This window comes from Xanthomonas sp. NCPPB 1754, from assembly GCF_041475725.2.
Taxonomy (GTDB): domain Bacteria; phylum Pseudomonadota; class Gammaproteobacteria; order Xanthomonadales; family Xanthomonadaceae; genus Xanthomonas; species Xanthomonas euvesicatoria.
Genome location: NZ_CM192982.1, coordinates 2,760,246 through 2,816,645, shown reverse-complemented (window position 1 = coordinate 2,816,645; position 56,400 = coordinate 2,760,246). Strand labels below are relative to the sequence as shown.

Below are 56,400 nucleotides of genomic sequence, written 5' to 3'. Positions count from 1 at the left end.
TTGCTCGACCAAGCAGAGGCGGCAGGCCTAGATTGGTCGCGTGCCCATGTACTCGACCCAGCAGCCGGAGCAGGCGCGTTCCTTGTGTCTGCGGCCAGGCGACTACTGAAGTCCATCGTGGACTGTTCGCCAGCAGTAGCTATCCACAATCTCTCTGTCAGGCTGCGCGGCTTTGAGCTCGATCCCTTTGCGGCCTGGATGGCACAGGTATTCGTCGAAGCTGCAGCGCTGCCACTCATCGTGGCTTGCGGCCGGAGACCGTCCGCTGTTGTGACCGTATGCGACAGCCTCTCCATCACGAAGAGCAAGGGCTTCGATTTGGTTGTCGGCAATCCGCCCTTTGGCAGGCTGAAGCTGGCCGCGGAAAGGCGCGAATACTTTTCGCGAAGCCTCTACGGTCACGCGAACCTCTACGGCCTGTTCATGGATCTGGCCGTGCGGCTGGCAAAGCCCGATGGCCTAGTTTCATTTCTGACGCCATCGAGCTTCCTTGCCGGGGAGTACTTCAAGAATTTGCGCGCCGTCTTGCACAAGGAAGCTCCCCCGGTCTCGCTGGACTTCGTGACGGCACGCAAGGGTGTGTTCGACGACGTGCTGCAGGAAACAGTCCTGGCCACCTATCGCAAAGGAGCAAAGCGCGCCCGCGCTGTTGTGTCCTTCATCGAAGCGCAGCCTGGCGTGCCGGTCAAAGCTGAGCCCGCTGGCAACTTCACCTTGCCGCGGAAAGCAACCGCCCCTTGGTTCCTGCCCAGGCACATCGATGAAGCAGAACTTGCGAAGAGGCTGCGCGCCATGTCGGCGCGCCTGGCAGATTGGGGATACAAAGTAAGCACAGGCCCCCTCGTGTGGAACCGATTCAAGCCACAACTGTGCGACCGCGAAGAAGCTGGCACCGTGCCTCTCGTATGGGCTGAAAGCGTAACCAGCGATGGTCGTTTCGTTCTCCGGGCAGAAAAGCGGAACCACAAGCCGTTTCTACGCCTTCAGCCTGGTGACGATTGGCTGGTCGTTCGCAAGCCCTGCGTTCTGCTCCAGCGGACAACAGCGAAAGAGCAAGCTCGCCGGCTCATCGCTGCAGAGATGCCGGCATCGTTCATCAAGCGGCACGCCGGCGTCACGATTGAGAACCACCTCAACATGATGATTCCGACCGTGGAAAATCCAGCGGTGTCGCCCGCGCTGCTTGCGGCGTTTCTCAACAGCGAGGCCGCCGATCGGGCCTTCCGTTGCCTGAGCGGTAGCGTCGCGGTTTCTGCATACGAGCTTGAGAATTTGCCCCTCCCCACAGCAAGCGACCTGAAGAGATTGGTTGGCAGCAAAGTCACGCGCGCGAGTGTCGAGAAGGCCTGCGCCAAGCTGTATGCGACAGAAGGTGAAGCGTGAGCTTGCCTCCCTACGTCGACCGGCTAACCATTCATCAGCGGCTGCCCCTCATCTTTCAGGAGGGCACTCCCAATCGCAACTATTGCATTCGGGAAATGGCCGCCTCGGCGGTGTTTGTGATGTTATACATCGGGGCAGTCGAAGGCACTGACCGATGGCTTGCGCCGAAACATGTGATGCGTATGACGGTCGAGCAAGCACTGCTGAGTGACGATGCAGTGCGAGAAGCCTACGGCTTCGGAGCCATGAAGCCGGGGTTCCGAGTAGCTGGGCAACGTTGGTACGAGGAAAACAGTCGCGAGCCCCTTCGCGACGAGACTTTGCGCCAAGGGTTTATCACGAATAACGCTGTGGTAGAGCGGGCAGGTTTGCCAACAACTTCTGGCCATCCGCGCTATGCGCTCAAGACTGACTTCGCCGCGTTATTTGACCCTGCACTTGCTGGAGACGACTTGGCGGCATCCATCACTGCTTGGCAGGAAGCTCACCTTTCAGCATCGGCAATGGCGCGCGTCGCACTTGTGCGGCGTGGTGCTGTGACGACGGGTGAGGATGTAATAGTGACCTTTCCAAACCGCGAAACGCGCCGGATGGCGCCAGGCCCGAGTTCAGTCATCTCGAAAGGGGTCATTGAAGAATTTGCCGCTCGCTTCCTCACGCAGCCAGCCGTTTTATGGGTGAGCGAGAGCGGTGCGAAAGTCGTTGCTAGAGACGATGAACTTGCCAAGTCTCTTAACCTCAAAATTACGGCCGACCGCAACTTGCCAGACATCATCCTTGTAGACCTAGGCGGTGGTGGCGCACCGGGCTTCCTTCTGGTGTTCATCGAAGTTGTCGCGACCGATGGGCCAATCACGATGCAACGGCAAGAAGCCTTCATGCAGATTGCAGCCGATGCCGGTTTCAAGCCGGACACGGTAGCCTTCGTGACGGCCTATCTAGACCGCTCAAACGCGGCCTTCAAAAAGACAATTGCCGAGCTCGCTTGGCGCTCCTTCGCTTGGTTTGCTTCCGAGCCCGAGCACATCATCGCCTTGCACAACGGAGCGACCTCGCCGCTTCCGTTGGGCACGTTGATGCACGGCGTTTGACAACCTAGCTATTGAATCGCCCCGGTTTTAGAGGAGGCTCCTTCGTTTGAGAATGGAGCTATGAGGAAGTCCCCGAAGTTTTCCCCGGAAGTTGTAGAGCGCTCGGTGCGCATGGTCTTGGAATCGCAGGGCCAGTACGAATCGCAATGGGCAGCCATCGAGTCCATTGCATCCAAGATCGGCTGCACGAGCGAAACGCTGCGGCGCTGGGTTCGCCAGGCAGAGACGGACCAGGGCCTGCGCCCGGGAGCGACCACAGCCGAGCAACAGCGCATCAAGGAGCTAGAGCGCGAGGTCCGCGAACTGCGCCAGACCAACGAGATCCTGAAGCTGGCCAGCGCGTATTTCGCCAAGGCGGAACTCGACCGCCACCACAAGAAGTGATGGGCTTCATCGACGCACAACGCGAGCACTTCGGGGTCGAGTCGATCTGCAAAGCCTTGCAGGTTGCCCCGTCGGGCTATTGGCGCCGTGCTGCACGCCGCAGCAACCCGGCGTTGCTGCCGGCTCGACGTCCCCCCGCCCTGAGTAGCGGTCGGGTTTAGAGTCCGGGGTTGATGATATCGGTGTTTGCCAGATGTTGGGCATAAGCGGACGGCGTCATGCCGCCAATTGCTTTCTTCGGTCGGTCCTCGTTGTATTCGCGTCGCCAGCGTTCGATCTCGGTGCGCGCGTGCAGCAACGTCGGGAACCAGTGCTCGTTGAGGCATTCGTCGCGTAGTCGGCCGTTGAACGATTCAACATAGGCGTTTTGATTTGGCTTGCCGGGTTGGATTAGCCGTAGTTGCACACCACGGGCATGTGCCCAGACGACCATCGCTTTGCCGCAAAACTCCTTGCCGTTGTCGGTGCGGATCACCTTCGGTAAACCGCGACTGTGTGCCAACCGATCCAGCACGCGCGCAACGCCGTGCCCGGAGATCGCGCGTTCCACCTCGATGGCGACCGCTTCGTGCGTTGCGTCGTCCACGATCACCAGACACTTGATCACTCGGCCGTCGGCGGAGCGGTCGAACACGAAGTCCATCGACCACACCTGGTTGGCCTGCGCTGGCCGCAGCAGCGGCTGACGCTCGCCAACCGGCACCTTCTTGCGCTTGCGGCGCCGCACTTGTAGCTGCTGCTCGCGATACAACCGCTCCACGCGCTTGTAGTTCACCAGGCGTCCTTCCTGTCGCAGCTTGAGATAGATCATCCCCACGCCGTAGCGGCGATGGCGATGCGCCAACGCAAGAATGCGCTCGCGCAGTTCGCCATTGCGGTCTTGGCGTGGGCAATAGCGCAGCGCGCTGGCGCTCATGCCGATCGCCGCCAAGGCGCGACGCTCGCTGGCACCACGCCCGATCCACTCGCGCACCAGCGCACGACGCGCCGGTGCGCTCACCACTTTTTTCGCAACGCATCCTTGATCAGGTCGTTCTCGAACAACTGCTCGGCCAGCAACTTCTTTAGCCGCGCGTTCTCGGCCTCAAGATCCTTGAGCCGCTTGGCGTCGGGCACGCTCATTCCGCCGAACTTGCTGCGCCACAGGTAATACGAGGCCTCGCTGAAGCCATGCCGCCGGCACAGATCCTTGATCGCCACACCGGCATCAGCTTCGCGCAGGAAGCCGATGATCTGTTCTTCAGAAAAACGCTTCTTCACGTCCAATCTCCTTGGGGTAGGGAATTGGACTCCAAACTGAGGTGCTACTCAAAATTGGGGGGACGTCGGATCCATCGTCACCAACTCAAGGGTGGGCGACCCAAGGCATCCAGGCGCTCTGCATCTTCAAGGATCGCAGCAGTTGTGCGCGGCGAGATGGGCTGTGCGTTATCCAGTCCATAGGCATGCCGCGCAGCATCGGCGGCTAGAGCTTGACGCGTCCGCGGTGAGTACTCTTGCAGCCGTTGACGCGTGCTCTGGGCCAGCTCGGGCGCGATGACAGGCATCGCGGAAAAGATATCGCCGGGTGCGGGGTTGGCTAGAAATGCTGTCTCCAGGTCGCGCGCATTCGCATGGAGATCAGTTTGCGGATCCTCGATCTCGGCTCTGAATGCGGTTGTCCTGGCAAGCGCGTCGGTAACCCCCCCACTTCTAGCGGTCGCCAGAAGTGGAGCTAAGCGGCCATCGCCAACTTCATGGCAGGCGTGATGCCGCCGAGCGCCATATTCGGGCGCTCGTGGTTGTACGTCCATAGCCAGCGGGTGGCTTTGTCCTGCACCTGGTCGATGGTGTCGAACAGGGTGCGGGCGAGCCAGGCGTAGCGGATGGTGCGGTTGTAGCGTTCAACGTAGGCGTTCTGCTGTGGCTTGCCCGGCTGGATGTGCTCGACCCGGATGCCAAGCCGCTGTGCCCAGGACAGCAACGCGCCACTGATGTATTCAGGGCCGTTGTCGCAGCGGATCACGGCGGGCTTGCCGCGCCACTCGATGATCTGCTCCAGCGATCGGATCACCCGGGCTGACGGCAGCGACAGATCCACCTCGATCCCCAGCCCCTCGCGATTGAAGTCGTCGAGCACATTGAACAGCCGGAAGCTGCGGCCGTCGGCCAACTGGTCGTGCATGAAGTCCATCGACCAGACCTGGTTGATGGCCTCCGGCACCGCCAGAGGCTCGGGCCGCTCACGCACCAGCCGCTTCTTCGGCTTGATCCGCAGGTTCAACTCCAGCTCGCGGTAGATCCGGTAGACCCGCTTGTGATTCCAGCCAAAGCCCTTCACGTTGCGCAGGTACAGGTAGCACAGGCCAAAGCCCCAGTCGCGATGGGCGGTCGTCAGGCGGACCAGCCAGTCGGCGATCCGGGCGTTCTGCTCGCTGGCCTTGGCCTGGTAGCGGAAGCAGGTCTGGCTCACCGCGAAGGTCTGGCAGGCGTGGCGGATGTTCGTGCGCCCGCTCGTGACTGCCGATTGGGCCATCTCGCGTCGCTGAGATGGCCTCACCATTTTTTTGCGAGCGCTTCCTTCAGCAGGTCGGTACTGAGCTGCGCCTCGGCGTACATCTTCTTGAGCCGGCGGTTCTCCTCCTCCAACTCCTTCATGCGTGCGACCATGGACACGTCCATGCCGCCGAACTTGCTACGCCACTTGTAGAACGTGGCCGAGCTGATGCCGTGCTCGCGGCACAGCTCCGGCACGGGCGCACCGGCCTGGGCCTGCTTGAGCACGGCGATGATCTGGCTGTCGGTAAAGCGGGACTTCTTCATGGAACCTCCTCGGGAAAGGGTACGAGAAAATTCCACTTCTGGCGTCTGCTAATGGGCGGGGGGATTACCGATCGCAGTCGCACATAACATCGACGGCCCATTTTTTAAAAATAGATTTTGAGTGATTTTTATTTATATTTGAATAAATTCAATATTTGCCCAGGGCGCTGTTCTTGCTTGGACCAACAACGAATATCGGTTGAATGCAATTTTCATAGTTACATCCCTCCCGCCAACCGTACACCTGCCATTGGGGCAACGGCCAACAACGATTACGTCAATTGTACTGGCAGTGCAGGAATGCTTAACTGGCGTAGAAATGCAGCGCATGCGATAGCGCCTCCCACAAGAAGCACCGTTATCCCACAGACCATCCGAAACCGTCACTACCTGGTAGTTTCGCCCGTTGACTTGATCTTCCGGTACATTGCAACCCTGGACAAGGTCTGCGGGACGACGAGCGTTATTTCCATAAAAACTAATTGTACCGATGTCTGCAAATGCGGCCGAAGATAAGAGCAAACCGATTGCTGCGACACTAAAGCCTAGTAAAATTTTATGTTTCATGACTATTCCCATGTGGACGTAAAGGCTCTCAGGTCGCGCAACTCAGCTGCATCAAATATGCGAAAATTTGTTGCTGTTTGCGATTTGGGGGGGGCATCATTTTTTTGTAGAAGGGGTTCGGGGAGCAATGGAACAGGGAAGTCAGTTAAGCCGGTATCAATGAAATGTCGGAGCGCTGGTAGCACAGCAATGCTTGTACTTCCGCCCACTGCCACATGGGCACTGATCATTTCTCCCAATCTTAGGACCTTGTCTGCGTAAAGACCCTTGGGTTGCCAATTGGCGATGTGAGGCAAAGTAGCGATAGATGTGCGTCAGTCCGGCAATCAGGGACTGAAGCAACTCATCGCGTTTGTCCGGCGCAATCTCTGGCGGGCGCATGGCGGGATCAGGATCATGTTCATGGGTCAAGATCATGATTGGCAGCATGGGCCCGCCAAATTCTTCGCTGCCGATCAACTCTTGCCAACTATTGGGCCGTAATTGAATGCCGCGCATGAAACCACGTGCCCAGTCGTTACCGTGTACGGCCCCATCCGCATCTTCGAGTAGCACGGGAAGGTAGACATCGTCTTTCTCCAGAGTGCGGAACAATTCTGATGCAATCGTGTTCCAGTGCCGCATGACCAAGCCAAGAATTTCGGCGGCTTGGTCATTGCTGTCGAAGCAATGGTCTTCCCCGAATACTTGTGGCAAGTATTCGCTGGGCAAAACCGTTTCTGGACCACAAATGAGTGCGGCAAAGAACCCATCGAGCATTTCGAGATTCATTGCAGGTGCGCCGACTCCTTCGAGAAAGTCGCCCAGCCGATCAAGCTGGGCATCGTTCAACGGTTGTTGCGTCATTTGTTGCATGGTGAATTTCCAAGGTTTTTAAGGATCATTCGGTTTGGTCAACGGTCTCAGCTCGCCGCGCGCGACAGCTTCCGGCACCGAGAACGAATAGCGTCCGAGCATGTTGATGTGCTCGTGGCCGAACGGCGACAGCCGTGCCTCGTCTTCTGGCTTCACGGGGTAGCCTTCGCTGCGCAACTGCGTCAGCACCGCATCCATGTACAGCGTGTTCCAAAGCACGATCATGTTCACGACCAGGCCGAGCGCGCTCAACTGGTCTTCCTGCCCTTCGCGGTAGCGCTGGAACAGCTCGCCGCGCTTGCCGTGGAAAACCTCGCGCGCCAGGCTGTGGCGGCCTTCACCGAGATTCAGTTGCAGCAGCGTGGCGCGACGGCGGGCTTCGTCGTCGATGAAATTCAACGTGTGGATGGTCTTGTCGATACGGCCGATTTCGGCGATGGCTTGCGCCAGGCTGGTGGGCCGTTCATCGACCTGTAAGGTGCGCATGATGCCCATCGCCGGAACCAGACCGAGCTTGAGCGAGCCGACCAGACGCAGCACATCATCCCAATGCGGGGTGATACGGTCGAGATTCACACGCTGCCGGGCCAGCGCATTGAGGTCGCCATAGTCGGCGTCGGGATCGACGCGCCAGAAACGGGTACCGCCAACATCGGCCAGGCGCGGGCAGAATCGATAGTTGGAGAGGCGGAACAAACCGAACACCAAATCGCTGTACGCGCCGGTGTCGGTCATGATCTGGGTCGGCTGCAACTCCGTTTGCTGCTCCAGCACAACCGCTAGCAAAATCAAACTGTCGCGCAGCGTGCCAGGCACAGTGATCGCGTTCAGTCCGGTGCGCTGATCGGAAAGCAAGTTGTACCAAGTGACGCCGCGCCCGCGATTGAAATACTTTGGGTTCGGTCCAGCGTGGATCGTGCGCACCGGCACCACGAATCGCATGCCGTCGGCCGAAGCCACATCGCCACCTCCCCAGGTTCGCGCCAGTGCGATACGACTTTGCGCGGCCACCAGCACGGCATTGCAGGCTGTCAGCGTGTCGTCACGCACATAGTTCTGATCGACCCACATCAGCCGGTCGCGCTTGAGCGCCGGAGTGTCTGGCCGCACCAGTGGTTCCGGGCCGGTGTTGCAGGCTTCGGCCATCAGCACCGCGCACAGGCTGGTGGTCAGGTCGGCCGCGCGCGCGGTGCGTTCAGTCAGGTGCGTGAACGCTTCCATGCAGCCAGTACGACCGGCGACTTCCAGCAGGATTTCCGGAAGATCGACGCGCGGCATGCGCGCCTTGATTTCGTTGCGCAGCGCGATCAATGAAGGCGGCTCCTCCAATGCTTCAAGCGGACTGAGCACCAGTTCCGTCTTGTCGCCAACGTTCTCGAAGCGCACTGCGTCGTTCTGGGGCAGGCGCGCGGCGACGCGGCGGTAGGTTTCGTCCAGCTCGCGCGTCAGCTCGGACAACGTGGCCTCGGGCTGCGCCGACAGGCTCAGCGAGCGGCAGACGATAGGCCGCGAGGCCTCCCATTCAGCTCCGGCCAGCAGCCCGGCGCGTGGATCGGCGTAGCGCCAACTCGGGCTGATGAACACGTCGCGGCGGCGAATCGCACTGCGCAGCTTGTCGAGCGCGCAGAACGAATAGGCTGTGGCATTGATGCGGCCATCATCCTGAACGACATGGCGTTGCCACGCCTTGCCGACGATGGCCGTGGGCGGATCATGGTCGGGCTTCTCATGCAGCCATTGCAACGCCTGCGCCAAAGGTTGCGCGGCCGGATTGGCGTCAAAGCGGATGACGCGCAGCAACGCCGGCAGGAAGCGCGAGACGGTGGCCTTGCGGGCTTCCAGTTCGGTGTAGAACACATCGTTGGGCGGGCGCACCAGACCGCGCACTTCATTGAGCGCCTGGGCCAGTTCATCGTGGCCGATGGCGGCATAGACGCGCTCGCGCAGTTCGCCGTCCGGCAGGGCCGGATCGAGCAGCATCCGGCATGCCTCGGCCAGCGTCGAGGCGGCCCGATCCAGATCCTTGAGGGAGCGCTGCCTGACCTTACGATCTTCTTTCTCAGCCTTGGTGAACAGCTCGCGCAGCAGCAGGTCGAGCACATCGATGGCATCGTCTTGCGCGCTGGCTTCCAGGCAGTGGACGAAGGCCACTAGCGTGGCGATGCGTCGCACCTCCGGCAATCGAGCCACGGCGGATACCTTGGCAGTACTGGCGAAGCGGGCCAGCGCTGCGATGCGGCTCGGCGGCACATGGGTGCCTGGCAGCTTAATGCCCAAGCCACGCACGGTTTCGATTCGCAGCAAGGCCGCAACGAGCGCCGGAGCGCTGACGCGTACCGGCCCCTTGCGCAATCGATCCAGCCAAGACTGCCGGCTGCCTTCGACAAGCTTGAGCAAGTCATCGAGGCGTTGTCGCTGCTCGGGTGTCACGCCGTGCACCAGTAGTCGCCACAGACGCGACTCCATGCGTGAGCGTATCTCGGCGATAAAGCGCTCCAGCAAGGTGACGCCGGGTAGCAGCACCTTGTGGCCGACCAGCCAGCCGTTGGCGTAGTCGAACAGCGCACTCGGGCGGTCAGTGCCCGTCCAGCACAACGCGCACAACCAGCGGCCAAGGCGGAACTGGACGCCGGTACCCGTGAACTCGCGGTAGCCGGGTGCGAATCTCGCTCGTGTGCTGCCAGCGCTGCCGAGTTGTCCGGTAGTCAATGACGCAATCGGAAGGGTCGGCGATGCCAAGTTGCGACGACAGCGTATGCAGCACCGGGCTTGGCACGGCGGTAGGGTCTTCCAGAAAGGTGCCGAGAAACCGCGCCGTGGTCAGTTGCAGCGCATAACCGAGGCGACTGCTGTCGCGTCGCTTGGTGGCGATCCACTCGCGGTCATCGTCGTCCAGGTGGAAATAGCGCGCCAGCTCTTCGCTGGAAAGCGTGTCTGGATAGCGGCCGTAGCGTTCCCGTTGTGTGGTGGACAGGAAGCTGACCGGCATGGCGTCAAAGCGCCTCGGCGCAGAAGGTGACTGGCGTGACGATGCGCGTGCGGCCAATGCTACCGCGTTGCAGCAGCCCAGCGCGGCGGTCGCCAGTCACAAGGTAATCGGCCTCGCTGGCCAGTGCCATCGCCAGCAGGAACGCATCGTTCGGATCATTGACCTCGATGCGATCAGGCAGAGGCGGCAATACATGCAGCACAACGGCGCGCTGCATGTTGTTGATCATCGTGCCGACGCGATGCGCGGGCAGGATTGCCTTGATCTTCGGGTAACGGCTCACGCGGCGCAGTTCATCAAGCTGCGCCGTCCCTGTCACCAGTTCAAAGCGTGCTGCAAGCCAACCGCGATAGATGATGTCGGGTGGGCTGTGCGACGAGATCAGCGCGGCCAGCAATACGTTGGTGTCGAGGACGACCCGCATTAATGCTCACGCGCCCATTGCACCGCCTCATCAATGAGGTCGTTCAGTTCTGTCTCACCCATACCCACCGTAGCGGCTTTGGCTTGTTCCACAGCCCGCTCGAAGAGGTAGGCGCGCACCGCATCCTCGATGAAGCGTGACAGGTCGCCCTTGCGACCGCCGCCTTGCGCGGCGATGAACATGCGGACGGACTGATCCACGTCCGGCGATACGGCGATGTTCCAGCGCACGGTATTCATGAAGCTCTCTCCAATCAGAGTTTATGCACATCGGTGTTTATACACTCTTTAAGCGGTTTTTTTTTGCAACGGTTCAATAAAACGATCGTTTTTATGAACTCTGATGGGGCGATCGGCGCGAGGTGTCCGTAAGCCAACAAGCAGTCTGTAATAGTGGTTTGTACAATCAAAGTTTGATATTATTAAAAATTAACGAGTAAAGCAAAATATTACGATGAAAATCGGCTATGCGCGCGTATCCACGCGCGAACAGAACCCAGCCTTGCAGGTGGACTCCCTCAAGGCGGCCGGCTGCGAGCGCATTTATCAGGACGTTGCGAGCGGCGCGAAGACCGCGCGCCCAGCGCTCGATGAACTGCTGGGCCAGTTGCGTGGCGGCGACGTGCTGGTGATCTGGAAACTCGACCGCATGGGACGCTCACTCAAGCACCTGGTTGAGTTGGTGGGTAGCCTGATGGAACGCAAGGTCGGGCTGCTCAGCCTGAATGACCCCATCGACACCACCAGCGCCCAAGGGCGGTTCGTGTTCAACCTGTTCGCCACGCTGGCCGAGTTCGAGCGCGAGCTAATTCGCGAGCGCACCCAGGCCGGGCTGACGGCCGCGCGGGCGCGTGGCAGGGTCGGTGGGCGACCCAAGGGCCTGTCGCCGCAGGCCGAAGCGACAGCGCTGGCGGCCGAGACCCTATACCGCGAGCGCAAGCTGTCGGTCGCTGCCATTGCGCAGAAACTGCACTTGTCCAAGAGCACGCTGTACAGCTACCTGCGGCATCGCGGCGTAGAGATCGGCCCGTACAAACAATCGGCGCAGTCGCCGATAAACGTCTCCGTGGTCGAGAGCGGAAACGCTGACCAGCCGAAGGTCGCCACCATCCTGCTGACCTTGCGCATCGAGAACAATAGCAAGTTCGTGCGCGGAAAGAAGCGCTCGATCGAGCATGTCGAGTTTTTTGATCTTGCCCAATACGATGCCACGCGGCGGCCGAACGGGGAATATGAACTGAAGGTGCCCTATGACACGGATGAAGAGCTGGATGAAGCCGTGAACGATTTGCTAACCGACATCGCCTGCGGTGCGGATGACCGCCACTGTTTCTCAGAGAGCCACGCCCGCATGGAAGGTACAGACCGGCACTGGTGAAGGCTTAACTGACTTCCCTGTTCCATTGCTCCCCGAACCCCTACCCCAGCCGATCTGGCGAGTAGCATTTGATGGCACGTGCTCCTGCAGCACCCTTCAAGGTTGCTCGGATCTACCAGCGCGTCAGCACTGATGGCCAGGATCTCACGCGACAAGCCGCGATCGTCCAAGAGGCCAAGGCCGCCGGCTTCTACGTCGCCGGCGTCTATCGTGAGAAGGCTTCTGGTGCGCGGGCCGATCGCCCTGAGTTGCTGCGCATGATCGAGGATCTGCAATCGGGCGAAGTGGTCATTGCAGAAAAGATCGATCGGATCAGCCGCTTGCCGTTGCTCGAAGCCGAGCGCCTGGTAGCGTCTATCCGAGCGAAGGGTGCGCGCCTTGCCGTTCCCGGTGTTATCGATTTCTCCGAAGTGGCGGCCGAGGCGAAAGGTGTTGCAAAGGTCGTGCTTGAATCTATGCAGGACATGTTGCTGCGAATCGCCCTGCAGATCGCACGCGACGACTATGAAGACCGCCGCGAGCGTCAGGAGGGTCGGCAGGGATTCGTGTAAAACACAGCCAAAAGTGAGCTAACTCCCTGTCAGCTAAGGATTTCTCACGACGCACTGCCGACCCTCATGAAGGCAGTGGATGGTAATCCCCCCATCCCCGGCATCGGAGATGGGGGGATGCGCTATTTGCCATATGGCTTGCTAGAGAAACGTCTTCACCATTCAATTGCTAGGGGCATCACGATTGTTTCGAGCCTCTGCCCAACTAAAGTTCCGTGATTTTAGATACAACACGGGTTGGCACCCCGTCGACATCAATTTCCCTGCCCACGTCATCACGCTGCGCGTTGACGATCACCCCCTTGAGTACACGGCTCTTTGGCTCCGCAACACTCTTTAATTGCTTGATATCGGAGGGTTGATCGCCGTAAGAGGTTATCGGCACATTAGGTTGAACCGAGAGCCGCTCAAGGCTCTCTGCCAATCTCGTTGAATCTGGTTTTTTGTCGATCCGTTCAATGGTCGTGGAATCCGGATGGGCGTAAATTGCTGCCTCTGAAAGAGTAGCCCGTAGTGCTTCTTCGTCACTGCCATTCAATGAATTGATAAGTCGCTTCTGCAAATCTTCAGGCATTTGAGAAGGGGGCAAATGCGACTTTTCAAGGGTGACTTCTTCCGCGCCGGACACCACGTCAAAGTAGTGCATCATGCCAAGATGATTGATCTCGTTTTCCAAATCGCCATGGCCGCGATTACTGATCAATATGACGCGAGAATTCGCATTGCGTGATTTCTCCAGAATTTCTTTTGCGCCAGGAAGTAGGGAAAGCTCAATATCCGGGAACGGAACATCTCGACTATAATTTTTTTTCGAAACTTCCGGCTTTACTAGCATTTTATATTCGCGGACAAAGTTAGAGTATACGGCATTATTTATCGACGCTGCTTTATGCTCAGAAATTCCTGGGAGCATTTTCCGAACAAAATCTTCAATTATGTGGCGCTTATATAGGCTTTGCCTACCCATCAAATAAGATGAAAAGTCTTTTTGATTTTTCATCAGCAATGGCGCTTCCTCGTCGACCGGTTCTGCATCGTTCAACTTGCTGTGCAGGACCGCTACGGCATCTCCGAGTTCAGGCAATGTCGACGCATGTTCCCTTGCTGTGATAGCCAACGCGTTATGCATAAGCTTATAATTCAATCCTTTTTCGTCACGCAGACAGTCGTCCCAATCCAATACGACGACCTGTTTTACCTCAGACGCTTGGATTGAGGAACGGCTCGCCAAACTAACTTGGTCGAGCTCTTTCACGATTTCATCAGGTGAAGCAGGTTTCATTTTCAAGATAGGAATAAGCGAATCATGCTCACCTTCGAGAACTTTCGCATCATCTACGAAGTGACGCGCAGAATCCGTCCCTGCCATCTCTTGCATGGAACTTAGTTTTTGCATTTGCTCAAGCGTATCTGGCGCGTCCGGGTCTATCCCTACATTGTGAAGATGGGCTCTTTTGAACAAGTTATTTTGAATTGACTCGAATCTTAAGATTGCCGAATCGCTGGCCGGATCTATTGCGTAGGCGATTAAAATCATCGCTTCGCTGTTGGTTAACTTCTCACGCGGCATTCCGATTGCGGCAAGGCGTTCAGTAACCTTTCCTTGAGGATCCCAAGCTGCTAGGGTTTCGTCTAAAAAAGCGCTGACCTCGGAGGACATGGTAAGTTGCGGTGAAAATGGATGGGCGCTCAGCGTTGCAAGAGCAAGCACGTCCACACCTGCCTCCTTGGCTGCTGCTTCCATTGCCAGCATGGATCCTCCTGCCTGAATGTGGTCATCGGTAATGACAACTTTATCGCCACGTTTCAGGTCGGATGTAACGAAATAAGGCTGCTGTACCAAACGGCCAATCGGACTCGCTTCTGTACGCGAGGTTCTTGAAAGACCCACGAGGGACTTATGATCTGTAAATACAATAGGCTTTCTGTCCTCCTTCTTAGCTGAAATAGCTTCTAAGGAGTTCAGTGAACTGGCCAGCTCTGTTTGTTCGCAGAAGGTAAAGAAGTTCAATGTACTATCTTCGGCATAGTGATCACGCGTCGGCCTTAGCAAATGAACCACACCACCTTCATCGCCTAAAGCCTCAACTACATGGCGATGCAGACGTGCGACGTATTCTCCACGAGATTTATCGATTGTCGCTGTAGCCGCGAAAGCTCGAATAGCACGTGTTCCCTGACTCTGAGTACTTAACAGCGGGCTGGTTTTTAGTCTGCCGAGTTTGCTATTTTCGCCCTCGATTGGTTCATCGGTGAATAAATCTCGACCACGCTTTCCCACATGTCTAACTGCATAATAGTCCTGCTTTCCCTGCGAGAGGCTTTTCACTGATTGTAAAGATGGCTTCTCAGTAGCAAATTCGCTAAAAAAGAGAGGCGCTTTCCCCGATTCATTCCGTGAATGGTAGTTTTGCGAATCTACACGTTCTGCAGAACCTAGGCTTTGGGTAGAGAGAAGAAACTGACCTTTTCCAACGTCGTTCGAGCGATTCTCGGCAATCATCTTATTGACCGCCTGAAGATCACTGCTAGAAGTTGGCATTTTAGATGGCTTACGACCAAGAGGGCGGAGCCCCTTTAGTTGGGCGCTTAATGCCGCATCCTTTGGAATTTCGCTATTGCGTCCCACTGGAATTGGAGTTTTTGGCTGCGAATCCCCCTGGGGAAATTGGCCAGTATAATGAGACTTGCTTGCACTACTTGTTTTCATCAAGATTCACTCCTATTGATTAAACTACCCCCTGATTTGCTTGGCTGTATAATTCAAAAAATTTTCTTGACTTTATTTAAATGGCCCATAAGCACTCAACAACGCCTCAAATAAATTATTATTTTCCTGGCGCCCTTGCATGCTTCCGCTAATAAAAAAGGTCCTTGTATGAAGAACGTAGACGGACTGAAATATTTTAGCTTTGCGGTATCAGTAGACGCACACTTAAGAGAAAAAACCCGTCTGAGAGCGAATATTTGATTCTGCAGGACGGTGACGCGTTTAACAAAAAAGGGTTCCTGATTAGCCCTGACCTTCAGCCGCCAGTCGCAGGATCTGCGCCGCGCTGGGTGGATGCTGCTGTCACTCTGAAGCCAACGAGGTGACGTGATGAGCATCAATGCGGTGCAGTTCCAGGCTGGATTGTCGATGCCTGAGTTCTTCGCGTTCTACGGCACCGAGGCCAAGTGCTATCGCGCGCTCTACACGTGGCGTTGGCCGCAGGGCTTTCGTTGCCCTGTTTGTGCCGGGCGCGTGCGCTCGCGTTTCAAGCGGCGTGCTGCGATCTACTACCAATGCAGCGCGTGCCGGCATCAGACCAGTCTGATGGCAGGCACGATGTTCGAAGGCACCAAACTGCCGCTGCGCACCTGGATGCTGGCCTTGCACCTGTTGACCTCGACCAAAACCAACATGGCCGCACTGGAGCTGATGCGTCATCTGGGGGTTAACTACAAGACGGCCTGGCGGATGAAGCACAAGATCATGCAGGTCATGGCCGAGCGTGAAGCCACGCGGAAATTGGCGGGTTTCGTGCAGATCGACGATGCCTATCTCGGCGGCGAGCGTAACGGTGGCAAGGCCGGACGCGGATCAGAGAACAAACAAGCGTTCCTGATTGCGGTGCAGACCGATGCCACCTTCACCGCGCCGCGCTTTGTGGTGATTGAGCCGGTGCGCAGCTTCGACAACACCTCGCTGCAGGACTGGATTGCCCGTCGCCTGGCGCCCGAATGCGAGGTCTACACCGATGGGCTGGCCTGCTTCCGCCGGCTGGAAGACGCCGGCCACGCGCACACCACGCTGGACACTGGCGGTGGTCGTGCCGCGACCGAAACGGCCGGTGCACGTTGGCTCAACGTGGTGCTGGGCAATCTCAAACGCGCCATCAGCGGCGTGTATCACGCTATCGCGCAAGGCAAATACGCAAGGCGCTACCTGGGAGAAGCGGCCTATCGTTTTAATCGTCGATTCCGCTTGCGCGAGATGCTGCCGCGACTTGCCACGGCCATGATGCAATCCAACCCATGTCCAGAGCCGGTCCTGAATCGCCCCGGCTTTCGTGGAGGCCAGTTGGTGTGAGTCAGACCGACATGGCCTGACCTGCGAGTTGCCAATGGTAGTTAGCCTCGGCTTCGGCCGGCGGGATGTAGCCGAGGGACTCCATCAACCGGTGATGGTTGAACCACGAGACCCATTCGAGCGTGGCGAGTTCAACGGCTTCCTTGCTCTTCCAGGGCGCCCGGCGGTGGATCAGTTCGGTCTTATACAAGCCGTTGATGGTCTCGGCCAGGGCGTTGTCATAGCTGTCCCCCTTGCTGCCTACCGAGGGCTCGATGCCCGCTTCGGCCAGCCGCTCGCTGTAGCGGATGCTGACGTATTGCGAGCCGCGGTCCGAGTGATGGATCAAGGCGCCATCGCGCTCGGGCTTGCGCGCGTACAGCGCCTGCTCCAGCGCGTCGAGCACAAAATCCGTTCGCATGGAACGGCTGACCCGCCAACCCACGATGAACCGCGCGTACACGTCCACGACGAAGGCCACGTAGACCATGCCCTGCCAGGTCGAGACGTAGGTGAAGTCACTGACCCACAACTGGTTCGGCTTGTCGGCCTTGAACTGCCGGTTCACCCGATCCAGCGGACACGGCGCCTTGGCATCCGGCGACGTCCCCCCAATTTTGAGTAGCACCTCAGTTTGGAGTCCAATTCCCTACCCCAAGGAGATTGGACGTGAAGAAGCGTTTTTCTGAAGAACAGATCATCGGCTTCCTGCGCGAAGCTGATGCCGGTGTGGCGATCAAGGATCTGTGCCGGCGGCATGGCTTCAGCGAGGCCTCGTATTACCTGTGGCGCAGCAAGTTCGGCGGAATGAGCGTGCCCGACGCCAAGCGGCTCAAGGATCTTGAGGCCGAGAACGCGCGGCTAAAGAAGTTGCTGGCCGAGCAGTTGTTCGAGAACGACCTGATCAAGGATGCGTTGCGAAAAAAGTGGTGAGCGCACCGGCGCGTCGTGCGCTGGTGCGCGAGTGGATCGGGCGTGGTGCCAGCGAGCGTCGCGCCTTGGCGGCGATCGGCATGAGCGCCAGCGCGCTGCGCTATTGCCCACGCCAAGACCGCAATGGCGAACTGCGCGAGCGCATTCTTGCGTTGGCGCATCGCCATCGCCGCTACGGCGTGGGGATGATCTATCTCAAGCTGCGACAGGAAGGACGCCTGGTGAACTACAAGCGCGTGGAGCGGTTGTATCGCGAGCAGCAGCTACAAGTGCGGCGCCGCAAGCGCAAGAAGGTGCCGGTTGGCGAGCGTCAGCCGCTGCTGCGGCCAGCGCAGGCCAACCAGGTGTGGTCGATGGACTTCGTGTTCGACCGCTCCGCCGACGGCCGAGTGATCAAGTGTCTGGTGATCGTGGACGACGCAACGCACGAAGCGGTCGCCATCGAGGTGGAACGCGCGATCTCCGGGCACGGCGTTGCGCGCGTGCTGGATCGGTTGGCACACAGTCGCGGTTTACCGAAGGTGATCCGCACCGACAACGGCAAGGAGTTTTGCGGCAAAGCGATGGTCGTCTGGGCACATGCCCGTGGTGTGCAACTACGGCTAATCCAACCCGGCAAGCCAAATCAAAACGCCTATGTTGAATCGTTCAACGGCCGACTACGCGACGAATGCCTCAACGAGCACTGGTTCCCGACGTTGCTGCACGCGCGCACCGAGATCGAACGCTGGCGACGCGAATACAACGAGGACCGACCGAAGAAAGCAATTGGCGGCATGACGCCGTCCGCTTATGCCCAACATCTGGCAAACACCGATATCATCAACCCCGGACTCTAAACCCGACCGCTACTCAGGGCGGGGGGACGTCGATAGAACGCGAAGAACTCAGGCATCGACAATCCAGCCTGGAACTGCACCGCATTGATGCTCATCACGTCACCTCGTTGGCTTCAGAGTGACAGCAGCATCCACCCAGCGCGGCGCAGATCCTGCGACTGGCGGCTGAAGGTCAGGGCTAATCAGGTAGTGTCAATTGTCACCTTACGATTCAATGGCTTTCCTTATCTTTCTCAACCGAGAAGCTTCAATAGACATGCTATAACTCAGATTTCCTCTTTCGACGCGAAAATTACGTACTCTTTCGGAAAGAGTTTCACTTGGATTGGTACTTCCAGTACTCACGTTCCTATCAGAATTTTCAGGCTGATTTGATAAATACTCGTCTACAGTCGCTCTCGAATGTGAGTGCTTATAAAATACGGGTGGCAAGAATTTATCACCATCCACAATTTCAATGCCCTTATGCAATATAGACTTTTTTTCCCATGATGGAAAGCATCGAAGATTTCTTCTAAGTTTTCCATGCAAATCATCAAAGATGCTGTCTTTTTGATAGGCAGACAGAGCAAGATTAAGCGAAAACATAATGCAATCAAAGCGTGATTTTTGAGCCCCCAGCTGAATGACTGCCATATCACCATTTTCACCATTTTCACCAAGGCAGCTCTTAACGTTTCTGCCAAGAAGCTCATAACCGGCCAGCATCTGTATTTCCCCATCCTGCATGCCATAGGCAAGGGCCGGCTCGATTACCAACATTGTCCGCTTCCCATTTTCAATTCTGACGTCAATTGCCGCGTGATGTAGGCTTTGAGGAGACAAGCGAACTACAGATCGCCAAGCTGGTTTATCAGTAGTCATAAATTCCGAGAAGAATGCCTGGGCTGAGTCATGACAACTGAGGTGAAGTCCCGAAAACCGACTGTTATAGGCGTTTGCCAAGCAATACTTGTTCGTTGAATCCAATCTCGTTATAGCCTCTGAACTTCCAGTTTTTGCGGCCTGCAAAGCGGCTTCTGCATAAATTTGTAGCTCATGAGGAATGTAATTTGAACTATTCAGTGCGTTTGTTAGGTCTGTAGCTTTCTTGCGTGGGCGCCTTGGCAGGGAATTAAATGGCGAGCCGCTATCTGAATGGCTTGTGGAGCCTGCGGCATCAGCTACATTCTCGCCTTGGGCATCATCCTGTTGATCGCTCCTGTTGGAACGGCTGGAGCGGCTAGAACGATTAGAGCCAAGGCCAAGGGAGCGCATAAAATTTTTCATATAAGATCACCATGTGTTAGGTGGATATACTGTAGGAGCAAGTTTAGGGGGAAGCTTTCCGATTCGCTCCGCCTCACCGAAATCCTGGCTGGGACGACGAAGGCACTGACGTGGAGGATTCCCGAGCCTTCGCCAAGCGGCTGATCATCTGCCTGCCGGCATTGCACCGGCTGAGATGGCGTTTTCGGGTTCGCCAACGGAGTGCACTGGCCGCAGCCGCGCCAGGAGTTGTTCCAACGTGCTCAGGCGCACCGTGGCCCGCAAGGTGTCCGCCTCGGCGTGTTCCCGGCGCTGGCGCTCTTCGACCAGTTCGGTCCGCGCCGCAGCCAGTTCGGCGCGCACGCCTTCCAGCGCATGGACATCTTGGGTCCAGCGCACCTGCAGGGCTTGGTGCTCGGCGGCCGTCAGGCGCAGCGCGTCGCGCTCGCGTTGCTGGGCGTCGGCCCGCTGGCGTGCCTGCGCCAGTTCCCGCTCCAGGCGGGTCTGGCGTTCCAGCCACTGGCCGTTTTCCCGGTTGAGCTGTATCAGGTCGTGATTCTTGGCGGTCAGCGCCTCGTTGGCCTGCCGTAGGGCGACCTGCAACTCCTGCACCTGGTGCGCGTGCCGGCGCTGTTCCTGCTCACGCTGGTCCTTGACCGAGGTGCGGTAGTGCTCCAGGGCTTCCCTGGCGTGTTCGTGCTTGTGTTCCAAGGATTTCGCATGGGCGTCGTGCTCGGCCAATCGCGCCGTGAGGCCCGCGATCCGCTCCTCCAGCTGAGCTAGCTCGGTAGCGCAGCTGGCCACCTCGCTCCTGGCAGCGTCGCCCGCCTCGCGTTCGGCCTGCAGCGCGGTCTCGCAGCGTTGCAGCTGCGTCCTGAGCGAGCCGGCCTCCTGCCGGGCCTGCTCCAGCGCTTGGGTGCGTTCCTGCAGCTGCGCCTGGAAGCGCGCCTGGGCCTGCGCCACGACCGTGTCGGCCTCGCTGTGCAACCGCTCGGCGAGGCGGGCGATGAGGTCTTGAAGTGCGTCGCTCACGGCCATCTTCGCGCCAACGCCTTGCCCTTCCTCCTCTTCCAACTCCCTCAGATAGCGGTGGATGGTGGTCTTGGATCCCGTGTTGCCGAGCGCCACCCGAACCGCATCGACAGACGGATGCGTGCCCGTGGCGCGCAGCCGATCGCGGGCGCGTTGCACATCGCTTTTGTACAACCCGGACCTTGCCATCCGTCACTCCACGTATTTCGTAACGTATTACATACCATGTAATTACATACTCCTCAACGCATTACACGGGACCGTCGATAGGCGTTGAGCTCACGCGGGATAATGTTGAATTATCCCGCCTTATGCGGAATTTTCGGCTACAGTCGCCCTGCGGCCGTACGAAACGGCGGTTCGGAGCGACGCGGTGAGCTCGGTCAAGCAGTATCTGGAAGCGGCAACTCGCGCCAACACCGAGCGCGCGTATGCAGGGGCGATCCGTCACTTCGAGGTCGAGTGGGGTGGTCATCTGCCGGCGACTGCGGAGCAGGTGGCGCGCTACTTGGCCGCCTACGCCGGGCAACTCGCGCTCAACACACTCAGGCACCGGCTCGCAGCACTGGCCCAGTGGCACCAGGCGCACGGTTTCGCCGACCCCACGCGGGCGCCCGTCGTACGCAAGGTGCTCAAGGGCATCCAAACCCTGCACCCGAGCGTCGAAAAACGCGCCACGCCCCTGCAACTCACCCAGCTGGGCCAGGTCACGACACGGCAGGAAGACGCTGCGGCCGCGGCCCGGTCTCGCGGCGATCGCGTCGCAGAACTGCGGCATCTGCGCGATCGCGCCTTGCTGCTGCTCGGCTTCTGGCGCGGCTTCCGCGGCGATGAACTCACCCGCCTCCAGGTGAACCACCTGCGCCTGGTGCCGGGCGAAGGCATGACCTGCTTCCTGCCGCACAGCAAGAGCGATCGCCGGCACGCCGGCACCACCTACAAGGTCCCGGCGCTGTCGCGCTGGTGCCCGGTGGCTGCCACCATGACCTGGGTCGCGGCAACCGCCCTCCACGAGGGGCCACTGTTTCGCGCAGTCAACCAGTGGGGCGGGATTGCCGCGCCACTCCACCCCAACAGCCTGGTGCATCTGCTACGGCGGATCTTCCGCGAGGCGGGGCTGAGCTCTCCCGACGACTACAGCGGCCACTCGCTGCGGCGCGGCTTTGCCGGCTGGCCAACGCCAACGGCTGGGACGTCAAGGCGCTGATGGAGTACGTCGGCTGGCGCGACGTGCACTCGGCGATGCGTTACCTCGACGGGGCCGATCCGTTCGCCCGCCGGCGCATTGAGGCGAGCCTGTCGCCAGCTACTCCACCGCTGCTGGCCCTGGCGGCGCCGGCTCCCGATCCAGTGCCGACCACGGCGGTCGAAGCGACTGTCACCCTGACGCGCTTCAACTCGCGTGTGCGCGGACTGGCCAAAGCGCATCGGCTGATCGAGCAAATCTGCCTGCAACCGCATCAGGCGCAGCGACTCAACGCCGACGGCACGCGCTACCGGTTGGCGATCGCCGCCGTTGACGAGGCGGCCTTTGAAGAAACCATCGCAATGCTGCTCGACGAGATGCACCGCATCGCCGACAACCACCAGTGCTTCCTCGCCGTCGCCTTGCGCGATGAAGCGGGCGGGCGCCATTGGGACTGAGCTGAGCATGACGACGCTGCACGAAACCGCCTACCCGCGCCTCAAGCCCGATCCCACCGCCAAAGAACTTCAGGATATCTACACGCCTACTGCGGCGGAGCTGCAGTGCGTCCGGAACATCGCTACCGGCCCGGCCACACGGCTGGCCCTGCTACTGCATCTGAAGCTGTTCCAGCGCCTGGGTTATTTCACGACCCTGATCGAGGTGCCCGAACGTATCGTGCAGCATGTCGCTCAGACGCTGGGAATGCGCCGCGTGCCCGCCGACCGGTTGGCGAGCTACGACGCCTCCGGCGCCAAGCGCGGGCATCTGGCCCAACTGCGGGCGTTCCTCAACGTCTGTCCGCTCGATGCGGCTGGGCGAGACTGGCTCGGCACCGTGGCTGAAACGGCTGCGCGGACCAAGCACATCGTGCCCGATATCGTGAACGTGATGCTTGAAGAGCTGGTGCATCACCGCTTTGAGTTGCCGGCCTTCAGCACGCTCGAACGCATCGCGATCGCCGCCCGCCAACGTGTCCACGATGCGCACTACCGCCAGATCGCCGATGCGTTGTCACCGACCATGTGGACGCTGATCGATAACCTGCTGCTGACACCACCAGGCAGCCACCACAGTGATTGGCACACGCTCAAGCGCGAGCCCAAACGCCCAACCAACAAGGAAGTGCGCCATTACCTGCGGCACATCCAGCGCCTGCGCATCCTGGCCGAGCAGCTGCCGCCGATCGATGTTTCGGTGCCTAAGCTCAAGCAATTCCGGGCGATGGCCCGCGCACTTGATGCCGCCGAGTTGGCCGAACTGGTCCCGATCAAGCGCTATGCGCTGGCCGCGATCTTCATCCGCTCCCAGTATCGCAAGACGCTCGACGATGCGGCCGACCTGTTCATCCGCCTGATCCAGAACCTGGAGAACACCGCGCAGCAAAAGCTGATCGCTTATCAGCTCGAACACAGCAAACGGGCCGATGCCCTGATCGGCCAGCTCCGGGAGATCCTGCAGGCCTATCAGGTCGAGGGCACAGACACCGAGCGTGTGGGCGCGATCGCGGGCGTGCTGGTCGCCGACATCGCTTTGCTGACGGCTGAGTGCGACGAGCACATGGCCTACGCCGGCCGCAACTATCTGCCATTCCTGCTGGCACCCTACGGGACGTTGCGTCCGCTGCTGTTCAACTGCCTGGAAATCATGGGCCTGCGTGCCGCCAGCCAGGACCCCAGCATGGAGCGCATGATCGGCGCTGTCCTGGCGCTGCGCAGTCAGCGCCGCGAGACGATCGAGGCCGCTAGCCTGGGCGTGGCTACAACCGACCTGACGTGGTTATCGTCAGCCTGGCGCAAGCATGTGATGCCCAAAGCCTTGGCCGCCGCCAGCCCCGGCTGGATCCATCGCAAGTACTTCGAACTGGCGGTGCTCGCGCAGAACAAGGACGAACTCAAATCCGGCGACCTGTACATCCCGCACGGCGAGCGTTACGACGACTACCGCGAGCAACTGGTCGACGAGGCGACACTCGCGCAGGAACTGGACGCCTACGGCGAGGTCTCGGGCATCGCCACCGACGCGGCTGACTTCGTGCAGGGTCTGCGCACCGAACTGACGACATTGGCCGATGCCATGGACGCTCGGTTCTCGGACAACCTGCACGCCAGCATGGTCGACGGGCGGCTGGTGCTCAAGCGCCTGCAGGGCACACAGGTGACCCAGGCGATCGCCACAGTGGACAGCGCGATCACCGACTGGCTGCCGCCGACCAGCATCGTCGATGTCCTGGTCGACGCCACCCGCTGGCTGGACCTGCACGTGCACTTCCGCCCGATCGCCGGCACCGACGCGCGAGTCGACGATCTGCTGCGGCGCGTGATCACCACCCTGTTCTGCTACGGCTGCAATCTGGGGCCGACCCAGACCGCGCGTTCGGTCAAGGGCTTCAGCCGGCGCCAGATCTCGTGGTTGAACTTGAAGTACGTCACCGATGAAACGCTCGACAAGGCGATCGTCCAGGTGATCAACATGTACAACAAGTTCGAGTTACCCGGCTACTGGGGCAGTGGCAAGAGCGCCTCGGCCGACGGCACGAAGTGGAGCGTGTACGAGCAGAACCTACTGTCGGAATACCACATTCGCTACGGCGGCTATGGTGGCATCGGTTACTACCATGTGTCCGACAAGTACATCGCGTTGTTCAGCCACTTCATCCCGTGTGGCATACACGAAGCGGTCTACATCCTCGACGGGATGCTGGCCAACCGGTCCGACATCCAGCCCGACACCGTACACGGCGACACCCAGGCGCAGAGCTTCCCGGTATTCGGGCTGGCGCATCTGCTGGGCATCAACCTCATGCCGCGCATCCGCAACATCAAGGACCTGGTGTTTTCCCGGCCGGAGCCAGGTCGGACCTACGAGAATATCCAGGCGCTGTTTGGGGACAGCATCGACTGGACACTCATCGAGACCCACGTGCACGACATGCTGCGGGTCGCCATCTCGATCAAACTGGGCAAGATCACCGCTTCCACCATCCTGCGCCGGCTCGGCACCTACAGCCGCAAGAACAAGCTGTACTGGGCATTTCGCGAACTGGGCAAGGCGGTACGCACACTGTTCCTGTTGCGCTACATCGACGATGTCGAAGTGCGCAAGACCATCCACGCCGCCACCAACAAGAGCGAGGAGTTCAACGGCTTCGTCAAATGGGCCTTCTTCGGCGGTGAAGGGATCATCGCCGAGAACGTCCAGCACGAACAGCGCAAGATCGTGCTTTACAACCAGTTGGTGGCCAACCTGGTCATCCTGCACAACGTGGAGCAGATGACCCGCGTGCTGGCCGAGCTACGGGACGAGGGCTCAAACATCAGCCCGGAAGTGCTGGCCGGCCTGTCGCCGTATCGGACCAGCCATATCAACCGGTTCGGTGACTACACCTTGGACCTCAAGCGGCAGGTCGAGCCAATCGATTTCTCGCGGAGAATTCTTGCGGCGACAACGCGTTAGGACGCAATCAGCTGTTTTTTTACCGGGCGAATTCCTGCTTGCCCATCGCGGTCAAAAACGCATAACTGCAATAATTACATCCTGGGAACAGGAGGACTAGAGTGGCCGCTCAACCACCACCTCGGGTATCTCATGATCATGCCTTCGCGCCTTTTGCGTTTAACGCTCGGTGTCAGCGTCTGTGTGGCCGCAACCAGCGTAGCAGCGCAAGCCATCGCTCCCGAAACAACCGCATCCTCCGCAACCGACGCCGGTGGGCAACAGCAGGATCCCGCACCCACTTCGAGCTTCGAACAGTGGCTGGCAGACTTCCGCCAACGTGCGCTTGCCGCCGGCATTGGAGCCACCACGCTGGATAACGCATTGGCTGGTGTCACACCCGATCCAGCGGTGCATGAACTGGATCAGCGGCAACCCGAATTCACCCAGTATCTATGGGACTATCTCGACGCGCGTGTCACACCTGCGGCCATCCAGGAAGGACAGCAGCTGCTGATCAGCCAGCACGCCCTCTTCGAGAAGTTGCGGCAGCACTACGGTGTGGATCCGGGCATTCTGACCGCTATCTGGAGCATGGAAAGCGGGTACGGCAAGCAGATCGGGGACTTTTATGTCATTCGCTCCCTGGCGACACTGGCCCATGAGGGACGGCGCACCACGTATGGCAACACGCAGCTGCTTGCGGCCCTGCAGATCCTGCAGACGGAAAACAGCATTGATCGCTCGCAACTGGTGGGTTCGTGGGCCGGCGCCATGGGACAGACGCAATTCATTCCGAGCACCTATCGCGACTACGCCGTCGACGAGGATGGCGACCAGAAGCGGGATGTCTGGAATTCCAAGGCGGACGCTTTGGGCTCTGCGGCGAATTATCTCAAGCAGAACAATTGGACCAGCGCTGTTCCCTGGGGCCAGGAAGTCCAGCTGTCAGCCGGCTTCGACTACGCGCAAGCCGACCTGACGATCAAGAAGACCGTCGCCGAATGGCAGCGCCTGGGCGTGGCGCCCCGCAGGCCGATTGCGCCCGCACTGGCGCAGCAGTTGGCATCGGTGTTGTTGCCCACCGGATACCGCGGCCCGGCCTTCCTAGTGTTCGATAACTTCCGCAGCATTCTGCGCTACAACAATTCCACCGCCTATGCCCTGGCGGTCGGCTTGCTGGCAGACGGCTATGCGGGCAGGGCCGGGGTCGAGCAACCCTGGCCCAAAGACGATCCGCCGCTCAATAGCACGGCCCAGATCACCGAGCTGCAGCAGAGGCTGACCGACAAGGGATTCGACGTGGGCGGCATCGACGGTGTGCTGGGGGCGCAAACTCGCCAGGGAATCCGTGCATTCCAGCGTAGCCAGCAATTGCCGCAGGACGGTTACGCCAGTACGTCGCTGCTGGCCCGTCTGCGGGCCGCCTGATCGGGGATGTACGTCGGAGGCTGCAATTCTTCACCCACTTACAAGTACTGCAAGGCCATCAATAATGGTGTGGGAATCTCAAAAATGGGTTGCACTATCTCAACGACAAACAACGCCCCGCACTCGCCGCGCCAAGAGGACGCGCCTCCCCTTCCGCCGCAGACGCGGCAATCCTTTGTGGGTGTCGTAAATGGGCTGTTGAGCGATTTGCCCAAGCGTCGGCGTCGTGGTGGGTCGCTCTCCGATCCTGATATCTCCCTCGCCGGCTACTTGCTGAGCAAAGCCGTCATCGGGGATCCGGTCGAGCCCCAGGACATCCCTCGGCTGCACAAGGCGAACAACACGATGCAGGAGACACGGGCGCGCTTCCCATACGGACGCGGCAACGTCGCCACCGACATTGCCGTCAGCGATCACGCATCCAGTCAACATGCGCAGGCCGCACATGATGTGTTTGTCGATCTGGTGCGCGCCGCGCCGCCGGCGTCAATGCTCACGAATCCGACGCTGGGGCATGCGGTCGTATCTGAATTCGTCCAGGGCGGTCATTGCGCCGGATATGCTGCCGTAGCAACCATGCGACATGTACAGAAGCTTCAGCCAGAAGAAAGCGTCCACTATGTCCAGCACAACCATCAGGGCCATGACTGGGCTGAGTCGCGCGTGCCGGACGGACATCACAAGACCATCGTCCTAGACCCTTGGGCTCAAGGACCGGCGGTGTTTGCGTCCGACAGCAGATTTGCGGCAAATGCTCAACACACCCAAGAACGCTTGGCCTTGAATGCCAAGGACGGAGATGATATTGCCGCCAAGACGGCCGCAGGCGCGCAGTATCTTCTGGAAAACTGCCTCCCCCTGACTGAAACACACCTCAAGAGACTGAAAGCCCAGGAGTTCCATTGCGCGCCTGAGGAAGTCTGGCAACCGCAACCTGTGGTAAGCGATGCGTTTAGTAGACGGGTTCGGCAAAGTCTGGCTACATTGACCAACTCTTCAGAGCTTGGCTTGTCGCGGGCAGAGCAGAGCAGCAAGGCTTTGAAGAAGATGTCCATCAAATCGGCATGCGCACTGGGTTTCGGCAAGAAAGCAGCAAGCGCAGCTGCCGAAGGCATTGCCGCTGCCGCATATCAGCTGGGCGAGCAGAGCCAGTAACCGGTGATGGACCCAACCATGCGGGTGGGTCACATCAGTCCAAGACTCTAAACCCAGCCGGTACTCAGGGCGGGGGACGTCGAGCCAAGCATTTTTCACAAACTCCTGCGGGCACTTTTGAGCGCTATCTATCTATTCATTACCGGGCTTGGGCGCGATCAGTTCCTTCTGCTCAGGTAGCGGACCGGGACGGAAGCGCCCTCCCGCTTGCGCTTGCGACACGGCAAACTGCACATCATCTTCAGTATCGGACTGACTCCTAATCGAGCTTTGCCTCTTCAATCCTTGCAATACACCCTGTGTCTCCCGATGAGTCGCCGACTCTTGCGTCGCTTGCTCATTCGTGGTCCGACCAGCGTGTTGCTCGACAACATATTCGCTCGCTTTCCCACTGGCACCTGTGACGTTGAAGCATCCCATATAAGAACTCCTACTTGAGAGTGCGGGCTGCTAACTTCTCACGAAAAGCGTAAACCTGCTTTCGCCAAGCGAAAAACTCTTTGGACTAGCGAAATTGTGCCTAGTGATCGGGCGCAGCTGAAAACTAAACAACGTGCCTGGACCTCGTGGGTAAATGTGCTGCCGTGTGTGTAAACACTACGTTATTCAGTGGAATGTGGATCCGGGAGATGTGGGGAGGTCGGTGTGCGAGGCTGCTATGGGGTCGATGCCGCCGCAGGCGTCATGATCGGCGGGGCCACGTCCACGACCAGTACGGCCACGCGCTAGAGGAGGCTACCCACCGCGTCGAGTCGGTCAAATTTCAATTCAGCGCGAGGCCTATGCAGAGGGACGGTAGAACTTCTCGAAAACCCTTTTCCGACAAAAAGTTAGCTCATTTTTGGCTGTTTTTACGCGAATCCCTGCCGACCCTCCAATACGGCTTTCTTTGGGATGGAATTCAACATAGGAAGTCTCTAGCGGTCCACTTGGGTATACCTAAACGTACCATCAAATTTACGGGTGGCCCAAAAAATTTTTATGGACTTAAACGGGCCACCTGAAATGGGCCAGCCTAAATGGACCATTCACGGCGCGATCAAAAGCGGGCGGGTTTGCAGAGGAGGGGGAGGGCGGCTCCCTGTCGTCGGCGGGAGCGTTGTCCTCGGCCCTGAAGCCCCGCGTCTGCGGGTGAGGCGTTCTCCGTAGGGGGTTCCCCCCTACACCCCGGTCGGGCACCTGGTCGTCAGCAGCGCCGGCGGCGACGGCCTGCACGTGGGCAGTGCCGGCACAATTTATGCTTCAGACAAAGGCTTGAGCGGTGCGGCCAGCGCTTGGCACACCTGGGAAAGCGGTGCTGCCAGGGGCAGGGCAGGGGGCGCGAAAACGCGGACGCGATCGCCGTCGATGACCAGCGAAAAAGGAATCGACTCGCCTAGTAGCGGTGAGGCAATCGGGATCTTCGGTGGATCCATGAAAAGTGCGGTGCGCAGCAGCGCGCCGTGCTTGTCGCGGTAATCGGCCAGGCCGCGGATCCTAGAGCCGATGCACGCGGCGAACGGACAATCCGGCGCTTGCGCCTCCAACGCGAAGCGGGCCAGGCCTGCGGCGTGCACCTGCACGCCGTAGCGCCCAGTGGCGCATTCGGACAGCGCGGGATGCTCGATGAAGGTTGCCAGGTAGGCGACCGTCTCGACGGTCGCAACGTCTGCCGTCTGGCCGGCGCTGCCGGCGTTGTTGTGGGCGACCAGACCGGCGATGGCCAGTAGGATCCCGCCTGCGGGAATCAGCACGCAGGCGGCCTTCAAGGGATCAGCGCGAACAGGGCGCGCTCGATCTTCTCTGCCGGCATGCAGGCGTCCGTCAGGACGCGCACGGCCACGTCGCTGGCCAGCTGGTAGGCGGCACGCTCTGCCTGTTGTTTCTGGCCGCCCTCACTGGCCAGCAGCGCCAGGCGCATGATCCTGCTTCGGCTGCTCCTGGATCCGCTCTTAGATTTCCTCGCGGTGCACGGGCTCGCTATGCGGGCCGTGATCCCGGTCGCCGATGTAGAGGCTTCCCCATCGCAGCGCGTCAGAATCAGCATGATTTCGCTCCTTGAAGGGCCTCCGCCGCCGGGGCAGGGTGGCGGAGGCCTGGTGGTAATGGGCCAACACTCAATTCCCCGGCGTCGTTCATGCGCCGGGGTCTTTTTATGCAGCTTTGCGTTGTGCCGCCCGCAGCTGGCGGACCTTCTCAAAGCTGTAGGCGTTCAACGTTCTTGCGCCTTTCAACGCAGCCTCGCCGCAATGCCACAAGGCGACGGAGCCGAGAAACGCGACCACGGTGAGGCGGATCATCGGCCAGTTAGTCGGGGACGAAAGCCAGTAACAGGCCACCGCGCCGACGATGCCGACGCCGCCCAGCAGGATTAGCAGGATCCGCGCTGGCCAGAGCAGCGGCGAGAGGATCGCCGCCACGGCTGCTGCGGCGGCGCCGACCAGCCACCAGGCCCAGCAGCCCTTCTCGCCCGCGCCCTGGCGCGGCTTGGCGGGACCAGGGCGGCGGGGACGGGGGCGCTGGAAGGGAATGACCTTGCCCATTTCACTTGATCTTCAAATCGTCCAGGCTGTGGCCTTCGCCAGCCAGGTATTCGGAAACCCAGTTGGGTTTCCGGCCCTTGCCGGTCCAGGTGAATTTCGACTTGCTGGGGTGCCGGTACATCGCCCGCGACCGCGCCGGCCCACGTGCCGGCAGCTGAAACAGGACGGTCAAGTCGGCGACCGAGAAGCCGGCTGCTTCCAGGACTGCAATCACCTGGCCCTTGACCGCTTGCCGCTCCCGCTCCTTAGCATTGGCCTTTTGCTTGTCAATTTCCTGCTGTAACAGCGTGAGTTGCGACACGGACAAGGCCGTGAGGTCGAGATTCGCGGGCAGTACGTCGGGCTGGTCTTTTGCCATTGAAGGCTCCTTGGCGGGCAGGCCTGAACCGTCAGACCTAAATCAGTTATTTAAAAATGATTCGTCATTCATTGAAGATTGTCAACCGGCCTCAAGGTCAGGGACAAGGCTGTGGAACTGCGGCCGTTTTACGCCCCGATTCGGGCCTCGATCAATCGTCCAGCTCGTGGAGTAGGCCGTTCTCGTAGATGTACGGCAACAGGTCATTGCCATCGCGCAAACCCAGCTTGTTGAGGCCGTTGTATTTGTGCGTGGTCACTGTGCTGTAGCTGCGGCCCGTGGATTCCACGATGTCGTGCGCCTTGGACCCACGGCAGAAGGCGACGAGAACCGCGCGTTCGCTGTCGGTCAATGTGGACCAAGCGTGCTTGCTCACGCTGTCCAGGTCGATATGGCTGTCGGTGTAGGTCTGGCCCTTGGCCACGCCATCCAGCGCGTCGATGAGTTCGGCGGTCGGGCTGGTCTTGGCGACATAACCGGCCGCCCCAGCTTGCATCACCGCACGCGCGAGAAACGCGCTTTCCTCGGCCGTGTAGACCAGGACCTTGAGCGCAGGATTGGTTGCCAGGATGGCGCGCACCAATGAGACTCGCTTGAGGCTGCCCGGCATTACCAGGTCTAGCACGACGATTCGTGGCGTAGATACCTGTTCAGAACAAGCTGCCAGAAGCGCGGCGCTGGTATTGGCTGTGCTGAAGCGCGAGGCTGCCACGCCCAGCTGGTCGGCGAGCATAAGACTGACGGCGAGTGTCACCGAATGGTGGTCATCGGCGATGATGTAGGAAAAGCCGGCAACGCCTAATTGCATGGCGGCTGTGGCCGCCGTTCCGCCGACCACTGCTAAGTGGCTGGCGGCGGGCGTCGGGGCAGTCATGGGCTTATTCATTATGGCAGGCTGGTAATTGGTATGGGTTATATCCCACCCGTATCCGCCATGAAATTGGGAAAACTACGAGGCCCCGCTACCTAAAAACTAAATGGCGTCGAGTGACCGTAACGCGTCTGTTCGCGCTTGCCAAGCCGAACGGCGGGGCTGCCAACCAAGCTCTCTCCTGGCCTTGTCACACGAGACAGTTGCGGTAGTGTTCAACATGGAGATGAGCGTCGGTAGGTCGTTCTTCATCACGGTCTGCGCCAGCACGGCAGACAACCGAACGATTGAAAACGGCATCCGCCGGATCTTTCGCCCTTCCTCCTGGCCCCTTCGGATGTAATCGCCGCCAAGCGCGATCACATCGTCGGCTGCGACGTTATAGATACCCTGCGCACCCTTCTTCAAGGCCGCCAAGATGGCGTCTACCACGTCGGCTTCATGCACGACCTGCTGCTTGGGCTGGCTTTGGCCGAAGTCCAGCCATACCGGCAGCAGGAAAATCTCGCGTAGGAACTTCTGCGCGTGGGCCCCTACTATGAGGTGCGCACGGATCTGCACGGCACTGGGAATCTTCGCCGCGAGATAGCGTTCGACCTCGACCTTATGATCTGCATACGCGAACCAGGACGGCGGGTTTGGCTTCGCTTCCTCGGTCATGTTTTCGCCCGTGCCATAGACTGAAACGCTACTCAGGTTCAGGAACGTTCCGATCCCATTGGCAATGGCAGCGTCGATGACGTTCTGGCTGCCACCGACATTGATTTCGGTCATTTTCGGCAAACTCATCCGACCGCGCTTGACGGCAAAAGCTAGGTGAATCACCGCATCATGCCCGCGCATGAGGTCATGGACTTCGGGGTTGCGCATATCCATCGTGACGTGGGTGAACTTCGGATCAGCGAAGCCAGGCTCCACGATATCTATACCCGTGACGCTCGTCACAGAGGTGTCTGCAACAAGAGCAGGCAGCAGGACGCTTGCTAGGCAACCGGACGATCCGGTGAGGAAAATTTTCATTCGGCGTAGGCATCGGTTGGGAGTGGAGCAATTAGCGTACTGGAACATGCCTGCTCCACGCTCGCTAACAGTTTCTCCGGGTGGATGGGTTTACCAAGCGCAGCGTCCAACAGGCCATCAGACAAGGGCTGCTCAAAGACAAGTGCCCGGTCATCCGCAGCATCCGCGCTGAGAGCTATGATCTTGGCCCCTGGATTACGTGCCCGGATCGCCACGGCTAGCTCAATGCCGTTCATCTCCGGCATCCGGTAATCCAGAACATGCACGTCGTAGTGATTGCCGGCGTCGATGGCGGCCAAGGCTTCTACACCCCCTCCCGCCGCGTGTACGTGATAGCCGGCCTCCCGCAGTACGGCGGACCAGGCGCTGCGGCTTTGGAATTCGTCGTCCACAAACAAGACTGCAGCCGCACGTGCAAATGCTGTCCGCAGGGGCACAGCCGCTCGCGGGCGACTGTCAGTGTCCTGGAGCATGGCTGCGGGTGCTGTCAATCGAAAGGTGGAACCTTCGTCGGTGCTGTTCAAGGTGACTTGCCCGCCAACAACCTCAATCGTGTCGCGAACAATCGAAAGGCCCAGCCCAAGGCCATCAGCGCCAGTTGACGACCCCGCCCGATGAAACCTCTGGAAGACAAGCTGCTGCTGAGATTCTGGAATTCCGAACCCATTGTCGGCGACGACAAAACTTAGCATCGTTCCTTCGTAGTCAGCCCTAAGTTCGATCCTGTCGCCGCCGGAATGTTTTGCGGCGTTGTTCACTAGATTGATGAGGCAGATTGACAGTGCATGCACTGCACCGGAAAACATGCCGAATGACCCCGCATTGTTGATCGTGATCTGTGCGCCATTGACTGCTGCAAGCGGCTTTACGATTGTCGCCACCTGGCGCAGCAAATCGACAGGATCGAACTTTTCGTGATGCTCTTCGTAGGTGAGGTCTTCGGAGGCGGTCTTTCCAAGAATTGCACGGATTTGCCGTGTGAGTTGGTAGGCGTTGATGCGTATCCCGTCAATCGGCGGTGGCTGTAGGCCACAATAGCCGATGATCGAGCTGACAGGCGTCAACAGGTCGTGCGAAACGTTGCTAATGAAGCGGGTTTTGGTCTTGTTCGCTTCATCCAGTTCCCTGTTGGCCGCATCAAGCTGTTCTAACAGCTTGATGATCCGTGTCATCGGCGCGAGCTGCATCAATGGAACGACTGCGAGCGTTACTAACAAGGAGAGAAAGACCCCCCAATCTGTCCAGCTCGTGACTAGGCCAGAGACAACAAACGTCACCGTGGTAAATACCATGCCGAGCTTGAGGTAAAGCGGCTCCTGGTAACGGATGCCGTAGCCGATCCCGATCCACAACAGGACCGCGAAAAGGCCCATGAAGGAACTGCCCATTCCGACCATCACCAGGCCGATGATGAGACAGTCGTAGGCAAGCGCTCCGATCTGCCGAAGCCTGTCTGGCCCGACGCGCCGCCACGCCATGAACACCCAAAAAAAAGTCGCTAGCAGCGCAAAAAGCGAAATTTCGCGCAGGTATGGAGTGTTCTGTATCGAATAGCAGTAGATTCCGCATATGATGAAGATGCCAAACCGGAAGTAGGCTTGGTTGACCTCTTGCCGGATGGGGTTAACGCAATACCGTCGTTCAAGATGACGCAGGATCTTCTTGATCGGCCCTGCCTTGCGGGTGGCGGCCGCTTCGGCATGCTTGGGAGTTTGGGAATTATCCACATGCTTGGGAGTTTGGGAATTATCCATGTGGGTTCTAGTCGTCGATGACTCGCCTTCCAGCATCATCTTCATCAGTGAAGCGCTACGCTCGCTAGGGCATAGCGTGCTTACGTGCACTAATGGAAGTTCGGCGTTGGAGACGCTGCAAGCGATGGAGGTAGATGCGGCGCTGGTGGACTATCACATGCCTGGCATGAATGCCGCCGCCTTCATCGCGACACTTCGGAAGCAAACGAAATCGGCAACTGCTGCAACGCCCGTCGTCGTGATGACTGCGGACGCTTCGCCGAAAGTAGCTAGGACTGCGCTCTCGATGGGGGCTGCCGCTGTACTTCATAAGCCGCTCGGCTTAAACGAACTGGTGGCGGCGATCGATGCCGTAGATCTAAAGTCGCAACGATAATCCGCGAGGGCTGTTGCCGCAGCCGCAGCCGCAGCCACCAATCGGAATTGTGTTGCCATCTCCGCCCTGCATTCCCCTTGCATTAGCGGACCTAATAGGCCGGTGCATGCGACGATGAGCGCGTGATCGCCGATTGGTGCGACTGCGTTCTTGAGAGCATGCACCTGCGCAAACAGTTCTTCGCTCCTTGTTGTCGGGTCGGCGACGGTGCAGTGCTTTACGATTTCGTCCAATTCTTGAAGGATAGCGTCGGCATAGTTGGCCGCTGCGGCGGGATTGATTCGCGCTAGCGTCGCCAAGTTTGAGCCGGGGTCGATCTTGACCACCATCATGTAGTTAGCCTCGTAAATTTCCCAATTTTCATTTCCTACCTATGCACCCAGGATGTGCTTGGGCCGTTGTCGCTTGCCTGGCATCCGGGCAGCGCAGCTGCAAGCCTGTTGACAACAATCGTTTAGTGATAAATGATGCATCAGATGCTCAATATTGCATAAGCGAATTTAGCCAATGGCATTCCGAATTCTGGGACTTCTGGTGGGCTTGTTCTGCGCGATGATGGCACCAAACGCGCCGGCACAGTCCGTTCAGGAATTTGAAGCCCTGGCCCGCCAGTGCGCCCCGTCCGTCCATCCCGCCACTCTAGCCGCGGTCGTGAAGACCGAATCCAGCTTCCGGCCCTACGCCATTAACATCAACGGCAGCCGGCAGTTGCCGCGCCAGCCGGCAAACCAGGCAGAAGCCATCGCAACGGCCGAATACCTATTGGCCAACGGCTACAACTTCGATTCAGGCCTGGGGCAAATCAACAGCACAAACGTCCGCAAGTTCGGCATGGCCTGGACGGAAGTGTTTGAGCCGTGCGCCAACCTAACGGCTGCGGCCCGGGTCCTGACCGAATGCTTCGTGCGCGCCTCCGACGGCGAACCGAACGATCAAGCGGCACTGCGCAATGCGCTGTCCTGCTACAACACCGGCAACTTCACGCGCGGGCATGCCAATGGCTATATCGGCCGCGTCGAACGCTCTGCCGGCACGATTCCTGCGGCCGTGGTCCCGGCGCTTCTTCCCGATGGCCAATCCCACGAACCGGCGGTGGCCACGGTCACAGAAACCACCCCGCCGGCCTCGCGGCCCATCGCTGACGTTGGCCCTGACGCCTTTGGCCGGGGGCGCAGCGCCGCCTTCGGCCGGGCTTCCGCTAGGTCGCGGATGGAACGAGAACTGCAAAGCGAATCGGCCGCCATCACTGCGGCTAGCACTACATCAACAGGAGCGGATCGACCCATCACTCTCCCAGGATCGAATTTTGCAGATTGACGCTTCACTATGTAAATAGTGAAACGGACAAACCGCAAGGCAGCGCTTACGCTGGCCCGTTAACTTAGGCCAACGGGAGTGCTTGCAATGAAGCTTATTCAATCGCCTGAACTCGATCTGCTGCTTACCCACAGCACCATCGAGGAATGCTCGGTTATCGAGACAAAGGACCGCGCCTGGACGTTCGTGCTCCACGTGCGCAATCACAAGGATGGGTCGGTGTCGGAATACCGGCTTGTGAGTCAAAGGGGCAGGAAGCGGGAATGGAGCGATCCACGCGCGATGTTCCGGCTTCTACGCGACCACTACAACGTCCAGAAAGGACATTTCCAACTGAGGTAGATATGAAAGGCACCCCCGCGCGTTTCGCCGATTACAAGACCGCTGTCGCTTCCTCCCTGCTCCTGGCAATCGTTGCCGCCGATGCCGACGCCCAGGGACTGGCCAAGGCCAAAGGTTTCCTGAACTCGCTCAAGGACAATCTGCTGTCCTTCGTTCCCATCATCGCCATCTGCGCCGGCCTGGTCCTAGTCATCCTCTACTGGTTCAACGTGATCCAGAAAGAGGGTTTCATCAAGTGGATCGTGGGCCTCATCATCGCCGGCTCTGTCGCAGAAATCGTTGCACTGTTCGTCACCTAAGTTCAGGTGACGAACATGGACGAGAACGACAAGAAGCCAGCCACGTCATTCCCGCTGTTCAAAGGCGCAACGCGCACTCCCATGTTCATGGAAGTGCCATTGCTTCCTTTGATCCTCGCCGTTTTCTTCGTCTTCATCGTGGCGATGACGGTCAGCATTTTCTGCTGGGCGCTACTCATCCCGATCATTTTCGTCATGCGGCAAATCGTCAAGCACGACGACAAGGCGTTCGGCACTTGGGGTCTGTGGATCGATACCAAGCTGCGCAACACGAACAAGAGGTTCTGGAACGCCTCGTCGTATGCGCCCGCTACTTACAAGCGCAAAAGGAAGAAGTATGTCCGCTGAAATTGCTACGAGAAAGGAACTGGACGCCGAAAAGGCCATATCCAGCTTCATCCCGTACACCAGGCATGTTACCGATACGATCCTCGGAACAGCGGCCGGCGACTTGCTGACCGTGTTCAAGCTGTCCGGGCGTTCGCACCTCAGCGCAGACTACGAAACGCTCATGAACTGGGTGCGCGACCTGAACACTGTGTTCAAGGGCGCGGCTTCCGACCACCTGGCGCTATGGACGCACATGGTGCGCCGCCGAGTGACGGAGTATCCCCAAGCGCACTACGACAACACCTTTTGCGCGCAGTTCGACATGAAATACCGCGCAATGTTTACCGAAAAGTCGCTCATGGTGAACGAGCTTTACCTGACCGTGATCCATCGCGCGATGCCGGATAAGACGCTGGCGCTCCTGGCCAAGTTCGAGAAGCAAAGCACGCGGGAAAAGATCGAACGCCAGCAGTCCGCGGTGAAGGATCTAGAGGAACTTCAACGCCTGTTCTTCTCGTCGCTCAAGCGCTACGGCCCCGAAGTCCTGAGCACCTACAAGTGCGTCCACGCGCTGACGGACGTGACGGCAGATGATGGCACCGTACACCAGGAGGAACAGCGTATCGAGTTGGCCGATTGGTGGGAGCGCGAACGGCCCAGGTTCCCCCGCAAGCCCGACGACGGCCGTAGCGAACTTGAGTTCGCAGAGGCCGCCGCGGCGGCCGACAATCTGCCCGTGTATCTGTACTCGCGGCCAGCCGAGTTCCTGGCGCGCCTGGTCAACGGCGAACAACTGCCGATGCCGGTGACCTTTGCGCACTTCCGCGAAACGATGCCGCAGAACCGCATAAATTTCTCGTCCTGGGGTGAGTTGGGCGAGATTCGCACACCCACGCGCACGCGCTTTTTCGGCATGGTTGAGGTCTTCGACTACGAGAAGCGCACAGAGCCGGGCCACCTCAACACGTTCCTGAAAGCGCCTTACGAGTGCGTGCTGACGCAAAGCTTCTCGCTGCTATCGCGACACGCTGCCAGGGGCCAGCTTGAACGCCACCGTCAGCACCTGGTTGACTCAAATGATCCGTCCAGCGATCAGGTCAACCAACTGACCGTGGCTCTCGATCAACTCATGGCCGGCGAGTTCGCGTTTGGGGAGCATCACGCCACGCTGACCGTTTTCGGCGACACGCCGGCTGAAACCCGTGATCTGATGGAGAAGGCGCGCTCGGCCTTCTTCGATGTGGCCATCGTTCCCCAGGTGGTCGGCCTGGCGTTGGAAGCCGCGTATTGGGCGCAGCTGCCTTGCAACTGGAAGTACCGCCCGCGTCCGGCGCCGATTTCGTCGCAGAATTTCCTTAGCTTCTCGTCGCTTCACAACTACATGGCTGGCAAGCCGGCCGGCAACCCCTGGGGTCCGGCCGTCACGATGTTCAAAACGGACGCCGGCACGCCGCTCTACTTCAACTTCCACGCGACCGATCTCGACGAGGACAACGAAGGCGACCGGCCGGCTGGCCATACCATCGTCACCGGCATGACGGGGCAGGGCAAAACCGTCCTGCTGGGGATCCTGCTTGCCCAGGCCGGCAAGTTCCGGCCGTCCGTCGTGGTGTTCGACAAGGACCGCGGCATGCAAGGCACCGTCATGGCGATGGGCGGCAAGTATTTCCCGCTCGCCATGGGACAAGCCACCGGGATGAATCCCCTGCAGCTGGATCCCAGGCCGGAGAACATCATCTTCCTCAAGGCGCTCATCAAGCAGTTGGCCGAGTCATCGGGGGATCCGGTCAACCACAACGATGAAGTGGAGATTTCCCGCGCGATAGATACGGTGATGTTCCGCCTGGACAAGCCGCTGCGCCGTCTCTCTCTGCTGCTGCAAAATCTGCCGAACCCAATGCCGGACCCGAACGATCCGAACCCGCGGCCGACCGTGCATGCGCGACTGCTCAAGTGGGCCGAGGGCGGGGAGTACGGCTGGCTGTTCGACAACGAAACCGACGATATCGACCTGACCAGGTATCGCCTCTACGGCTTCGATTACACCGACTTCCTGGATGTGCCGATCATCCGCACGCCCATAATGATGTACCTCATGCACCGCACGGACGCGATGTTGAACGGCCAGCCGTTTATCAAAGTCATGGACGAGTTCTGGAAACCCCTGGAAGACGCGATCTTTGTCAAGTGGTCGAAGGACGGCTTGAAGACCATCCGCAAGGAAAACGGTCTCCTAGTGTTCGCTACCCAGGAACCGGGCGACGCCCTCGAAAGCCCGATTGCGCGCACGATCATCCAGCAGTGCGCCACGCAAATCTTCCTGCCGAACCCCATGGCCTCCCGTGCCGACTACGTGGAAGGCTTCAAGCTGACCGACGCCGAGTTCGACCTGGTGAAGTCGCTTCCCCAGGACTCGCGCAAGTTCGTCATCAAGCAGGGCGGTTGCTGCGCCGTGGGCACGATCAACCTGGTTGGGTTCGGCGACGAATTGCTGGTGCTGTCGTGTTCCCCGGACCGGGCCGAGATTATCGAAGCGGTCATCGCTGACGTGGGTGATGACCCCGATCGCTGGGTGCCGGCGTTCGTGAGCCGCGTCAAAACCAAGGAGAAACCGCAATGATCATCCAGCAGTGCGCTACGCAAATCTTCCTGCCGAACCCCATGGCCTCCCGTGCCGACTACGTGGAAGGCTTCAAGCTGACCGACGCCGAATTCCACCTGGTGAAGTCGCTTCCCCAGGACTCACGCAAATTCGTCATCAAGGAGAAACCGCAATGAGACTGCACGCACTAGGAGCCGCGTTGGTCGTGGGCCTGTCGCTGTCGTTCGGTGCCGGCGCGCAAATCCCGGTCACCGATGTGGCGATGAATACACAGACGCAGATGAATCAGACGGCCAACTTCGCTAAGTACGTTGAGCAGGTCGCGCAGCTGAAAAACCAGCTAGAACAGGCCAAACAGCAGTATGAAGCTCTGACCGGCTCGCGCGGCCTGGGTGACCTGTTCAACAACCCGGCGCTGCGCCAGTACCTTCCGCAGGACTGGACAGGTCTCTATGACGCCGTGCAGCGCGGGGACGTGACGGGCATAAGCGGCAAGGTCCAAGACATCATCGACAAGAACAAGAGCGGTTCGATCGCCGATATGTACGCCGACGTGAGCGCTCGCCAGGAACGTCTCGGTGCGGTGAACAAGGCAACAGGCCTAGCCGGTTTCGACGCCGCCATGAAGCGAGCCGATCAGATCCAGAGCTTGATCGGTCAAATCAATGGCACATCGGATCCGAAGGCCATTGCCGAGCTGCAGGCGCGCATCGCTGGCGAACAGGCCCAGGTGTCGAACGAGATGGTCAAGCTACAGCTGGTGTCGATGCTCCAACAGGCAGAGGAAAAGGCCATCGCCGCCAAGGCCGATGCTGTGTACGACAAGCAGATGAGCGGCAGCAACGACGTGCCACGGATGAAGCCGCGGACCTTCTGACCAGTTGTTCAAGGGTATGGCGCACGGATGCGCCGCTCTTGATCGCAGCGCTGGGAGCGCGACCGGATCTTCGCCGGAGCCAGGAAACGCAGCGGATTTCCCCCCGAGCCGGATCCCCCACCAACTGCCAAACCCGAGTTCGCATAACATTAATTATGTCAATACTTAATTAGGTCATTACGTATGAAAATCACTAAGCCCCTGTTTGTCTTACTAATCCTGTTTTCTGTCGCCAGCTGCAAGCCGGATCCATTGGTTCCGGCCCGCGACGTGGCGCACTTCAAGGCGCACCCGGACGAACGCGCCGACGTGCTGGCCAAGTGCGAAGCGGATCCTGGCCAGCTCAAAGAGCACCCCAATTGCGTCAATGCCCGGCAAGCGCAGTGGGACGAGTCGATGAAGTCGAACGACAACGCAGTTCCGCGCCTGCCGTCGAAGAACTGAGCGAAGGGAGGGCGCCGCTATGGCTGGTTTCCACGTATTCCAAGACCTGTTTGCACAGGTCGATGCGATCCTGCAGAACTTCGTGACCAGCGCGTCCGCCAAGGCCGTGGCAATCGTTGCACCTTTTGTGGCCGCGGCCTTCGTGATCGTTCTGCTGTGGGATGCCTTCAACTCCATCATGGGGCGCGGGGAGGAGTCTATATCCAAGCTCATCATGAAGTGCTTGTTCTGGTCCTGCATATTGAGTGCCGCGCTTACGGCCGGTGCTTATCAAAGCAACATCGCAGACATGGTTCGCTCAATGCCGAACGACGTTGCTGCCGAAATGTCGCCAGGCAATGACACCAGCGGCGATTCGGTCGGCTCGCTCTTAGACAAAGTTGCCGATAACGGCATCACCAAGGCCAAAGAAGCGTTCAACGCCAAAACCGGCAATTTCGAGTTCATGAAGGCGCTGACCTATGTGCTTATCGGCGTCGGGATCCTCCTGGCTACGCTGGCGCTAACCGTCAGCGGCGGGGTGATGCTATTCATGGCCACCACTGCGATTTCGTTCCTAGCAGCGCTAGGGCCATTCTTCATTGCAGCCCTGCTGTTTGAATCCACGCGAAATTTTTTCTGGTCCTGGGTTAGCCAGGTCGTCTATTGGGTCGCCTTCATGGTGATGTTCGCGTTGTTCGTGAACTTCACCATGACGATCTTCGATTTCTACATGCAGTCCGTGAAGGTAGACGGCGTGGAGTACAGCTGGGTCGCCACCGCTTTCGCCTGCAAGGTGGTCGCAGTCTTCGGACTCATCATGTTCATCTGGATTCCGAAGATCGCGGCCGGCCTGACGCAAGGCCACGGCGGATCCGTGGCGGGTGCTGTCGGCGGCATGGTCCGAACGGCCTTGACCACCCTCGCCGTCGTCAAGACGGCCGGCGCCGCGGGCGCCGCCAAAGCGGGTATGTCCGCAGGATCCGCAGTCAACAACAGCAGCCCGCCCAGGCAATACAACCGCGCGTAGCGGCATCAGGGAGCAACCGCATGAAAAATTTGATTGTCCTTTTTTTGAGTGCTGGCCTGTGCCTGCTGGCTGGCTGCGCCAGTGATCCGATGAAACCGGATCGTCCGAACGGCAAGCGAGTGCCCATCAATCTGACACCGCCTCCTGTCGAACAGCCGATGACGCCTCCCGCTTCTCCGGCGGGCAAGGCACCCAAGCAAGGGGTAGACCGCAATGGCTAAAGGGAAGATGGTGAAGACCGCCGATTTTGACCGTTATCTGGCCGAGTCGGAGGGCTACGAGAAAGACTGGGTGACCGAAGTGCGCGCCTCCGCCCGCCGCGGCTGGCGTGTCGGCTACGCTGGCCTCCTGGTGGGTGTACTTGGCACCGCGGCCGGTCTTGTGGGGTTTTCGCGCCAGCCCGCCCCGCCTGCTGTCCTGCGCCTGGACACCACCACGGGCGCGGTCGATTACATCGGCACCATGCGCGGCGTGGAGCAATCCTACGGCGAGCAAACGGATAAGTTCTGGATCAACACCTTCATGCTGTGCCGCGAAAGCTACGACTGGCACACGATCCAGAAGTGCTACGACACCGTGGGCCTTATGGCCGCGCCAACAGTCCAGGCCGACTACGCCAAGCTCTACAACGACGACGACGGCCGCCAGGTCAAGTTGGCAAACCGCGTGCGGATCGTGCCCCATATCGTCTCAATCACACCCAACCTGGAAACACACACGGCCACCGTGCGCTTCACGACTCAGGCCGTCTACGACAACGGTGTGAAGGATCCAGAAAAGCGGTATGTCGCCACCCTCGCCTATCGCTACGTGTATGACGCGGCGCTGACCGAAGAACAGCGCAGGGTGAACCTGCTGGGCTTCCAGGTCACCAGCTACCGCGTTGACCCGGAATTCTGAGGGGCCGCCATGAAGAAGACTCTCGTCATCTGCCTTGCCTTCGCGCTATCTGCACCGGTGTACGCCGTCCAGGTGCCAACCCCTTCACCCGACGACACACGGGTCAAGACCGTTGTTTACAACCCGCGTGACGTGGTTCGAATTAACGGCATGGTAGGCATCGCCACGCATATCCAGCTGGAACCAGGGGAACGCTACATCGAGCATGTGTTCGGGGATTCGGAAGGCTGGCACTTCGCAGACAACGGCAATCATATTTTTTTGAAGCCGAAAGCCGAGAACGCCGATAGCAACCTAGTCCTCATCACCGACCGGCGGGTCTACTACTTTGAACTGCACTACTCTGACGTAAAAAAAGCAGGCGACAAGGTGTTCGGCCTGACGTTCGTCTACCCTCAGACGAAGGCGGCAGAGACAGCGCAGGCGATCGAGCGCAAGCGCGTGGCCGAAGCCTTCCAAACGCCTCGACCGATCAACACCGGCTACACGATGACGGGCAAGCGCGAGCTTGCGCCGGTCAACGTGTGGGACAACAAGCAGTTCACGTTCTTCCGCTTCGCCGGCGCAGTCGATATCCCTTCGATCTTCATGGTCAACCCGGACGGCTCAGAAAGCATCGTCAACCACCACGTGCAGGGCACTGCGAACGATACCGTCGTTGTCCACAAGGTGGCCAAACAATGGGTGCTTCGCCTCGGTCCCGCGGCGCTGTCGGTGTTCAACGAAGCCTACGACCCGGTAGGCGTGAGCAACACCAGCCGCACGGCTTCGCCCGAAGTGATCCGCGACGTTGTAGGGGGTAACCAAGAATGAGCCGCGAGAATGTGATTGACGCCGTTTCGACGGCAGACGAAGCCGAACGCCGCCGTGCCACCTTCGGTGATCGCGGAGCATCTTCCCTCGGCGACGTGAAGCGCCGCACCGTCCCCGGCGGCAAGGTGTTGGGCGTGATCGTGGCGCTTTTCATCGTAGCCGGCATGGGCGTCCTGGGCTGGCACGTGCTGCGCCAGATGGAAGCCGAGTCAAAGGAATCGCCCGAAGTGGCGGAAGACTCCGCAATTCGGAACACGATGCCTGGCCTGAAAACCACGGATCCGGCCCCAGCCCAGAAAGCACCCTCCTTGGAGCACGAAGCCGATGGCGCGGCCGAGCCGATCAAGCCGGAGACAACCACGGCAAGCGCCCCGTCTGCAGGATCATCCGGCCCCACCCAACCGCCGCCTCCCTCCCCTGCCCAACTGCTGCGCGAACGCCGCCTGCGCGGCGGGCTGTCGGGCGAGGCCACCGGCAGCAGCGCCGGCGGCCAGGCAGCTTCTGGCGACCCCGCTGCCGACCAGGCGCACAGCGCCGCCTACCCTTCTGGCGGTGGCCTCGGCGGTTCGGCTGGCGAGCCGGCCCATGCTCCTACCATGGCTGATCGGCTTTCGCCCGTTCGGCTATCGGCGGCGCGAGCCGGCCAAGTCGGCTCGATGGACATGCTGCTGCTACAAAGCGCGATGATCGACTGCGCTATGAACGTGCGCGTTGACTCGTCGGTGCCAGGCATGATGTCGTGCGATGCGACACGTGACGTCTATTCGACCAACGGCCGTACTGTCCTGTTGGACCGCGGCACACGCTTCACCGGACGCTACGAACAGGGCATCGTCAAGGGCCAGGGCCGGATCTTCGTCGTGTGGGAGCGCGCCGTGACGCCGCTGGGCGTCATTATCAACCTGGATTCGCCCGGCGCGGATCCTTTGGGAGGCTCCGGCTTCCCTGGCAAGGTGAACAATCATTTCTGGCAACGCTTCGGCGCGGCGATGCTCGTCTCCGTATTTGAAGATGCCGGCGACTACGCTGTCGCCAAGGGCCAGGAGGGAAACAACAACTACTACGGAGCGAACACCACGCAATCGGCGCGGGATAACTCTTCCATTGTGCTAGAGAACCAAATCAACATCCCACCCACGCTCACGAAGCGCCATGGCGACCGCATCAACATCTTCGTGGCCCGCGACCTAGATTTCTCGGGAATTTATGAACTCCGTAGTCGGCATTGACAGAAAAGCAACTACTGTTCGGGAGCTAATGAAGCCGTTAGCTCCCGTCTTAGCCGGCCCTGACGTGACCGAACTGGCGGTCACGCGGGCCGGCGGCGTATGGGCCAACACTCGCGGCGCGTGGGTTTGGCATGACGTGCCGCACCTAACGCACGAACACCTCTACGCTCTGGCCAATGCGCTTGCCGTCTACAACGGCATGCCGTTGCGCTCGATCCTGTCGGTGGTCCTTCCTGACGGCGAGCGTGGCCAGGTCGTGATGCCGCCGGCCTGCATCGATAACACGCTATCGATCAACATTCGCAAGCACGCCGCCCGCGCGTTCTCGCTAGAAGAACTGGAAGCTCAGGGCGTGTTTTCTGCGGTCAACGATGTGAGTTTCAACCGCTTCACGGCCGACCGCATCGACGCGTTACGCCACGCCACTGATATGACGCGCATTGACGATCAGGAGGCGGAATTGCTGCACCTGAAAAGTGAAAGCAGGTGGCGGGAGTTCCTTGTTAAAGCGGTTCAATACAAACGCAACATCATCATTGGCGGCAAGACCGGCTCCGGTAAGACCACGCTTGCGCGCTCGCTCACACAGGCTATCCCTGCCGATGAGCGGGTAGTCACGATTGAAGACGTGCACGAACTCAGATTGGAGGATCACCCGAACAAGGTTCACCTGCTTTACGGTGGCATAACCGGGCGCGTGTCTTCGCAAGAGGCGCTTGCTGCGTGCATGCGCCTGTCGATGGATCGCATTTTGCTGGCCGAATTGCGCGGCGATGAAGCCTGGGACTATTTGAACTCACTCAACACCGGCCACCCTGGTTCGATCACTACCGGGCACTTCAATAACGCGATCCAGGGTTACGAGCGTGTAGCAGCACTGGTCAAGAAATCGCCCGCTGGCCGCGATATCGCCATCGACATGATCCGGCAGCTGCTTTACACAACGCTGGAAGTGGTCCTCTACTACAAGAATCGCCGGCTCGTAGAAGTGTTCTACGATCCTGCATTCTCCAAGTCCAAGCTGGCCAACTGACATGACAAACGAAACCGAATACAGCTTCACTCCCGCCGCGCCTGGCTGGTGCTTCGTTTCCTTTGACGCCGCCGGCAACGTGGACGTGGGGTTCCGCGTCGTCATGTGGCGGACCGATGCCGCCGGCAATGTGGTCGGCATAGTGCCGGTGACGGTGCCGTCTGACTTCAAGCCCGGCACCGACAGGCTTTCGCTGGCCACCGTGCCGCCCATCCCTGGCCAGTACCGGCATTGGGACGATCTGCCCGAACTGGCGAAAGAACAGGTCCGGCGCGGCTGACCGGCGCAGCTGCAAGAAACACCCGCTGCGGACTCCAGATGTGGAGTTATGCAGCCATCGCCAGTTTCATCGCTGGCGTGATGCCGCCTAGCTGTGTAAACCCACCACGCGCAGCATGGGCGGCCGCCGTGGCTGCAGCCGGTCGGCGCTGGCGGCTGCGCAGCCGCCGCAGTGGACACCCCAGCGATCGCCAGCGCGGCCGGCATCGAACTGGCCAGCGCCAGCGCAGCGCGCTGAGTCAGAGCACAGCGCCTGCAGCCGACGTGCGCGGCCTGCCCAAGCCGACACCAGGTCGTCGCCGGCGGCCCGGCCTCCGCGATAGATATTCGCGGCGATCGATCGCCAGCGTACCGCGCTGAGCCAGCGCACCTGCAGGAACGTTCGTGGCCTGGTCACTGCTGTGGCCGTGCCCTGCACCTGGTCGGCGCCGTGAGCAATTTGGTCAGGTGCCTGACCCGATAGCACTGCTACTGCAGAGCCTTGGCACCGACATTGGCGGCGCCGTGTCTTCTCATGCTGTGGTGGTCTTTGATTCTTCTTGCTCGCCGATCTGCGGTACCGGCATCGCCTCGTAGCCTTCCAACGCTGGCAGTGGCGGGCACGGATCCTCGCCGGCACGCCAGAACCAAGCCACCAGTTCGCTACCCTCAACCAAGTCTTGCAGCGCCGCCCCGTAGTCCGCCTCGGCCGTGGGTGGGATGACATACAGTGCGGCCGATGCCGGTTTGGTGTCCTGCAGGACGGCCGTGGCCAGTGGTCGGCTGCTGACCAGGTTGTAGCGCATCCCCTTGGTGAAGTGGCGTTTCTGCTCCACCAGCGCCGCCAGCAAGTCCAGTTCAAACACGCTCTCGATGGGCAACCACTCCTGGGTGACCACCATCAGCGCCAGTTCTTCCAGCGACGCTACGCCAGTAGGCCCAAGCCCAAAGGTGCCGATCATGACCAGATGCGCGCTCTCGATGCTGTTCCACAATTCCAGTTCATCGGCGAAGCGCTTTGCCATGCGCTTGTGCAAATCGTCGTTGACCATGAACGGCATGTCGGCCAAGTGCTTCAACACGATCTTGTGCCCGTAGCGCGACGGCTCGATGGCCTTCACCTCGCCAACGACGATCATGAGGCGTTTCGCGCCCTTGGCCTGAACCCGAAGCGGCGCGATCTTGGCCAGGCGTCGCCGCTCGATGCCGTCCTTGTCCTGCAGGTAAAACGGCTCGGGTACGAACAGCGCGTCGGCTAGCGCGTCGCCCTTGGCGGTTTTTCCTTCGGCCGCGTGGACCAGGTACCGGTGCACTACGCCCCAGCTGCGCTTACCGGCCATTGCCGGCGTCCAGCGATTGAACCCTGCCTGGTCCCACAGGTAATGCAGCGTGAGCTTCTTGCCGTCCGTCTTCACTGTGTCGCTTTCTGCCCCACTGCTGACCGGCGCGGAACGGCCGCCGACCTTGGAGAGACTGAATCCCAGGCGCAGTGCTGTGGATCCATCGGCCACGTCCTCGGTGATTGCGCCACCGATTAGGTCGCCCAGGCCTGACAGCTCGGCGGGCGGCTCGTAGGACTCGCAGCCTGGTGCATGCCGGCTTCCCGTATTGGGCATCCGCTTGACGTAAAAGCGCTGGCCGACCTTGGCCACGTACATTTCTTGCGGGGGCCTGGTGCACATGCACAGCAGGCGCGATTTGCTAGCGTGGGCCTTGCCAAGCAAGCCCTGGCTCTCGTCCGCGGCGGAATCGAGTTCGTAGCCGTCCAGCAGGAAGGTGTGCATGCGGATCCTCCGTTTTACCGGGTGCGGTCGTGGGTCGGCACCGGCCGGTCCACCTGGCGCGGCGCGTGGGCGTGGCTGTTGCTTTCTGGCAGATGGAGGCCGTTGCCCTGCCCCGCCCTGCCCCGCACAAGGTCTAGTGCGCCGTGCTTCTGCGTTGAGCGTGCGACGGCCGCCGGCAACCTGTCGGCGTCGTTGGTGTAGATCGTCGCCTTTTCCCGAGCCCGTGAAATGGCCACGTAGAAGACCTCACGGGTGGTCGTCGGGCTACGGCTGTCGGCGTCGTACATGACGTTTTTGCTGGTCAAGCCCTGCGCGGAATGCACGGTGCTGGCGTAGGCGTAATCGACGTGCAGCGGCTTGTCTGCCGGCAACCGCACCTCGCGCTTGTCGCTGGCCAACACGATTTCCTGTTGGCCAACGCTCTTGACCGTGAAGCGGTCGCCGTTGGCCAAGTCCATGCCGGCGTCGTTGCGCGTGATGCGGATCCGGTCGCCTGGTGCAATCTCCTTCTTTTCCAGCGCGTACACGGATAGCCGGTTGTGGACCATTGGCGAGAACGTGACGCGCTCGCCGTGCGCGTTCTCAACGGTGAGCCGGTTGTCCGGGCCGTTTTCCACCACGCGGTAGGTGTGCCCGCGTTCCAGGCCGATTCGCGTGTAGTCGCGCTCGGGCTGGATCGCGTCGCCAATGTTGTAGTTCTTGGCGAAACGGCGCTCAGCCTGCGTGGTATCGCGGCGGATGAGCGTCTCATAGCTCTGCCCGGTGCCGACGCGCTGCTCGGAGTCACGCACCATCGCATTGATCGCCTGGCGCGCTTCGTTGGTGCCGCTGACGATCAGCGTTTCGCTTCGGTCGGCAACGGGCATCGCCATGTAGTCCTTGACGATGCGCGTCCAGCGCGCTTCGTTTTCCGGGATTACGGCCACATCGGTGATCTTGGCCAGGGCGTTGACGCTGCGGCCGTGCGCGGCGTCGATCACGGCCGACTTCAAGCGCGGATCGTTCTGGCGGATGATTTCGTCCAGCTTCACCGTCTGCATGCCGGCGGCTTGCAGCTGCTCAAACGGCTTGCCGGCCTCGATGGCTTTTGTCTGCCCGGTGTCGCCCAGCAGCACCACCCGCGCGCCGGCTTTCTCGGCCTCGCGCAAGGTGCGCTCCATCAACCGCGTGGGCATGACGCCGGCTTCGTCCAGGACCAGGACCGTCTTGCTGTCCAGGTTCCTTTCCTTCGCGCGGACGAAAGCCATCACGGTCTGCGCTTCAAAGCCGCTCTGCTGCAACGCCTTGACCTGGGATCCGTAGGGCGCGATTGCCACCATGCGATAACCGGCTTCCTCGGCCAGCGCCTTCGACGCCGAAAGCATCGTGGTCTTGCCGGTGCCGGCGAGGCCTTGCACGCCGATGATCCGGTTGTTGCTGGCCAGGATCTCGGTGGCGGCCTGGCGCTGCCGTTCGTTCAAGAACGAATCAGCCAGTTTCGCCCGACCGGCTTCCGCGTCCAGGATCGGCGCGGACGCGCCGCGGCCGGCGCGTTCCAGGTTCAAGATGCTGCGCTCGGTGGCCAGTGCGCCTTGCGTGGTGAATCGGGACTCCGCGGCGATGAGCCGACCTTGTGCGATGCCCTGCTTCACCTGGCGGGCGGCCTGGTCCGGGGTCGCGCCCTTCTCCACCAGGACGGCCGCCCACTGCTGCTGCGTGCGCGCCCCGGCCGATTTCAGGTCGTCGGCTGCCTTGTAGAGCGGCGACTCGCGCAGCAGCCGGCCGTCCTGGGTCATGCGGGCAATGGCCTGGCGCACGTCGGTGACCGTGATGTGGCCCATGCCGTGCTTGGTGGCGGTGTCCAGCAGTTCGGTTTCGCGCACGATGGCCTGGCGCTCGGTCAGGTGGTGGACGGCGTGCCGAACCGCCTTGTCCGCCGCGCGAGCCGTTGCCATCGCCCGCAGCTGCTCCGCCTCCGCGCCGACCTGGCGCACGGGCGAACTACCCGTCGCTTGGTGGTCGGGCCTGCCGGCATCCTCGATGCCGGCGTCATGCTCGCCTGGCCGCGCCTGTGGCCGTTCCTGGCGCTCCCCGGCCTCTGCGCCCTCCCGTGGGTGCCCGCGGTCGGCCCCGGGTTGTCCCGGCGGCCCTGCGGCCTCCCTGGGGGCTGCTTGGCGGCCTGACTTGCCGTCCGCCTCGATGCCGGGCCGCTCGGCCTGGTGCGGCGCGGTCGGGCGGTCCAGCTGGATCCCGACCTCCTTCGCCGTGTCCTTCCAGCGCTGCCACAAGGCCTCGCGGTCGATGGCCTCCTTCTTGGGCCGGGTATTCATCGTCGCCGCCTGCTTCTCGGCCGTGGTCGCCGTCTCGCGGTCGATGCCCTTCTTGGCCAACGCGGCTTCGATGGCCGCGGCTCGGTCGCTGAACGCCAGCAGTTGCTTCCGGTCGATGTGGGCCAGCTCAAACATGCCGTCGCGGCCGTGGCGCAGCTCGTACCCCAGCTGGGTCAGGCGCACCGCCAGTTCGGCCCGGTAGTGCGCGCCCAGGTAGGACACGGACTGGACGAGCGCGGCCGCTTCATCGAAGTCGCCAACCGCGAAGCGTTGCGCGAGGCCAATCCGGAACTGGCCGCGCTCTCGCGCGCGGTACGTGCCAGTTCGGACGAAGTGGATAACCTGATGACCGACCTGAGCGGCCTGCGCGAGCGCAGCGCCGCGGCGGCCAACGCCGAAGCCGACGCGATCCACACACGCAGTTCCAGGCTGTTGGTGGCCATCATCTGCAGCGGCGTGTTGCTCGGTGCCATTCTCGGCGTGGTGATCAGCCGCAGCGTCACCGGGCCGATCCGCCGCGCGGTGGCGGTGGCCAACGGCTTGTCGGAAGGCGATCTCACCATGCGCATCGATGTGCATGGCCGCGACGAAACTGCGCAACTGCTCGAAGCGATGCGCACCATGGTGCAAAAGTTGTCGCAGGTGGTCGGCGAGGTCAATACCAGTGCCGAAACCCTTGCCAGCGCGTCGGAGGAAGTCAGCGCCACTGCGCAGTCGCTGTCGCAGGCGGCCAGCGAACAGGCCGCCGGTGTGGAAGAAACCAGTGCGTCGCTGGAGCAGATGACCGCATCGATCAGCCAGAACACCGAGAACGCGCGCGTCACCGACGGCATGGCCACCCAGGCCGCGAAAGAAACCGTGGAAGGCGGCGAAGCGGTGGTGGCCACCACCCAGGCGATGAAGCAGATCGCGCAGAAGATCGGCATCATTGACGACATCGCGTACCAGACCAACCTGCTTGCGCTCAATGCCGCGATCGAAGCCGCGCGCGCCGGCGAACATGGCAAGGGGTTTGCCGTGGTCGCCGCCGAGGTGCGCAAGCTGGCCGAACGCAGCCAGGTGGCCGCGCAGGAAATCGGCGAGGTGGCCAGTTCCAGCGTGGAATTGGCCGACCGCGCCGGTCGTTTGCTGGATTCGATCGTGCCCAGCATCAAGCGCACCTCCGACCTGGTGCAGGAAATTTCCGCCGCCTCCGAGGAGCAATCTTCCGGCGTCAGCCAGATCAATTCGGCGGTCGTGCAGTTGAGCCAGACCACCCAGCAGAACGCCAGCGCATCCGAAGAGCTGGCCGCCACTGCCGAGGAAATGAGCGCGCAGGCCGAACAGCTGCAGCAGAGCATGGCGTTCTTCCGGCTGGGCGGGCAGGGCGCGCCGACTCCGCCGCCCAAGCGCCGCAAGCAGGTCGCTGCGCGTCCGGCGCGTGCGGCGGGCACGCGTGGCTGGCGCAGCAACGCAGCGCCGGCGTATGCGATGTCCGAGGGCCCGGACGAAGGCCAGTTCGCGCGTTTCTGAGAGAGCGACCAATGACCGCACCGACGCTTGATGTGATGCCCGGCGACGCCGATGTCGCCGCGCAATATCTGACCTTTCAACTGGATGGCGAAACCTTCGCCACCAGCATTCTCGGCATCCGCGAGATCATTCAATACCGCGCTCCCACCCCGGTGCCGTCGATGCCGGATTGCGTGCGCGGGGTGATCAATCTACGCGGCGCGGTGGTGCCGGTGGTGGACCTGCAATCGCGGCTGGGGCGCGCAGACAGCACGATCGGCAAACGCAGCTGCATCGTGATTGTGGCCACCGAACAGGCGCAGGGCACGCAGGTGATTGGCGTGCTGGTCGATGCGGTCAATGCAGTGATCGAACTGGCCGATCAGGACATCGAAGCGGCGCCGTCGTTCGGCACGCATATCCGCCGCGATCTGCTGCGCGGCATGGGCAAGGTCGGCGAGCGCTTCGTGGTACTGCTGGAGATGGAGCAGGTGCTGCAGGTGGACGAGATCGCCGGAAACACCGACGCACTGGCGGCCTGAGCGACAGCCGTGCAGCAGGGCGATCGGCGCAGTCTGCGTCGATCAGGCCCGCAGCTGCCAACCGTCGAAGCCGTGCACGCGGTTGCGGCCATCGCCACGCGCCTGCTGCAACGCGTGTCGCGCACGGGCAAGCAGGGTATTGCTGTCGAGCGCGGTTGGCGTGGCAACGTCCACCACACCTGCGCTGAGCGTCAACGGGCCGGTGGGCCAGTGCGCGTCTTCCACTGCCTTGCGCAAGTCTTCGGCAGTGGCAAGGGCTGCAGATGCAGCGGTCTCCGGCAGCGCCACGCAGAATTGATCGCAGGCCAGACGCGCCACGAGTGCGTCAGCCGGAAGCTGCGCTTCCAGCAATGCAGCCACCTGAAGCAAGGTGGCATCGGCCGCTGCCGCGCCGGCCTGCAATTTTTGCCGCTTGAAGCCGTCCAGTTCGAGCAGCATGAAACCCAGGGGCGCATCGGCGGCAGAGCTGGGCGCGTCGGCAAGCGCGTGCAAGGCGTGCTCCAGCCCGGCACGATTCCATCGCCCGGTGAGCGCATCGCGCAGTGCATCCAGCTCCACCAGCCGCGCGGCCTGTTGCAGTTCGATGGTGCTGACGACTTGCCTGGCCAAGGCTTGCAGCGCGTCGCGCTCGGTCACCGACAGGCGCCGCGGAACGCGATCCAGCACGCACAGGGTTCCCAGTGCGATGCCGTCCGGGGTCAATAACGGCGCGCCTGCATAGAAGCGGATCTGCGGCTCGCCTGTCACCAGCGCGTTGCGCGCAAACCGCTTGTCCAGGTGGGTATCGCCGACTTCCATCACCTGATCGGGTTCGAGGATGGCATGCGCGCAAAACGACAATTCACGCGGCGTCTCGCTCTGCTGCATGCCGAGCCTGGATTTGAACCATTGCCGATGGGTATCGACCAGCGAGATCAGCGCCATCGGCATCCGGCAGAGCGCGGCTGCGATCGAGGTGAACGCGTCGTAGCTCGGCTCCGGTGCGGTGTCCAGCAGGCGGTAGGCATGCAGTGCCTCCACGCGCTCATCTTCGTTGGCCGGCAGGCGCGCCCCGGGAATGGCGTTGACGCCGCCTGGCAGTAACGTTGCCTGGATCAGGTTCAACGCGGGTGCATCGGGTATCTGCATGCAAAGCACCACCGGGAACAAGGCGCCATCAAGGCGATGAGGGGTTGACGCGACAACGCACTGGCCGATGCGACTGCAACCTTGGCAAGGCACTGCTTCCCAGGGCAGCGGCATATCGGCGAGCGCCTGTCCGGATCTTGCCACAGGAACGCGTGGCTGGCCGGTGCCAGGTTTTCAGTCCCACAGATGCAGCGGTCTCAGCTGCACGACAGGGTGCAACGCGCCTCCGGCGATGCAGCACGGAAGTTCACCGCATCGGCGTGCCGCGGCGCTGCCCGATGCCCGGCAGCATGCTTGGCCAACTCACTCTCCCTGGCCAGCCTTGCCAGTGGGGCGACGGCTTTGCTCGTCGTGGACCTTCAGATCTTCCTGGCCCGGGCGTTGCTTGGCGGCATCGTCGTGCTTGCGGTCTTGCTGGCTCTCGGTCACGCCGTGCGCATCGTCGGCGACGTCATCGGGCTGCTGGTCTTTCTTGCTCATGGTGTGGTCCGCTGTGGAGTGAAGCCGGACGTTAGCGCGCGCGATGTGATCCCCACGCCACGGCGACCGGCCGGCCCTGCACCGCAACACCCTCAAAACGCGCAAGCCCCGGAAACATGACGTCTCCAGGGCTTGTGCGTTTGACTCGATGGTGGAGCGGAAGGGGATCGAACCCTCGACCTTCGCGATGCGAACGCGACGCTCTCCCAGCTGAGCTACCGCCCCACGTGCTTCGATTCTACCCACAAGCCGCGCGGTTCGCCAAGCGAAGGGCGCGGCCGACGGTGCGAGGCGGCACTGTCGTGCGGGCTATCGCCTTACTCGCGAACCAGCGGAAACTTGAGGTCCGGGTTCTTGGCCTTCCATTCCTTGTACGACACCGACCCTTCCCAGGCAGCGAAAGCCTTCGGCGTGCGGCCACGACCGGACCAGGTTTCGCCGGTGTGCGGTAGCTCGTACTTGGGCTTCACTTCGCTGCGGCCGCTCTTGACCACTTCCTTGCGCGCGGCAGTGGTGCCCAGGTAAGCGGCAATGTCGTTGCGCTGCTTGGTGTTGAAGTGACCGGCGAACTGCTCGAGCAGCGAAACGATGGTGGCATGCGCAGAGGATGCCTCGCTCGCGCGCTCGGTTTTCTCCTGTTCTTCCAGCTTCTGCAATTCGTCCAGCAGCTTGGCTTTGGCTTGCGCGATGGAATCCAGTTTCGAAGAGGTATTGCTCACAGAGGTATGGCCTCGGAATAAGAGTGGACACGCCGCCCGAAGGGCGCGCGGCATTATGGCATGTGGCCCGGGAGCGGCCGTTGTGGAACAGGGGCTTGCACATGGCGTGAACAGGCCTTTCACGACGCCTGTTCGAACGCTTTCGCATTGTCGCTACGGGCGCTGCTGGGCCGAAGGCTCACGTTAGCAGACCCGACCACGACGATACAGGAGCATGTCATGAGTGACGACAAACGCAACGTCGGTTCGCCAGACCGCGACCGCATCAACGTCAATGAAGCCTATGAGCTGCAGTACTGGACCAAGACCCTGGGCGTCAGCGCCGAACAGTTGCGCGCGGCCGTGCAGAAGGTGGGGCCAATGGCCGCCAGCGTACGCCAGCACCTGGGCAAATAAGCGGAAGGTCCGTCATGAGCCTGAGCGAATATCGCCGCAAGCGCAGCTTTAACAAGACCCGCGAGCCGGAGCCGGGCAAGGCCCTGCCGCCGGGGCAGCGTGCGATCTTCGTGGTGCAACTGCACCACGCCAGCCGCCGCCATTACGACTTTCGCCTGCAGGTGGGCGATGCGCTCAAGAGCTGGGCGGTGCCGAAGGGGCCCAGTTACGACCCCAAGGTCAAGCGCATGGCAGTGGAGGTAGAAGACCACCCGGTCGATTACGCCAGTTTCGAGGGCGAGATTCCCAAAGGCGAATACGGCGGCGGGCATGTGGCGCAGTTCGATCATGGCGTGTGGGCCACCGCGGGCGACCCCGAAGCGCAGTTGGCCAAGGGACATCTGCGCTTTGAGTTGTTCGGCAACAAGCTCAAGGGCGGTTGGCATCTGGTGCGCTCGGGCAAGCCGGCGCGGCAGCCGCAGTGGCTGCTGTTCAAGGACGACGATGCCTACGCAGGCACGTTGGAGGCCGATGACCTGCTGGCCGACGTCGCTGCCGCGCCTGCCGAAGATGTACGCCGCGCAGGCGCCGGCAAGACCCAGCGCAAGGCGCTGACGACCGTGCCGCCGCCGGCGGCGAAGAGGCGTGGTACCTGGGCGAAACAGGCGCTGGCGCTGAGCGACGCACGTCGCGCCGAGATGGAAGATGCCCCGTTTGCACCGCAGCTGGCCAAGCTGGGGCAGTCCCCGCCAGACGGGGCGCAGTGGCTGCATGAAATCAAATGGGACGGTTATCGCATCCTGGCCACTGTGACCGACGGCAAGGTGAGGCTGTGGTCGCGCAATGCATTGGAGTGGACCGACAAGACGCCGGAAATTGCCGATGCCATCCGGTCGCTGGGCCTGCGCAGCGCGCAGATCGATGGCGAACTGATCGCCGGACGCGGCACCAAGGACGACTTCAACCTGCTGCAGGCCACCTTGTCCGGCGAACGCCAGGTGCCGCTGGCGCTGGCGGTATTCGACCTGTTGCATGTGGACGGGGTGGACATCAGTGAGGCGCCGCTGCGCGAACGCAAGCGGCTGTTGCAGCAGGTGCTGGAGGCTGCACCTCACACGCATCTGGCCTATAGCTCGCACGTCGAAGGCGATGGCACCGAGGCGTTCCGGGTGGCCGGGCAACAGCACTTCGAAGGCATCATTTCCAAACGCGCAGATCGCCCGTATCGCGATGGGCGTAGCGACGATTGGCGCAAGACCAAGCAACTGGCCAGCCAGGAGTATGCGGTGGTCGGCTACACCGCGCCCAAGGGCAGCCGCAGTGGCTTCGGCTCGCTATTGCTGGCCGCGCCGGATCCGGTGCATGGCTGGTTGTACGTGGGCCGTGTGGGCTCCGGGTTCTCCGATGCCTTGATGCGCGAGGTCACCCCGCAACTGGAAGGTGGCGGGCGCAAACCCACCGCGCATATTCCCACCGAAGACACCG

Annotated in this window: 49 protein-coding genes, 1 tRNA gene, 7 pseudogenes and 1 other annotated feature (2 of these 58 running past the window's edge); of the genes and pseudogenes, 31 read left to right on the top strand and 26 right to left on the bottom strand. The window is 60.7% G+C overall.

The genetic code is table 11. The annotated features are described in order from the left end of the window. The 3 genes and pseudogenes from ACCQ15_RS12450 to ACCQ15_RS12440 all read left to right on the top strand — a co-directional run. Positions 1–1,383, top strand: the 3' portion of a protein-coding gene (locus tag ACCQ15_RS12450) for an HsdM family class I SAM-dependent methyltransferase (protein ID WP_078584421.1). The gene continues 432 nt to the left of window position 1, outside the view; only the last 1,383 of its 1,815 coding nucleotides appear in the window; its start codon lies off the left edge, out of view; it ends in the stop codon at positions 1,381–1,383. Further along, on the top strand, positions 1,380–2,474 hold the full coding sequence (locus ACCQ15_RS12445; RefSeq protein ID WP_160292242.1) for a BsuBI/PstI family type II restriction endonuclease: 1,095 nt from the start codon (positions 1,380–1,382) through the stop codon (positions 2,472–2,474). Before ACCQ15_RS12450 ends, ACCQ15_RS12445 begins: the two co-directional genes overlap by 4 nt. 60 nt (positions 2,475–2,534) lie before the next feature. Next, positions 2,535–2,986: pseudogene (locus tag ACCQ15_RS12440) on the top strand (transposase); the annotation flags it as partial. Beyond that, positions 2,813–2,929 (top strand) — a sequence feature (AL1L pseudoknot). (Overlaps the previous pseudogene by 117 nt.) Before the next feature lie 29 nt (positions 2,987–3,015). On the opposite strand, the gene ACCQ15_RS12435 reads toward ACCQ15_RS12440, so the two are convergent. The 8 genes and pseudogenes from ACCQ15_RS12435 to ACCQ15_RS12400 form a co-directional block, all read right to left on the bottom strand. Continuing rightward, positions 3,016–4,118 (bottom strand): IS3 family transposase gene (locus tag ACCQ15_RS12435; RefSeq protein ID WP_372166127.1). Its coding sequence is split into 2 segments (ribosomal slippage): positions 3,016–3,860 and positions 3,860–4,118, totalling 1,104 coding nucleotides; the frame shifts between segments, so codons are not numbered across the junction. Positions 4,119–4,195: 77 nt separating this feature from the next. After that, positions 4,196–4,534, bottom strand: a pseudogene (locus ACCQ15_RS12430) (XopE/AvrPphe family type III secretion system effector); the annotation flags it as partial. A 38-nt stretch (positions 4,535–4,572) separates the two neighbouring features. Then, positions 4,573–5,660, bottom strand: a protein-coding gene (locus ACCQ15_RS12425; RefSeq protein ID WP_089504397.1) for an IS3-like element ISXac2 family transposase whose coding sequence is annotated in 2 segments (ribosomal slippage) — positions 4,573–5,408 and positions 5,408–5,660 — 1,089 coding nt in all. Because the reading frame shifts where the segments join, the coding sequence is not laid out codon by codon here. 132 nt (positions 5,661–5,792) lie between these two features. Continuing rightward, positions 5,793–6,227 carry an RlpA-like double-psi beta-barrel domain-containing protein gene (locus tag ACCQ15_RS12420; RefSeq protein WP_372381602.1) on the bottom strand — a complete coding sequence of 145 codons (435 nt, stop codon included), beginning with the start codon at positions 6,225–6,227 and terminating at the stop codon, positions 5,793–5,795. A 156-nt stretch (positions 6,228–6,383) separates the two neighbouring features. Then, positions 6,384–7,082: a YecA/YgfB family protein gene (locus ACCQ15_RS12415; RefSeq protein ID WP_015462628.1), complete on the bottom strand. Its 699-nt coding sequence runs from the start codon at positions 7,080–7,082 to the stop codon at positions 6,384–6,386. An 18-nt stretch (positions 7,083–7,100) separates the two neighbouring features. Continuing rightward, positions 7,101–10,071, bottom strand: a pseudogene (locus tag ACCQ15_RS12410) (Tn3-like element ISXc4 family transposase). Positions 10,072–10,075: 4 nt separating this feature from the next. Next, the gene (locus ACCQ15_RS12405; protein WP_003491210.1) at positions 10,076–10,495 is read right to left on the bottom strand and encodes a putative toxin-antitoxin system toxin component, PIN family; all 420 of its coding nucleotides are present in this window, start codon (positions 10,493–10,495) and stop codon (positions 10,076–10,078) included. Continuing rightward, positions 10,495–10,734 carry a ribbon-helix-helix domain-containing protein gene (locus ACCQ15_RS12400; RefSeq protein ID WP_003491212.1) on the bottom strand — a complete coding sequence of 80 codons (240 nt, stop codon included), beginning with the start codon at positions 10,732–10,734 and terminating at the stop codon, positions 10,495–10,497. Before ACCQ15_RS12400 ends, ACCQ15_RS12405 begins: the two co-directional genes overlap by 1 nt. 214 nt (positions 10,735–10,948) lie before the next feature. Here ACCQ15_RS12400 and ACCQ15_RS12395 point away from each other — a divergent pair, with 214 nt between their 5' ends. Both ACCQ15_RS12395 and ACCQ15_RS12390 read left to right on the top strand, forming a co-directional pair. Beyond that, a complete protein-coding gene (locus tag ACCQ15_RS12395) occupies positions 10,949–11,872 on the top strand; it encodes a recombinase family protein (RefSeq protein WP_003491216.1) in 924 nt (307 codons plus the stop codon). 71 nt (positions 11,873–11,943) lie between these two features. After that, positions 11,944–12,414: pseudogene (locus ACCQ15_RS12390) on the top strand (recombinase family protein); the annotation flags it as partial. Positions 12,415–12,628: 214 nt separating this feature from the next. On the opposite strand, the gene xopC reads toward ACCQ15_RS12390, so the two are convergent. Next, the gene (xopC, locus tag ACCQ15_RS12385; RefSeq protein WP_372381601.1) at positions 12,629–15,133 is read right to left on the bottom strand and encodes a type III secretion system effector protein XopC; all 2,505 of its coding nucleotides are present in this window, start codon (positions 15,131–15,133) and stop codon (positions 12,629–12,631) included. Between the two features lie 390 nt (positions 15,134–15,523). Here xopC and ACCQ15_RS12380 point away from each other — a divergent pair, with 390 nt between their 5' ends. Beyond that, positions 15,524–16,495: an IS1595-like element IS1595 family transposase gene (locus ACCQ15_RS12380; RefSeq protein WP_005918049.1), complete on the top strand. Its 972-nt coding sequence runs from the start codon at positions 15,524–15,526 to the stop codon at positions 16,493–16,495. Position 16,496: 1 nt separating this feature from the next. Here ACCQ15_RS12380 and ACCQ15_RS12375 read toward each other — a convergent pair. Beyond that, positions 16,497–17,081, bottom strand: a pseudogene (locus ACCQ15_RS12375) (IS3 family transposase); the annotation flags it as partial. Between the two features lie 62 nt (positions 17,082–17,143). Between ACCQ15_RS12375 and ACCQ15_RS12370 the strand changes: the two are divergent. Further along, positions 17,144–18,246, top strand: a protein-coding gene (locus tag ACCQ15_RS12370) for an IS3 family transposase (RefSeq protein WP_372166127.1) whose coding sequence is annotated in 2 segments (ribosomal slippage) — positions 17,144–17,402 and positions 17,402–18,246 — 1,104 coding nt in all. Because the reading frame shifts where the segments join, the coding sequence is not laid out codon by codon here. Positions 18,247–18,450: 204 nt separating this feature from the next. Here the strand turns inward: ACCQ15_RS12370 and xopJ are convergent. Together xopJ and ACCQ15_RS12360 are read right to left on the bottom strand one after the other, a co-directional pair. Then, positions 18,451–19,515 carry a YopJ family type III secretion system effector XopJ gene (xopJ, locus tag ACCQ15_RS12365; protein ID WP_109292224.1) on the bottom strand — a complete coding sequence of 355 codons (1,065 nt, stop codon included), beginning with the start codon at positions 19,513–19,515 and terminating at the stop codon, positions 18,451–18,453. A 144-nt stretch (positions 19,516–19,659) separates the two neighbouring features. Next, positions 19,660–20,715 carry a DNA-binding protein gene (locus ACCQ15_RS12360; RefSeq protein WP_011347618.1) on the bottom strand — a complete coding sequence of 352 codons (1,056 nt, stop codon included), beginning with the start codon at positions 20,713–20,715 and terminating at the stop codon, positions 19,660–19,662. 184 nt (positions 20,716–20,899) lie between these two features. Between ACCQ15_RS12360 and ACCQ15_RS12355 the strand changes: the two are divergent. From ACCQ15_RS12355 to avrXacE2, 4 genes and pseudogenes are all read left to right on the top strand, one after another. Continuing rightward, positions 20,900–22,170: pseudogene (locus ACCQ15_RS12355) on the top strand (tyrosine-type recombinase/integrase). A 7-nt stretch (positions 22,171–22,177) separates the two neighbouring features. Beyond that, the gene (locus ACCQ15_RS12350; protein ID WP_372381614.1) at positions 22,178–25,168 is read left to right on the top strand and encodes a Tn3-like element TnXax1 family transposase; all 2,991 of its coding nucleotides are present in this window, start codon (positions 22,178–22,180) and stop codon (positions 25,166–25,168) included. Between the two features lie 132 nt (positions 25,169–25,300). Beyond that, entirely contained in the window at positions 25,301–26,578 is a 1,278-nt protein-coding gene (locus ACCQ15_RS12345) for a lytic murein transglycosylase (RefSeq protein ID WP_109292186.1), read from the top strand. 84 nt (positions 26,579–26,662) lie between these two features. Continuing rightward, the gene (avrXacE2, locus tag ACCQ15_RS12340; protein WP_372163485.1) at positions 26,663–27,733 is read left to right on the top strand and encodes a type III secretion system effector avirulence protein AvrXacE2; all 1,071 of its coding nucleotides are present in this window, start codon (positions 26,663–26,665) and stop codon (positions 27,731–27,733) included. A gap of 1,235 nt (positions 27,734–28,968) precedes the next feature. Here avrXacE2 and ACCQ15_RS12335 read toward each other — a convergent pair. The 7 genes from ACCQ15_RS12335 to ACCQ15_RS12305 form a co-directional block, all read right to left on the bottom strand. Beyond that, positions 28,969–29,481, bottom strand: coding sequence for a hypothetical protein (locus ACCQ15_RS12335; protein WP_109291640.1), 513 nt, complete (start codon positions 29,479–29,481; stop codon positions 28,969–28,971). Next, on the bottom strand, positions 29,478–29,633 hold the full coding sequence (locus ACCQ15_RS12330) for a hypothetical protein (protein WP_218212072.1): 156 nt from the start codon (positions 29,631–29,633) through the stop codon (positions 29,478–29,480). The genes ACCQ15_RS12335 and ACCQ15_RS12330 overlap by 4 nt, the downstream gene beginning before the upstream one ends. A 232-nt stretch (positions 29,634–29,865) precedes the next feature. Further along, a complete protein-coding gene (locus ACCQ15_RS12325; protein ID WP_003491196.1) occupies positions 29,866–30,255 on the bottom strand; it encodes a hypothetical protein in 390 nt (129 codons plus the stop codon). A 1-nt stretch (position 30,256) separates the two neighbouring features. Continuing rightward, positions 30,257–30,613, bottom strand: a complete 357-nt coding sequence (locus ACCQ15_RS12320; RefSeq protein ID WP_017116405.1) for an H-NS histone family protein — start codon at positions 30,611–30,613, stop codon at positions 30,257–30,259. A 151-nt stretch (positions 30,614–30,764) separates the two neighbouring features. Then, complete coding sequence (locus ACCQ15_RS12315) at positions 30,765–31,499, bottom strand: response regulator (RefSeq protein ID WP_234851390.1); 735 nt, start codon at positions 31,497–31,499, stop codon at positions 30,765–30,767. An 87-nt stretch (positions 31,500–31,586) separates the two neighbouring features. Next, the gene (locus ACCQ15_RS12310; protein ID WP_109291647.1) at positions 31,587–32,504 is read right to left on the bottom strand and encodes an NAD-dependent epimerase/dehydratase family protein; all 918 of its coding nucleotides are present in this window, start codon (positions 32,502–32,504) and stop codon (positions 31,587–31,589) included. Next, the gene (locus ACCQ15_RS12305; RefSeq protein ID WP_109291649.1) at positions 32,501–34,303 is read right to left on the bottom strand and encodes an ATP-binding response regulator; all 1,803 of its coding nucleotides are present in this window, start codon (positions 34,301–34,303) and stop codon (positions 32,501–32,503) included. The genes ACCQ15_RS12310 and ACCQ15_RS12305 overlap by 4 nt, the downstream gene beginning before the upstream one ends. Between ACCQ15_RS12305 and ACCQ15_RS12300 the strand changes: the two genes are divergently transcribed. Beyond that, positions 34,257–34,634: a response regulator gene (locus ACCQ15_RS12300; protein WP_075286654.1), complete on the top strand. Its 378-nt coding sequence runs from the start codon at positions 34,257–34,259 to the stop codon at positions 34,632–34,634. The genes ACCQ15_RS12305 and ACCQ15_RS12300 overlap by 47 nt on opposite strands. Here the strand turns inward: ACCQ15_RS12300 and ACCQ15_RS12295 are convergent. Continuing rightward, on the bottom strand, positions 34,565–34,966 hold the full coding sequence (locus tag ACCQ15_RS12295) for a hypothetical protein (RefSeq protein WP_372381613.1): 402 nt from the start codon (positions 34,964–34,966) through the stop codon (positions 34,565–34,567). The genes ACCQ15_RS12300 and ACCQ15_RS12295 overlap by 70 nt on opposite strands. Before the next feature lie 175 nt (positions 34,967–35,141). Between ACCQ15_RS12295 and ACCQ15_RS12290 the strand changes: the two genes are divergently transcribed. The 15 genes from ACCQ15_RS12290 (at position 35,142) to ACCQ15_RS12220 (ending at position 46,109) form a co-directional block, all read left to right on the top strand. After that, the gene (locus tag ACCQ15_RS12290; RefSeq protein WP_372381612.1) at positions 35,142–35,951 is read left to right on the top strand and encodes a lytic transglycosylase domain-containing protein; all 810 of its coding nucleotides are present in this window, start codon (positions 35,142–35,144) and stop codon (positions 35,949–35,951) included. 87 nt (positions 35,952–36,038) lie between these two features. Beyond that, positions 36,039–36,293, top strand: coding sequence for a hypothetical protein (locus ACCQ15_RS12285; RefSeq protein ID WP_017117014.1), 255 nt, complete (start codon positions 36,039–36,041; stop codon positions 36,291–36,293). 2 nt (positions 36,294–36,295) lie between these two features. Beyond that, positions 36,296–36,592, top strand: coding sequence for a TrbC/VirB2 family protein (locus tag ACCQ15_RS12280; protein ID WP_029996458.1), 297 nt, complete (start codon positions 36,296–36,298; stop codon positions 36,590–36,592). Positions 36,593–36,607: 15 nt separating this feature from the next. Beyond that, a complete protein-coding gene (locus tag ACCQ15_RS12275) occupies positions 36,608–36,940 on the top strand; it encodes a VirB3 family type IV secretion system protein (RefSeq protein ID WP_372381611.1) in 333 nt (110 codons plus the stop codon). Then, the gene (locus tag ACCQ15_RS12270) at positions 36,930–39,542 is read left to right on the top strand and encodes a VirB4 family type IV secretion/conjugal transfer ATPase (protein ID WP_372381610.1); all 2,613 of its coding nucleotides are present in this window, start codon (positions 36,930–36,932) and stop codon (positions 39,540–39,542) included. The genes ACCQ15_RS12275 and ACCQ15_RS12270 overlap by 11 nt, the downstream gene beginning before the upstream one ends. After that, a complete protein-coding gene (locus ACCQ15_RS12265) occupies positions 39,539–39,700 on the top strand; it encodes a hypothetical protein (protein WP_017116415.1) in 162 nt (53 codons plus the stop codon). Before ACCQ15_RS12270 ends, ACCQ15_RS12265 begins: the two co-directional genes overlap by 4 nt. Before the next feature lie 23 nt (positions 39,701–39,723). Further along, on the top strand, positions 39,724–40,401 hold the full coding sequence (gene virB5 / locus ACCQ15_RS12260; protein WP_017116416.1) for a P-type DNA transfer protein VirB5: 678 nt from the start codon (positions 39,724–39,726) through the stop codon (positions 40,399–40,401). Between the two features lie 183 nt (positions 40,402–40,584). Continuing rightward, positions 40,585–40,845, top strand: coding sequence for an EexN family lipoprotein (locus tag ACCQ15_RS12255; RefSeq protein ID WP_039509789.1), 261 nt, complete (start codon positions 40,585–40,587; stop codon positions 40,843–40,845). A 19-nt stretch (positions 40,846–40,864) separates the two neighbouring features. After that, positions 40,865–41,854, top strand: a complete 990-nt coding sequence (locus ACCQ15_RS12250) for a TrbL/VirB6 family protein (protein WP_372381609.1) — start codon at positions 40,865–40,867, stop codon at positions 41,852–41,854. Positions 41,855–41,874: 20 nt separating this feature from the next. Then, the gene (locus ACCQ15_RS12245) at positions 41,875–42,075 is read left to right on the top strand and encodes a YajG family lipoprotein (protein WP_126952827.1); all 201 of its coding nucleotides are present in this window, start codon (positions 41,875–41,877) and stop codon (positions 42,073–42,075) included. Next, the gene (locus ACCQ15_RS12240; RefSeq protein WP_039509788.1) at positions 42,068–42,754 is read left to right on the top strand and encodes a VirB8 family type IV secretion system protein; all 687 of its coding nucleotides are present in this window, start codon (positions 42,068–42,070) and stop codon (positions 42,752–42,754) included. Before ACCQ15_RS12245 ends, ACCQ15_RS12240 begins: the two co-directional genes overlap by 8 nt. Positions 42,755–42,763: 9 nt before the next feature. Beyond that, entirely contained in the window at positions 42,764–43,567 is an 804-nt protein-coding gene (gene virB9 / locus ACCQ15_RS12235; RefSeq protein WP_039509779.1) for a P-type conjugative transfer protein VirB9, read from the top strand. After that, positions 43,564–44,796, top strand: coding sequence for a type IV secretion system protein VirB10 (virB10, locus tag ACCQ15_RS12230; RefSeq protein WP_029996455.1), 1,233 nt, complete (start codon positions 43,564–43,566; stop codon positions 44,794–44,796). Before virB9 ends, virB10 begins: the two co-directional genes overlap by 4 nt. 64 nt (positions 44,797–44,860) lie before the next feature. Then, a complete protein-coding gene (virB11, locus tag ACCQ15_RS12225) occupies positions 44,861–45,829 on the top strand; it encodes a P-type DNA transfer ATPase VirB11 (RefSeq protein WP_017116422.1) in 969 nt (322 codons plus the stop codon). Position 45,830: 1 nt separating this feature from the next. Beyond that, entirely contained in the window at positions 45,831–46,109 is a 279-nt protein-coding gene (locus tag ACCQ15_RS12220; RefSeq protein ID WP_372381608.1) for a hypothetical protein, read from the top strand. Positions 46,110–46,620: 511 nt separating this feature from the next. Here ACCQ15_RS12220 and ACCQ15_RS12215 read toward each other — a convergent pair. Then, positions 46,621–47,871 carry a DUF1173 domain-containing protein gene (locus ACCQ15_RS12215; protein WP_372381607.1) on the bottom strand — a complete coding sequence of 417 codons (1,251 nt, stop codon included), beginning with the start codon at positions 47,869–47,871 and terminating at the stop codon, positions 46,621–46,623. Positions 47,872–47,885: 14 nt separating this feature from the next. Then, the gene (locus ACCQ15_RS12210; protein WP_506187840.1) at positions 47,886–50,402 is read right to left on the bottom strand and encodes an ATP-dependent DNA helicase; all 2,517 of its coding nucleotides are present in this window, start codon (positions 50,400–50,402) and stop codon (positions 47,886–47,888) included. A 3-nt stretch (positions 50,403–50,405) separates the two neighbouring features. On the opposite strand from ACCQ15_RS12210, the pseudogene ACCQ15_RS12205 reads away from it, so the two are divergent. Further along, positions 50,406–51,692 (top strand): annotated as a pseudogene (locus ACCQ15_RS12205) (methyl-accepting chemotaxis protein); the annotation flags it as partial. Positions 51,693–51,703: 11 nt separating this feature from the next. Beyond that, positions 51,704–52,213, top strand: coding sequence for a chemotaxis protein CheW (locus tag ACCQ15_RS12200; RefSeq protein WP_011347768.1), 510 nt, complete (start codon positions 51,704–51,706; stop codon positions 52,211–52,213). A 42-nt stretch (positions 52,214–52,255) separates the two neighbouring features. On the opposite strand, the gene ACCQ15_RS12195 is transcribed toward ACCQ15_RS12200, so the two are convergent. The 4 genes from ACCQ15_RS12195 to ACCQ15_RS12180 all read right to left on the bottom strand — a co-directional run bounded on the left by ACCQ15_RS12195 (position 52,256) and on the right by ACCQ15_RS12180 (position 54,540). After that, complete coding sequence (locus tag ACCQ15_RS12195; RefSeq protein WP_031423069.1) at positions 52,256–53,362, bottom strand: sensor domain-containing diguanylate cyclase; 1,107 nt, start codon at positions 53,360–53,362, stop codon at positions 52,256–52,258. Between the two features lie 282 nt (positions 53,363–53,644). Then, positions 53,645–53,821: a hypothetical protein gene (locus ACCQ15_RS12190; RefSeq protein WP_008576117.1), complete on the bottom strand. Its 177-nt coding sequence runs from the start codon at positions 53,819–53,821 to the stop codon at positions 53,645–53,647. A 149-nt stretch (positions 53,822–53,970) separates the two neighbouring features. Continuing rightward, positions 53,971–54,046 (bottom strand) — tRNA-Ala (locus tag ACCQ15_RS12185). 92 nt (positions 54,047–54,138) lie between these two features. Beyond that, positions 54,139–54,540 carry an H-NS histone family protein gene (locus ACCQ15_RS12180; protein ID WP_003485983.1) on the bottom strand — a complete coding sequence of 134 codons (402 nt, stop codon included), beginning with the start codon at positions 54,538–54,540 and terminating at the stop codon, positions 54,139–54,141. 219 nt (positions 54,541–54,759) lie between these two features. On the opposite strand from ACCQ15_RS12180, the gene ACCQ15_RS12175 reads away from it, so the two are divergent. Together ACCQ15_RS12175 and ligD are read left to right on the top strand one after the other, a co-directional pair. Continuing rightward, positions 54,760–54,936, top strand: coding sequence for a DUF3606 domain-containing protein (locus ACCQ15_RS12175; protein WP_011347760.1), 177 nt, complete (start codon positions 54,760–54,762; stop codon positions 54,934–54,936). Positions 54,937–54,950: 14 nt separating this feature from the next. After that, positions 54,951–56,400 carry the 5' portion of a DNA ligase D gene (ligD, locus tag ACCQ15_RS12170; protein ID WP_372380618.1) on the top strand. 1,169 nt of this gene lie beyond the right edge of the window, so only the first 1,450 of its 2,619 coding nucleotides appear in the window; its start codon is at positions 54,951–54,953; its stop codon lies beyond the right edge, outside the window.

Excerpts from the sequence above, each read along its gene's own strand:
- ACCQ15_RS12420 (WP_372381602.1), bottom strand. The coding sequence starts at position 6,227 with ATGAAACATAAAATTTTACTAGGCTTTAGTGTCGCAGCAATCGGTTTG.
- ACCQ15_RS12415 (WP_015462628.1), bottom strand. The coding sequence starts at position 7,082 with ATGCAACAAATGACGCAACAACCGTTGAACGATGCCCAGCTTGATCGG.
- ACCQ15_RS12405 (WP_003491210.1), bottom strand. The coding sequence starts at position 10,495 with ATGCGGGTCGTCCTCGACACCAACGTATTGCTGGCCGCGCTGATCTCG.
- ACCQ15_RS12400 (WP_003491212.1), bottom strand. The coding sequence starts at position 10,734 with ATGAATACCGTGCGCTGGAACATCGCCGTATCGCCGGACGTGGATCAG.
- ACCQ15_RS12395 (WP_003491216.1), top strand. The coding sequence starts at position 10,949 with ATGAAAATCGGCTATGCGCGCGTATCCACGCGCGAACAGAACCCAGCC.
- xopC (WP_372381601.1), bottom strand. The coding sequence starts at position 15,133 with ATGAAAACAAGTAGTGCAAGCAAGTCTCATTATACTGGCCAATTTCCC.
- ACCQ15_RS12380 (WP_005918049.1), top strand. The coding sequence starts at position 15,524 with ATGAGCATCAATGCGGTGCAGTTCCAGGCTGGATTGTCGATGCCTGAG.
- xopJ (WP_109292224.1), bottom strand. The coding sequence starts at position 19,515 with ATGAAAAATTTTATGCGCTCCCTTGGCCTTGGCTCTAATCGTTCTAGC.
- ACCQ15_RS12360 (WP_011347618.1), bottom strand. The coding sequence starts at position 20,715 with ATGGCAAGGTCCGGGTTGTACAAAAGCGATGTGCAACGCGCCCGCGAT.
- ACCQ15_RS12350 (WP_372381614.1), top strand. The coding sequence starts at position 22,178 with ATGACGACGCTGCACGAAACCGCCTACCCGCGCCTCAAGCCCGATCCC.
- ACCQ15_RS12345 (WP_109292186.1), top strand. The coding sequence starts at position 25,301 with ATGATCATGCCTTCGCGCCTTTTGCGTTTAACGCTCGGTGTCAGCGTC.
- avrXacE2 (WP_372163485.1), top strand. The coding sequence starts at position 26,663 with ATGGGTTGCACTATCTCAACGACAAACAACGCCCCGCACTCGCCGCGC.
- ACCQ15_RS12330 (WP_218212072.1), bottom strand. The coding sequence starts at position 29,633 with ATGCGCCTGGCGCTGCTGGCCAGTGAGGGCGGCCAGAAACAACAGGCA.
- ACCQ15_RS12325 (WP_003491196.1), bottom strand. The coding sequence starts at position 30,255 with ATGGGCAAGGTCATTCCCTTCCAGCGCCCCCGTCCCCGCCGCCCTGGT.
- ACCQ15_RS12320 (WP_017116405.1), bottom strand. The coding sequence starts at position 30,613 with ATGGCAAAAGACCAGCCCGACGTACTGCCCGCGAATCTCGACCTCACG.
- ACCQ15_RS12315 (WP_234851390.1), bottom strand. The coding sequence starts at position 31,499 with ATGAATAAGCCCATGACTGCCCCGACGCCCGCCGCCAGCCACTTAGCA.
- ACCQ15_RS12310 (WP_109291647.1), bottom strand. The coding sequence starts at position 32,504 with ATGAAAATTTTCCTCACCGGATCGTCCGGTTGCCTAGCAAGCGTCCTG.
- ACCQ15_RS12300 (WP_075286654.1), top strand. The coding sequence starts at position 34,257 with ATGTGGGTTCTAGTCGTCGATGACTCGCCTTCCAGCATCATCTTCATC.
- ACCQ15_RS12305 (WP_109291649.1), bottom strand. The coding sequence starts at position 34,303 with ATGAAGATGATGCTGGAAGGCGAGTCATCGACGACTAGAACCCACATG.
- ACCQ15_RS12295 (WP_372381613.1), bottom strand. The coding sequence starts at position 34,966 with ATGATGGTGGTCAAGATCGACCCCGGCTCAAACTTGGCGACGCTAGCG.
- ACCQ15_RS12290 (WP_372381612.1), top strand. The coding sequence starts at position 35,142 with ATGGCATTCCGAATTCTGGGACTTCTGGTGGGCTTGTTCTGCGCGATG.
- ACCQ15_RS12285 (WP_017117014.1), top strand. The coding sequence starts at position 36,039 with ATGAAGCTTATTCAATCGCCTGAACTCGATCTGCTGCTTACCCACAGC.
- ACCQ15_RS12280 (WP_029996458.1), top strand. The coding sequence starts at position 36,296 with ATGAAAGGCACCCCCGCGCGTTTCGCCGATTACAAGACCGCTGTCGCT.
- ACCQ15_RS12275 (WP_372381611.1), top strand. The coding sequence starts at position 36,608 with ATGGACGAGAACGACAAGAAGCCAGCCACGTCATTCCCGCTGTTCAAA.
- ACCQ15_RS12270 (WP_372381610.1), top strand. The coding sequence starts at position 36,930 with ATGTCCGCTGAAATTGCTACGAGAAAGGAACTGGACGCCGAAAAGGCC.
- ACCQ15_RS12265 (WP_017116415.1), top strand. The coding sequence starts at position 39,539 with ATGATCATCCAGCAGTGCGCTACGCAAATCTTCCTGCCGAACCCCATG.
- ACCQ15_RS12255 (WP_039509789.1), top strand. The coding sequence starts at position 40,585 with ATGAAAATCACTAAGCCCCTGTTTGTCTTACTAATCCTGTTTTCTGTC.
- ACCQ15_RS12250 (WP_372381609.1), top strand. The coding sequence starts at position 40,865 with ATGGCTGGTTTCCACGTATTCCAAGACCTGTTTGCACAGGTCGATGCG.
- ACCQ15_RS12245 (WP_126952827.1), top strand. The coding sequence starts at position 41,875 with ATGAAAAATTTGATTGTCCTTTTTTTGAGTGCTGGCCTGTGCCTGCTG.
- ACCQ15_RS12240 (WP_039509788.1), top strand. The coding sequence starts at position 42,068 with ATGGCTAAAGGGAAGATGGTGAAGACCGCCGATTTTGACCGTTATCTG.
- virB9 (WP_039509779.1), top strand. The coding sequence starts at position 42,764 with ATGAAGAAGACTCTCGTCATCTGCCTTGCCTTCGCGCTATCTGCACCG.
- virB10 (WP_029996455.1), top strand. The coding sequence starts at position 43,564 with ATGAGCCGCGAGAATGTGATTGACGCCGTTTCGACGGCAGACGAAGCC.
- ACCQ15_RS12220 (WP_372381608.1), top strand. The coding sequence starts at position 45,831 with ATGACAAACGAAACCGAATACAGCTTCACTCCCGCCGCGCCTGGCTGG.
- ACCQ15_RS12215 (WP_372381607.1), bottom strand. The coding sequence starts at position 47,871 with ATGCACACCTTCCTGCTGGACGGCTACGAACTCGATTCCGCCGCGGAC.
- ACCQ15_RS12200 (WP_011347768.1), top strand. The coding sequence starts at position 51,704 with ATGACCGCACCGACGCTTGATGTGATGCCCGGCGACGCCGATGTCGCC.
- ACCQ15_RS12190 (WP_008576117.1), bottom strand. The coding sequence starts at position 53,821 with ATGAGCAAGAAAGACCAGCAGCCCGATGACGTCGCCGACGATGCGCAC.
- ACCQ15_RS12175 (WP_011347760.1), top strand. The coding sequence starts at position 54,760 with ATGAGTGACGACAAACGCAACGTCGGTTCGCCAGACCGCGACCGCATC.